60 protein-coding genes and 1 pseudogene (1 of these 61 only partly in view) are annotated in these 54,660 nt (G+C 64.8%); 17 read left to right on the top strand and 44 right to left on the bottom strand.

What is annotated here, in order from left to right; translation table 11 throughout:
• Nucleotides 1-11 precede the first annotated feature (11 nt).
• Together E5X34_RS18170 and hemC are read right to left on the bottom strand one after the other, a co-directional pair.
• Entirely contained in the window at nt 12-725 is a 714-nt protein-coding gene (locus E5X34_RS18170) for a uroporphyrinogen-III synthase (RefSeq protein WP_292567449.1), read from the bottom strand.
• 1 nt (nt 726) lies between these two features.
• Nucleotides 727-1,650 carry a hydroxymethylbilane synthase gene (gene hemC / locus E5X34_RS18165; protein ID WP_292567446.1) on the bottom strand — a complete coding sequence of 308 codons (924 nt, stop codon included), beginning with the start codon at nt 1,648-1,650 and terminating at the stop codon, nt 727-729.
• 212 nt (nt 1,651-1,862) lie between these two features.
• Here hemC and tsaD point away from each other — a divergent pair, with 212 nt between their 5' ends.
• From tsaD to E5X34_RS18135, 6 genes are read left to right on the top strand one after another with little or no spacing between them, the layout of a single operon-like run.
• Nucleotides 1,863-2,963, top strand: a complete 1,101-nt coding sequence (gene tsaD, locus E5X34_RS18160) for a tRNA (adenosine(37)-N6)-threonylcarbamoyltransferase complex transferase subunit TsaD (protein ID WP_292567523.1) — start codon at nt 1,863-1,865, stop codon at nt 2,961-2,963.
• Complete coding sequence (locus tag E5X34_RS18155) at nt 2,960-3,979, top strand: NAD(P)H-dependent glycerol-3-phosphate dehydrogenase (RefSeq protein WP_292567442.1); 1,020 nt, start codon at nt 2,960-2,962, stop codon at nt 3,977-3,979. Before tsaD ends, E5X34_RS18155 begins: the two co-directional genes overlap by 4 nt.
• A gap of 17 nt (nt 3,980-3,996) precedes the next feature.
• Entirely contained in the window at nt 3,997-4,293 is a 297-nt protein-coding gene (locus E5X34_RS18150; RefSeq protein ID WP_127250186.1) for a YciI-like protein, read from the top strand.
• A 27-nt stretch (nt 4,294-4,320) separates the two neighbouring features.
• A complete protein-coding gene (locus tag E5X34_RS18145; RefSeq protein ID WP_127884354.1) occupies nt 4,321-4,746 on the top strand; it encodes an EVE domain-containing protein in 426 nt (141 codons plus the stop codon).
• On the top strand, nt 4,701-5,399 hold the full coding sequence (locus tag E5X34_RS18140) for a methyltransferase (RefSeq protein ID WP_292567440.1): 699 nt from the start codon (nt 4,701-4,703) through the stop codon (nt 5,397-5,399). Before E5X34_RS18145 ends, E5X34_RS18140 begins: the two co-directional genes overlap by 46 nt.
• Before the next feature lie 50 nt (nt 5,400-5,449).
• A complete protein-coding gene (locus E5X34_RS18135; RefSeq protein WP_292567437.1) occupies nt 5,450-5,875 on the top strand; it encodes a DUF1761 domain-containing protein in 426 nt (141 codons plus the stop codon).
• Nucleotides 5,876-5,884: 9 nt separating this feature from the next.
• Here the strand turns inward: E5X34_RS18135 and gcvA are convergent, their stop codons facing one another.
• A complete protein-coding gene (gene gcvA / locus E5X34_RS18130; protein WP_292567434.1) occupies nt 5,885-6,805 on the bottom strand; it encodes a transcriptional regulator GcvA in 921 nt (306 codons plus the stop codon).
• Between the two features lie 131 nt (nt 6,806-6,936).
• Here gcvA and E5X34_RS18125 point away from each other — a divergent pair, with 131 nt between their 5' ends.
• Nucleotides 6,937-7,203 carry a hypothetical protein gene (locus E5X34_RS18125; protein ID WP_292567431.1) on the top strand — a complete coding sequence of 89 codons (267 nt, stop codon included), beginning with the start codon at nt 6,937-6,939 and terminating at the stop codon, nt 7,201-7,203.
• A 157-nt stretch (nt 7,204-7,360) separates the two neighbouring features.
• Here E5X34_RS18125 and E5X34_RS18120 read toward each other — a convergent pair whose 3' ends face one another.
• A complete protein-coding gene (locus tag E5X34_RS18120) occupies nt 7,361-7,957 on the bottom strand; it encodes a L,D-transpeptidase (RefSeq protein WP_292567521.1) in 597 nt (198 codons plus the stop codon).
• An 86-nt stretch (nt 7,958-8,043) separates the two neighbouring features.
• Here E5X34_RS18120 and E5X34_RS18115 point away from each other — a divergent pair, with 86 nt between their 5' ends.
• Together E5X34_RS18115 and E5X34_RS18110 are read left to right on the top strand one after the other, a co-directional pair.
• Nucleotides 8,044-8,727, top strand: a complete 684-nt coding sequence (locus E5X34_RS18115) for a response regulator transcription factor (RefSeq protein WP_112128661.1) — start codon at nt 8,044-8,046, stop codon at nt 8,725-8,727.
• 262 nt (nt 8,728-8,989) lie between these two features.
• Nucleotides 8,990-9,445: a cyclic nucleotide-binding domain-containing protein gene (locus E5X34_RS18110; RefSeq protein ID WP_126080489.1), complete on the top strand. Its 456-nt coding sequence runs from the start codon at nt 8,990-8,992 to the stop codon at nt 9,443-9,445.
• A 152-nt stretch (nt 9,446-9,597) separates the two neighbouring features.
• Here E5X34_RS18110 and xth read toward each other — a convergent pair whose 3' ends face one another.
• From xth to tesB, 6 genes are all read right to left on the bottom strand, one after another.
• Nucleotides 9,598-10,404 carry an exodeoxyribonuclease III gene (xth, locus tag E5X34_RS18105; protein WP_292567426.1) on the bottom strand — a complete coding sequence of 269 codons (807 nt, stop codon included), beginning with the start codon at nt 10,402-10,404 and terminating at the stop codon, nt 9,598-9,600.
• Between the two features lie 346 nt (nt 10,405-10,750).
• On the bottom strand, nt 10,751-11,419 hold the full coding sequence (locus E5X34_RS18100) for an outer-membrane lipoprotein carrier protein LolA (RefSeq protein ID WP_042645542.1): 669 nt from the start codon (nt 11,417-11,419) through the stop codon (nt 10,751-10,753).
• A gap of 188 nt (nt 11,420-11,607) precedes the next feature.
• The gene (locus E5X34_RS18095; protein ID WP_292567423.1) at nt 11,608-14,286 is read right to left on the bottom strand and encodes a DNA translocase FtsK; all 2,679 of its coding nucleotides are present in this window, start codon (nt 14,284-14,286) and stop codon (nt 11,608-11,610) included.
• A 544-nt stretch (nt 14,287-14,830) separates the two neighbouring features.
• On the bottom strand, nt 14,831-16,018 hold the full coding sequence (locus tag E5X34_RS18090) for an ammonium transporter (protein WP_292567518.1): 1,188 nt from the start codon (nt 16,016-16,018) through the stop codon (nt 14,831-14,833).
• A gap of 196 nt (nt 16,019-16,214) precedes the next feature.
• Entirely contained in the window at nt 16,215-16,553 is a 339-nt protein-coding gene (locus tag E5X34_RS18085; RefSeq protein ID WP_027169082.1) for a P-II family nitrogen regulator, read from the bottom strand.
• A gap of 249 nt (nt 16,554-16,802) precedes the next feature.
• Nucleotides 16,803-17,666, bottom strand: a complete 864-nt coding sequence (gene tesB, locus E5X34_RS18080; RefSeq protein WP_042645540.1) for an acyl-CoA thioesterase II — start codon at nt 17,664-17,666, stop codon at nt 16,803-16,805.
• Between the two features lie 104 nt (nt 17,667-17,770).
• Between tesB and E5X34_RS18075 the strand changes: the two genes are divergently transcribed.
• On the top strand, nt 17,771-19,048 hold the full coding sequence (locus E5X34_RS18075; protein ID WP_292567515.1) for a ubiquinone biosynthesis hydroxylase: 1,278 nt from the start codon (nt 17,771-17,773) through the stop codon (nt 19,046-19,048).
• Between the two features lie 142 nt (nt 19,049-19,190).
• Here E5X34_RS18075 and E5X34_RS18070 read toward each other — a convergent pair whose 3' ends face one another.
• The 3 genes from E5X34_RS18070 to E5X34_RS18060 form a co-directional block, all read right to left on the bottom strand.
• Entirely contained in the window at nt 19,191-19,721 is a 531-nt protein-coding gene (locus E5X34_RS18070; RefSeq protein ID WP_292567420.1) for a hypothetical protein, read from the bottom strand.
• Nucleotides 19,722-19,861: 140 nt separating this feature from the next.
• The gene (locus E5X34_RS18065; RefSeq protein ID WP_292567417.1) at nt 19,862-20,218 is read right to left on the bottom strand and encodes a YciI family protein; all 357 of its coding nucleotides are present in this window, start codon (nt 20,216-20,218) and stop codon (nt 19,862-19,864) included.
• Complete coding sequence (locus E5X34_RS18060; RefSeq protein ID WP_292567414.1) at nt 20,215-20,439, bottom strand: hypothetical protein; 225 nt, start codon at nt 20,437-20,439, stop codon at nt 20,215-20,217. The genes E5X34_RS18065 and E5X34_RS18060 overlap by 4 nt, the downstream gene beginning before the upstream one ends.
• A 253-nt stretch (nt 20,440-20,692) precedes the next feature.
• Between E5X34_RS18060 and E5X34_RS18055 the strand changes: the two genes are divergently transcribed.
• Nucleotides 20,693-21,118, top strand: coding sequence for an OsmC family protein (locus E5X34_RS18055; RefSeq protein ID WP_292567411.1), 426 nt, complete (start codon nt 20,693-20,695; stop codon nt 21,116-21,118).
• A pseudogene (locus E5X34_RS18050) lies at nt 21,102-21,311 on the top strand (hypothetical protein); the annotation flags it as partial. The gene E5X34_RS18055 and the pseudogene E5X34_RS18050, both read left to right, overlap by 17 nt.
• Before the next feature lie 28 nt (nt 21,312-21,339).
• Here the strand turns inward: E5X34_RS18050 and E5X34_RS18045 are convergent.
• The 7 genes from E5X34_RS18045 to E5X34_RS18015 form a co-directional block, all read right to left on the bottom strand.
• On the bottom strand, nt 21,340-21,969 hold the full coding sequence (locus tag E5X34_RS18045; protein ID WP_292567408.1) for a DUF480 domain-containing protein: 630 nt from the start codon (nt 21,967-21,969) through the stop codon (nt 21,340-21,342).
• Nucleotides 21,970-22,201: 232 nt separating this feature from the next.
• Nucleotides 22,202-22,981 (bottom strand): succinate dehydrogenase iron-sulfur subunit, encoded by a 780-nt coding sequence (locus E5X34_RS18040; protein WP_292567405.1) that lies wholly within the window; start codon nt 22,979-22,981, stop codon nt 22,202-22,204.
• Entirely contained in the window at nt 22,981-23,415 is a 435-nt protein-coding gene (locus E5X34_RS18035; RefSeq protein WP_292567402.1) for a DUF3052 domain-containing protein, read from the bottom strand. The genes E5X34_RS18040 and E5X34_RS18035 overlap by 1 nt, the downstream gene beginning before the upstream one ends.
• A gap of 2 nt (nt 23,416-23,417) precedes the next feature.
• Complete coding sequence (gene sdhA, locus E5X34_RS18030; RefSeq protein WP_292567399.1) at nt 23,418-25,253, bottom strand: succinate dehydrogenase flavoprotein subunit; 1,836 nt, start codon at nt 25,251-25,253, stop codon at nt 23,418-23,420.
• Nucleotides 25,254-25,257: 4 nt separating this feature from the next.
• Nucleotides 25,258-25,653: a succinate dehydrogenase, hydrophobic membrane anchor protein gene (gene sdhD / locus E5X34_RS18025; RefSeq protein WP_292567397.1), complete on the bottom strand. Its 396-nt coding sequence runs from the start codon at nt 25,651-25,653 to the stop codon at nt 25,258-25,260.
• Entirely contained in the window at nt 25,653-26,075 is a 423-nt protein-coding gene (sdhC, locus tag E5X34_RS18020; RefSeq protein WP_292567394.1) for a succinate dehydrogenase, cytochrome b556 subunit, read from the bottom strand. Before sdhC ends, sdhD begins: the two co-directional genes overlap by 1 nt.
• Nucleotides 26,076-26,488: 413 nt before the next feature.
• On the bottom strand, nt 26,489-26,983 hold the full coding sequence (locus E5X34_RS18015; RefSeq protein WP_292567392.1) for a hypothetical protein: 495 nt from the start codon (nt 26,981-26,983) through the stop codon (nt 26,489-26,491).
• A gap of 345 nt (nt 26,984-27,328) precedes the next feature.
• On the opposite strand from E5X34_RS18015, the gene E5X34_RS18010 reads away from it, so the two are divergent.
• Nucleotides 27,329-27,685: a hypothetical protein gene (locus E5X34_RS18010; RefSeq protein ID WP_292567389.1), complete on the top strand. Its 357-nt coding sequence runs from the start codon at nt 27,329-27,331 to the stop codon at nt 27,683-27,685.
• Here the strand turns inward: E5X34_RS18010 and E5X34_RS18005 are convergent.
• Together E5X34_RS18005 and E5X34_RS18000 are read right to left on the bottom strand one after the other, a co-directional pair.
• Entirely contained in the window at nt 27,669-28,871 is a 1,203-nt protein-coding gene (locus tag E5X34_RS18005) for a GGDEF domain-containing protein (RefSeq protein WP_292567387.1), read from the bottom strand. The two genes, E5X34_RS18010 and E5X34_RS18005, sit on opposite strands and share 17 nt — an antisense overlap.
• Nucleotides 28,872-29,132: 261 nt before the next feature.
• Nucleotides 29,133-30,329 carry a GGDEF domain-containing protein gene (locus E5X34_RS18000; protein WP_292567384.1) on the bottom strand — a complete coding sequence of 399 codons (1,197 nt, stop codon included), beginning with the start codon at nt 30,327-30,329 and terminating at the stop codon, nt 29,133-29,135.
• A gap of 166 nt (nt 30,330-30,495) precedes the next feature.
• Here E5X34_RS18000 and E5X34_RS17995 point away from each other — a divergent pair, with 166 nt between their 5' ends.
• Nucleotides 30,496-30,801 (top strand): hypothetical protein, encoded by a 306-nt coding sequence (locus tag E5X34_RS17995; protein WP_292567381.1) that lies wholly within the window; start codon nt 30,496-30,498, stop codon nt 30,799-30,801.
• Between the two features lie 68 nt (nt 30,802-30,869).
• On the opposite strand, the gene leuC is transcribed toward E5X34_RS17995, so the two are convergent.
• The 8 genes from leuC to rplS form a co-directional block, all read right to left on the bottom strand.
• Nucleotides 30,870-32,279 (bottom strand): 3-isopropylmalate dehydratase large subunit, encoded by a 1,410-nt coding sequence (gene leuC, locus E5X34_RS17990; protein ID WP_292567378.1) that lies wholly within the window; start codon nt 32,277-32,279, stop codon nt 30,870-30,872.
• Between the two features lie 73 nt (nt 32,280-32,352).
• Complete coding sequence (locus E5X34_RS17985; RefSeq protein WP_292567526.1) at nt 32,353-32,604, bottom strand: hypothetical protein; 252 nt, start codon at nt 32,602-32,604, stop codon at nt 32,353-32,355.
• A gap of 72 nt (nt 32,605-32,676) precedes the next feature.
• Nucleotides 32,677-33,327, bottom strand: a complete 651-nt coding sequence (locus E5X34_RS17980; protein ID WP_292567375.1) for a class I SAM-dependent methyltransferase — start codon at nt 33,325-33,327, stop codon at nt 32,677-32,679.
• 57 nt (nt 33,328-33,384) lie between these two features.
• Nucleotides 33,385-34,194, bottom strand: a complete 810-nt coding sequence (locus E5X34_RS17975) for an amino acid ABC transporter permease (protein ID WP_292567372.1) — start codon at nt 34,192-34,194, stop codon at nt 33,385-33,387.
• 273 nt (nt 34,195-34,467) lie between these two features.
• Nucleotides 34,468-35,265 carry a transporter substrate-binding domain-containing protein gene (locus E5X34_RS17970; protein WP_126063671.1) on the bottom strand — a complete coding sequence of 266 codons (798 nt, stop codon included), beginning with the start codon at nt 35,263-35,265 and terminating at the stop codon, nt 34,468-34,470.
• 233 nt (nt 35,266-35,498) lie between these two features.
• Nucleotides 35,499-35,999 carry a MarR family winged helix-turn-helix transcriptional regulator gene (locus tag E5X34_RS17965; protein ID WP_292567369.1) on the bottom strand — a complete coding sequence of 167 codons (501 nt, stop codon included), beginning with the start codon at nt 35,997-35,999 and terminating at the stop codon, nt 35,499-35,501.
• Nucleotides 35,996-36,430, bottom strand: coding sequence for an organic hydroperoxide resistance protein (locus E5X34_RS17960; protein WP_292567366.1), 435 nt, complete (start codon nt 36,428-36,430; stop codon nt 35,996-35,998). Before E5X34_RS17960 ends, E5X34_RS17965 begins: the two co-directional genes overlap by 4 nt.
• Nucleotides 36,431-36,587: 157 nt before the next feature.
• On the bottom strand, nt 36,588-37,109 hold the full coding sequence (rplS, locus tag E5X34_RS17955) for a 50S ribosomal protein L19 (RefSeq protein ID WP_042645484.1): 522 nt from the start codon (nt 37,107-37,109) through the stop codon (nt 36,588-36,590).
• Between the two features lie 367 nt (nt 37,110-37,476).
• On the opposite strand from rplS, the gene E5X34_RS17950 reads away from it, so the two are divergent.
• On the top strand, nt 37,477-38,229 hold the full coding sequence (locus E5X34_RS17950) for a sulfite exporter TauE/SafE family protein (protein ID WP_292567363.1): 753 nt from the start codon (nt 37,477-37,479) through the stop codon (nt 38,227-38,229).
• Here the strand turns inward: E5X34_RS17950 and trmD are convergent.
• Nucleotides 38,211-38,915, bottom strand: a complete 705-nt coding sequence (gene trmD, locus E5X34_RS17945; protein ID WP_292567361.1) for a tRNA (guanosine(37)-N1)-methyltransferase TrmD — start codon at nt 38,913-38,915, stop codon at nt 38,211-38,213. The genes E5X34_RS17950 and trmD overlap by 19 nt on opposite strands.
• The gene (rimM, locus tag E5X34_RS17940; RefSeq protein ID WP_292567358.1) at nt 38,912-39,511 is read right to left on the bottom strand and encodes a ribosome maturation factor RimM; all 600 of its coding nucleotides are present in this window, start codon (nt 39,509-39,511) and stop codon (nt 38,912-38,914) included. The genes trmD and rimM overlap by 4 nt, the downstream gene beginning before the upstream one ends.
• Nucleotides 39,512-39,607: 96 nt before the next feature.
• Between rimM and E5X34_RS17935 the strand changes: the two genes are divergently transcribed.
• Entirely contained in the window at nt 39,608-40,546 is a 939-nt protein-coding gene (locus E5X34_RS17935; protein ID WP_292567512.1) for a tyrosine recombinase XerC, read from the top strand.
• Nucleotides 40,547-40,617: 71 nt separating this feature from the next.
• Nucleotides 40,618-41,682 carry a TraB/GumN family protein gene (locus tag E5X34_RS17930; protein WP_292567355.1) on the top strand — a complete coding sequence of 355 codons (1,065 nt, stop codon included), beginning with the start codon at nt 40,618-40,620 and terminating at the stop codon, nt 41,680-41,682.
• Nucleotides 41,683-42,280: 598 nt separating this feature from the next.
• On the opposite strand, the gene E5X34_RS17925 is transcribed toward E5X34_RS17930, so the two are convergent.
• The 12 genes from E5X34_RS17925 to sucC all read right to left on the bottom strand — a co-directional run.
• Nucleotides 42,281-43,939 carry an acetolactate synthase large subunit gene (locus E5X34_RS17925; RefSeq protein WP_292567353.1) on the bottom strand — a complete coding sequence of 553 codons (1,659 nt, stop codon included), beginning with the start codon at nt 43,937-43,939 and terminating at the stop codon, nt 42,281-42,283.
• A gap of 176 nt (nt 43,940-44,115) precedes the next feature.
• Entirely contained in the window at nt 44,116-45,522 is a 1,407-nt protein-coding gene (gene lpdA, locus E5X34_RS17920) for a dihydrolipoyl dehydrogenase (protein ID WP_292567350.1), read from the bottom strand.
• Nucleotides 45,523-45,546: 24 nt separating this feature from the next.
• Nucleotides 45,547-46,302 (bottom strand): SDR family oxidoreductase, encoded by a 756-nt coding sequence (locus tag E5X34_RS17915; protein ID WP_292567348.1) that lies wholly within the window; start codon nt 46,300-46,302, stop codon nt 45,547-45,549.
• Nucleotides 46,299-46,811, bottom strand: a complete 513-nt coding sequence (locus E5X34_RS17910) for a hypothetical protein (RefSeq protein WP_292567345.1) — start codon at nt 46,809-46,811, stop codon at nt 46,299-46,301. The genes E5X34_RS17915 and E5X34_RS17910 overlap by 4 nt, the downstream gene beginning before the upstream one ends.
• A 35-nt stretch (nt 46,812-46,846) precedes the next feature.
• Nucleotides 46,847-48,121: a 2-oxoglutarate dehydrogenase complex dihydrolipoyllysine-residue succinyltransferase gene (gene odhB / locus E5X34_RS17905; RefSeq protein ID WP_292567343.1), complete on the bottom strand. Its 1,275-nt coding sequence runs from the start codon at nt 48,119-48,121 to the stop codon at nt 46,847-46,849.
• Nucleotides 48,122-48,166: 45 nt separating this feature from the next.
• On the bottom strand, nt 48,167-51,154 hold the full coding sequence (locus E5X34_RS17900) for a 2-oxoglutarate dehydrogenase E1 component (RefSeq protein ID WP_292567341.1): 2,988 nt from the start codon (nt 51,152-51,154) through the stop codon (nt 48,167-48,169).
• 126 nt (nt 51,155-51,280) lie between these two features.
• Entirely contained in the window at nt 51,281-52,183 is a 903-nt protein-coding gene (gene sucD, locus E5X34_RS17895) for a succinate--CoA ligase subunit alpha (RefSeq protein WP_042645467.1), read from the bottom strand.
• Between the two features lie 12 nt (nt 52,184-52,195).
• Nucleotides 52,196-52,693, bottom strand: a complete 498-nt coding sequence (locus tag E5X34_RS17890; protein ID WP_292567337.1) for a DUF1579 family protein — start codon at nt 52,691-52,693, stop codon at nt 52,196-52,198.
• Between the two features lie 3 nt (nt 52,694-52,696).
• Nucleotides 52,697-53,116, bottom strand: coding sequence for a PIN domain-containing protein (locus E5X34_RS17885; RefSeq protein ID WP_292077779.1), 420 nt, complete (start codon nt 53,114-53,116; stop codon nt 52,697-52,699).
• A complete protein-coding gene (locus E5X34_RS17880) occupies nt 53,106-53,336 on the bottom strand; it encodes a hypothetical protein (RefSeq protein ID WP_292077780.1) in 231 nt (76 codons plus the stop codon). The genes E5X34_RS17885 and E5X34_RS17880 overlap by 11 nt, the downstream gene beginning before the upstream one ends.
• 55 nt (nt 53,337-53,391) lie before the next feature.
• The gene (locus E5X34_RS17875) at nt 53,392-53,763 is read right to left on the bottom strand and encodes a cupin domain-containing protein (RefSeq protein WP_292567333.1); all 372 of its coding nucleotides are present in this window, start codon (nt 53,761-53,763) and stop codon (nt 53,392-53,394) included.
• A gap of 5 nt (nt 53,764-53,768) precedes the next feature.
• On the bottom strand, nt 53,769-54,660 hold the 3' portion of the coding sequence (gene sucC / locus E5X34_RS17870; protein WP_292567331.1) for an ADP-forming succinate--CoA ligase subunit beta. Its footprint extends 302 nt past the window's final position; the window shows 892 of its 1,194 coding nt (coding positions 303-1,194); the start codon falls outside the window, past its right edge — the gene reads right to left on this strand; the stop codon is at nt 53,769-53,771.

Genomic DNA, 54,660 nt, shown 5'->3' with positions numbered 1-54,660 from the left:
GGTGAAACGCCTTAGCGCGGTTGCGACAAAAGCGCGAGCAGCGCCTCTTCCTCAGGCTGAGATGCGACGCGGACCCTGCTGCCGGCAATGCCTTCCATCGGCTGGCCGACGCGCGTCGAGAGCGCCAGGAACTGCGTTTTTTCAAAGAGATACCGTAGCGTCGGCCGCGCCATCAGGCCGACCAGCGCTAAGCTGGCCTTGGCTGAATAGAGCAGCGCGGCCTCGACCGGCTGGCCCGACAGGCCGGCGACCACATCGGCATCGCCATGGTCGACGCCTGTCGTGTCGTAGGTCTCGATCGGCTGGACATGGACGCCCGCCGCCGTCATTCGCTGCTCGAACACCGGAAAGCGGACGCGGCCGCACAGATAGACGATTGCCTTGCCGGCAAGGCCGCCGGCGATGGCGCCGGCCAGCGCCTCGGCATCGCCCGGACCTTCCGCGACCGATAAAAATCCCGCCGCGCGGCAGGTTTCGGCCGTCCGTTTGCCGACCGCGTGGCATGGCAGGCCCGCAAGCGACGCGACCAGCGCCCTTGGCGCGTGGCGCACCGCATTGGCGCTGGTGACCGCAACCGCGACGGCATCGGCGCCGATGCTCGCCTCGACCGGCAATGCCCTCGTCTCGGTCAGCGGCAGCAGGACAGGCTGGAATCCCAGGGTTTCGAGGCGTCGTGCCGTGCGCGACGCGCCGGGCTCCGGCCTCGTCACCAGGACGCGGACCATGTCAGGCCCAGCCGTCGAAGAATTCAGCGCCCGCCCTGGCGCGGACCGTCCGCGCGGCGTCGAGCCCGATCTCCGCCGCGTCCGCGGCCTCGCCTTCCAGCCGTACCTCATGCGATTGCGTGCCGTCGGGCGAGATGATCAGCCCGGCGAAGGACAGTTTTTCGCCTGCGACCGTCGCATGGCCGGCGATCGGCGTGCGGCAGGAGCCGTCGAGCGCGGCGAGAAAGGCGCGCTCGCAGGCGAGTGCCTGGCCGGTCGGCACGTGATGAATCGCCGCCAGCATTTTTTCGACGTCGCGGTCGCCGATGCGGGTTTCGATGCCGATCGCGCCTTGCCCCGGCGCCGGCGGAAAATGCTCGAGCGACATCAGGTCGGCGATGACATGTTCGAGCCCGAGCCGCTTCAGCCCGGCATAGGCCAGGATCGTGCCCTCGGCGACGCCTTCTTCCAGCTTGCGCAGCCTTGTCTGCACATTGCCGCGGAAGATCACCACCTCGAAATCCGGCCGCATGCGGCGAAGCAGCGCCTGGCGCCTGAGCGACGACGACCCAACCACCGCGCCATGTGGCAGGTCGGCGATCCGCTTCACCCGTTTGCCGATGAAAGCGTCGCGCGCGTCCTCGCGCGGCAGGAAGGTGACAAGTTCCAGCCCGTCGGGCAGCACCGTCGGCATGTCTTTCGACGAATGCACTGCGATGTCTATGCGGCCGTCGAGCAGCGCTTCCTCGATTTCCTTGGTGAACAAGCCCTTGCCGCCGGCCTCCGAGAGCGGCCGGTCCTGGATACGGTCGCCGCTGGTCGAGATGGGCACCACCTCGAGCGCCTGCTCGGGCAGCCCATGCGCCTGCATCAGCCGCGCCCGTGTCTCATGCGCCTGGGCCAGCGCCAGCGGGCTGCCGCGTGTTCCGATTTTCAAAGTTTGCATGGCGCGCGGTCCGTGATAACCCCCGTCCTTGGCCGAGGTCTGTCGAGATTCAGGTCAGGCCGCGCCGAAAATGGTTGGTTCCGAGAACCGGAGCGGAGCGTACTTGAAGTACGTGAGCACCGGAAGCGCAGGAACCCGTCATTTGCAGGCCGGCATCACCTGAATATCGATAGACCTCTGGTGATACAATCTTTGAGGTCAGCGACCAATTGATCCGCGTTCTGGGCATTGAGACGAGCTGCGACGAGACGGCGGCCAGCGTAGTGGCGCTGGACGGCGGCTCCGCGCCCGAAATCCTGTCCCCAAAGATCCTATCAAATGTGGTGTTGAGCCAGATCGAGGAGCATGCCGCCTTTGGCGGCGTCGTGCCGGAGATCGCCGCGCGTGCCCATGTCGAGGCACTGGACGGCATCGTCGAGGCGGCGCTCGCTGACTCGTCCGTCTCGCTGGACGAGGTCGACGCCATCGCCGCCACCGCCGGTCCCGGCCTTGTCGGCGGGCTGATCGTCGGCCTTATGACGGCCAAGGCGATCGCCGCGGCCGCCAACAAGCCGCTGATCGCCATTAACCACCTCGAGGGCCACGCGCTGACCGCGCGGCTGACCGACGGTCTCGACTTCCCCTACCTGCTGCTGCTCGTCTCCGGCGGCCACACCCAGATCGTCGCGGTGCGCGGCGTCGGCGACTACCAGCGCTGGGCGACGACCATCGACGATGCGCTGGGCGAAGCCTTCGACAAGACCGCCAAGATGCTCGGCCTGCCCTATCCCGGCGGCCCGAATGTCGAGAAGGCGGCGGCTAAAGGCGATGCGAGTCGCTTCGCCTTCCCGCGCCCGATGAAAGGCTCGGCGCAGCCGGATTTCTCCTTCTCCGGCCTGAAGACGGCGGTGCGCCAGGCGGCGACCGCGATTGCGCCGTTGAGCGACCAGGACGTCGCCGACATCTGCGCCTCGTTCCAGGCGGCGGTGGCCGACGCGCTGGGCGACCGTGTTGGCCGCGCGCTTGCCCGCTTTCGCCAGGAATTTCCCGACCAGGCAAAACCGGCGCTGGTCGTCGCCGGCGGCGTTGCCGCCAACCGCACCATCAAGGCGACGCTCGAAGCGCTTTGCGCGCAAACCGGCTTCGCCTTTGTCGCGCCGCCGCAGAAATTGTGCACCGACAATGCGGCGATGATCGCCTGGGCCGGCATCGAACGCCTGCGCGCCGGCATCGCCGACGAAAATAGCGCCGACTTCGTGCCGCGTTCGCGCTGGCCGCTCGACAGCGTTTCCGCGCCCATGGTCGGCTCGGGCCGGCGTGGGGCCAAGGCATGAGCGCCAAGGGAACGAGCGGCACGAAATCCGGCAGCGGCTGGCGCGTCGCGGTGCTGGGCGGCGGCGCCTGGGGCACGGCGCTGGCCCTTGCCATGCTGCGCGCCGGCCATGACCTGCGGCTCTATGCGCGCGACACTGAGACCGTCGCCGCCATCGCCCGCGGCGAGAACCCGCGCTATTTGCCCGGCATCAAGATCGCGCCCGGCATCCCGGCGACCAGCGATATGGCGGCTGCGCTCGACGGTGCCGACTGCGTGCTCGCCGTGACGCCCGCGCAGTCTCTGCGCGCCGTCCTGGCCGCCGCTCGCAACCATGTGCCCCGGGGAGCGCCGCTGGTGCTCTGCGCCAAGGGCATCGAGCGCGACACCGGCGCGCTGCTCTCGACGATCGTCGAGGAAAGCCTGCCCAAAAATCCGGTCGCGGCGCTTTCCGGCCCGAGCTTTGCCAGCGATGTCGCACGCGGCCTGCCGACGGCCGTCGTAGTCGCGGCCCGCGAGGCGGAGTTGGCGGCCGAGCTTGCCGCCCGCTTCTCGGCGGAGAACCTGCGCTGCTATTCCAGCGACGACCTGATCGGCGTCGAGATCGGCGGCGCGCTGAAGAACGTCTTTGCCATCGCCGCAGGCGCCGTCACTGGCGCGGGCCTCGGCGCCAGCGCCCAGGCCGCCATGGTGACGCGCGGCTTCGTCGAGCTGCGCCGCATCGGCGCCGCTTTCGGCGCGAAGCCGGAGACGCTGATGGGGCTTTCCGGCCTCGGCGACCTCTTGCTCACCTGCTCCTCGGCACAGTCGCGCAACTTCGCCTATGGCCTGGCGCTCGGCCAGGGCAAGCCGCTTGCCGGCCTGCCGCTGGCCGAAGGCGTGCCGACGGCCGGCATTGCCGCCCGTATCGCCGCCGAGCGCGGCATTGAGGCGCCGATCATTTCGGCCGTCGCCGCCATCCTCGACGGCAAGATCACCATCGGCCAGGCGGTCACCGCGCTGATGACACGCCCGCTCAAGACCGAAACCGACATATGAACCATCGGAGTTGAAAAATGCTGTTTGCGTTGATTTGCAAGGACAAGCCCGGCAGCCTGCAGCTGCGCATCGACACCAGGCCCACCCACGTCGCGTTCCTGGAGGGATTGAATGGCGAGGGTAAGCTCGCCTTCGCCGGACCGTTCCTGAACGCCGAGGGCAAGCCGGACGGCAGCCTCGTGGTGGTCGAGGCGCCGGACCTGGCGGCAGCGCAGGCGCTGTCGGCGGCCGACCCCTACGCCAAGGCGGGCCTGTTCGAAAGCGTCGAGATCCGTCAGTGGAACTGGACCTTCAACAAGCCTGCGGCTAGTTAATCCCAACCGCCTGCGCTGGAGGAACAAATGAACTATTGGCTGTTCAAGTCCGAACCCTCGGTCTTTTCCTTCGAGGCGCTGAAGGCCAAGGGCAAGGCCGGCACGCAATGGGACGGCGTGCGCAACTACGCCGCGCGCAACAACATGAAGGCGATGCGGATCGGCGATCTCGGCTTCTTCTATCATTCCAATGAGGGGCTGAACATCGTCGGCATCGCCGAGGTCTGCGCGCTGGCGCATCCCGATACGACGACCGACGATCCGCGCTGGGAATGCGTCGACATCCGCGCCTTCAAGGACGTGCCGAAGCCGGTGACGCTGGAGCAGGTCAAGGCCAACCCGAAATTGGCCGAGATGGCGCTGGTCCGGCTCGGCCGGCTTTCCGTGCAGCCGGTGACGCCGGCCGAATGGAAAGAGGTCTGCCGCATGGCCGAGCTCAACCCGGCGCCGTGACGAAGCTTACGCCCAGGAGCGCCAAAAAGTTCATCCTCGACAACACGGCGCTGATGGCGCCGCCGCATGTGCCGGAAGTGCTTTTGCACCTCGCCGACGAGGCGCATGATCTTTGGCTGCGCACCGAGGAGGAGCTGGCCGAGATCGGCCTGCCGCCCCCCTTCTGGGCCTTCGCCTGGGCCGGCGGCCAGGGCCTCGCCCGCTATGTGCTCGACAATCCCGGGACGGTGCGCGGCAGACGCGTGCTCGACTTCGCCTCCGGCTCAGGCCTCGTTGCTATTGCCGCGATGAAGGCAGGTGCTGCGCAAGTGATCGCCGCCGACATCGATCCTTTCTGCGAGACGGCGATCGCGCTTAACCTCGAAGCCAACGGCGTCGAAGCGCAATTCCTCGGCGCGGATTGCATCGGCGCCGACGATGGCTGGGACGTCCTGCTTGCCGGCGACGTCTTTTACGACAAGGCTTTCGCTGACAGGCTGCTGCCCTGGTTCACGAGCCTGCGGGCGCGCGGCGCCGAGATCCTCGTCGGCGACCCCGGCCGCGCCTACCTCCCCAGAACCGGGCTGCAATCACTTGCCGTCTACCAGGTTCCGGTGACGCGCGTGCTGGAGGATGCCGAAGTCAAGCGCACGACCGTCTGGCGCCTCGCTTGACGCGATCGCCGAACAAGCGTTCCATCGCGTCTCGATCTGGAGGGGAAAGCATGGATTTTTCGGTCGTGAACTGGCTGGCGGTGGTTGTCGCCGCCGTCGTCGCATGGTTGTTCGGCGCGGCCTGGTATATGAGCCTGAGCAAGCCTTGGCTGAAGGCGGCCAAGCTCGACCCTGCCACCATGCAGCGCTCGGCCGTTCCGTTCATCATCAGCTTCATCGCCGAGCTGGTCATGGCGCTTGTCCTGACATTGGTGGTGGGCGCCATAACTGGCGGGGAACCGAACCCGGTCGCAGGCTTGCTGTTCGGCTTCGTGCTTTGGCTGGGGTTCATCGTCACCACGCTTGCCGTCAACCACCGCTATCAAGGTTTCGGCTGGGCGCTGACCCTGATCGATGCCGGCCACTGGCTGGGCGTGATGCTGATCATCGGCGCCGTCATCGGCTGGTTCGGCGCGCCCGCGGCACCAGCGGGCTGACAACAGGTCTTATGTCGGCGTTTTCGCCACCTCGTCCAGCAGCCATTCGCGAAAGGCGATGACCCGTGCGTCGTCTTTCGCGGTCTCGGGGTAGACCAGGAAATAGGCGAATTCCGGCGCGATCTTGATGCCGAGCTCGAAAGGCCGCACCAGGCGCCCTTGCGAAAGATCGTTGGCGACCATGGCGAAGTCGGCCAGCGCCACCGCATTGCCGTCCAGCGCCGCCTGGGTGGCATCGGTTGACGAACCGAACACCAGCACGCGGCTGTCGTCGAAATCGTCGACGCCGGCCGCCTGCATCCACATGCTCCAGTTCGGCCAGGTCACGCCCTGCCGCGACCATTCGATATGCGCGAGCGTGTGGTTGAAAAGGTCGCGCGGCTCCTTCAGCGGCGGACCCGACGCCAGCAGCGCCGGGCTGCACACCGGGATGATGATGTTCTCAAACAGCCGGTGCGCGCGGAGCCCCGGATATTTACCGGTGCCGAAGCGGATGCCGATATCGACATCGTCGCGCTCGAAATCCCTGACGTCGTAGGTGATGTCGAAGCGCAGCTCGATGCCGGGCTTCTGCCGGCGAAAGTCGTCGACCCGGCGCATCAGCCATTTCGTCGCGAACTGCGCGTCGAGCGTCACCTTCAGCAATGCCGTGCCGCGCGTCATCTTGCGGGCGCGGCTGACCGCCCGGTTGAGCAGGTCGAGCGCGTCGATCGACGCGTCGTGCAGCAGGCTGCCTGCCTCGGTCAGGCGAATGCTGCGGCTGGTGCGCGTGAACAGCACCAGATCGAGTTGATCTTCGATTTCCTTGATCTGGTGGCTGACCGCCGCCGGCGTCAGCCCGAGCTCGTCGGCGGCGCGGGTGAAATTGAGGTGCCTGGCGGCCGCCTCGAACGTCCGCAGCGCTCGCGTTCCGGGCAGCAGTTTGGACATCCGATCTCCAAACAAAACTTGATGATCAGAAAAGAACTACTCGTTTCCCGTTTGTTTTTCAATCCGGCATCATGGCTTCATCGAAACACCGTCAAACCGGATTTGATATCCGGAGAACACTGGATAAAGCCATGACCGAGATCGCCCTGAAGCCCTGCACCCCCCTGGAATCGCCCTCGAGCCTAACTCTTTGGCTGCGTTCGGCACGCGATTGGCTGCGCCAGGCCCGTGTCGCCGTCCGGCTTCCCCTAGAGTCGGTAGAAGACCTCTCCGACAGCCAGTTGCGCGACGTCGGCGCCGAACGCCGGGATATCTCGAAGACGATGGATCGAGAGCTTCGCGAGATCGGGCTGCTCGGCACGGGTTGGCAGCAGCCGAAGCGGTCGAGGGGCTATTGAGATTCAGGTCAGGCCGAGTCGGAGTCGAAGACGGGCGCGAAGCGACCAAACTGGGTGGGTTCCGAGAACCGGAGCGGAGCGTACTTTTCGTACGTGAGCACCGGAAGCGCAGGAAACCGCCATTTGCAGGCCGGCCTCACCTGAATATCAATGGCCCCTACCTCACCACCTTCACCACCGTCCTATCCGACAACAACGGAAGCAGCCTCGCCATGGTCCGCGCCGTGACCGCCACGCAGCCCTGGGTCGGCGTGAAGCCCGGCCGCGCCAGATGGAAGAAGATCGCGCTGCCGCGCCCGCGCAAGCGCGGCGCGATGTTCCAGTCGAACACCAGGCAGACATCGTAGAGCCGGTCGTCGCGCTTCATCCGCTCATGGCTCGCGCCATAGGGGATCTTCACCGGCCGGTTATAGTTGCGGTCGTCCGGCACCTCGCACCAGCCTAGATCCGGACCGATCGGCGCCATCGGCAGTCTTGTCCTGCGCCCGCCCGCAAAATGATCCCCCCGGAAATAGCCTGACAGGATGCGCATCGACGCCAGCGGCGTCGCGCCATCCCCCTCATGCTTGTTGGCGGTAATGCCGCTGCGCCCCAGGGCGCAGGGAAACACCGTTTTGCCGGCTTGCAGGAAGCCTTGCGCGGGGTTGCCTGGGCGCGCGCGTACCACCAAAACGCGCAAGCCCTTCGGCAAAAATGCGCCCGCCTCATTGCGCGTGCGTTTTTTCTTGTATGATCGTGTCACGGAACAAATCACTGTGATCGGCTGTTGCGCCGGTGAGCTTCCGCATAAATGGGGGGAGGTCAACTGAATATTCTTTTTAAAACAACGGATTGATATCCATGACATCACGCACCATCCTGATCGTCGATGACGACGACGACCTGCGCGCCACCCTGGTCGAGCAGCTGGCGCTCTACGAGGAATTCGACGTCCAGCAGGAATCGACCGCCGCAAAAGGCGTTGCCGCCGCGCGCAGCGGCGTTGTCGACCTGCTCATCATGGATGTCGGCCTGCCCGACATGGATGGCCGCGAGGCTGTGAAGATCCTGCGCAAGGGCGGCTACAAGGCGCCGATAATCATGCTGACCGGCCACGACACCGATTCAGACACGATTCTGGGTCTTGAGGCCGGCGCCAACGATTATGTGACCAAGCCCTTCCGCTTCGCCGTGCTGTTGGCCCGCATCCGCGCCCAGCTTCGCCAGCACGAGCAGAGCGAGGACGCCACCTTCTCGGTCGGACCCTACACGTTCAAGCCCAGCCAGAAGCTTTTGATCGATCCGCGCGGCGCCAAGGTGCGGCTGACCGAGAAGGAAGCCTCGATCATCAAATATCTCTACCGCGCCGACCAGAAGGTGGTGACGCGCGACGTGCTGCTGGAAGAGGTCTGGGGTTACAATTCCGGCGTCACCACGCACACGCTGGAGACCCATGTCTACCGGTTGCGCCAGAAGATCGAGCGCGATCCTTCCAATGCCGAAATTCTTGTGACAGAAAGCGGCGGCTACAAGCTGGTTCCTTAAACATTTCATGATCTAGGCAATTCCAGGAAAAGTACGAAACGGTTGAGCTTGGCGGCTTCGCCGTAGCCTTCCGTCCGGAATTGAGCCAAAAGAGATAGAGCGGTCGGGCGGGACCGCTTCGGGTGCGATCCTGGTGCTGGAGGGTGATGGATCAGCTCGTTGCAAGCATCGCACGATGCATGGTGGAGCGTTTCTCGCGCGCCCAGGAGGGCGCGCCGCTCCAAAGGAGGGACTGGACTGACCGCTCGGGGACACAGCTAGGATGGCGCTGGATGACGACATCCGCATCCTGTCCGGTGTGAAGCTTTTCCAGGGCTTCACCCAGGAACAGTTGCGCCTGCTCGCCTTCGGCGCCGAGACCACCATGCTGCAGGCCGACCATAAGCTCTACCGCGAGGATGATGTTGCCGATTCTGCCTACATCGTGGTCAGCGGCCTGATCACGCTCTATCGGGAACTAGGCGGTGAACGCGTCCCGATCGGCACCGCGGGTCCGGGCACCATGCTGAGCGAACTGGCGCTGATCGCCGACACCAACCGGCTGACCAGCGCCTCCGCAGCGGTCGACTCTGAAGTGATCCGATTGAGCCGCAAGATGTTCCACCGCATCCTGGAAGAATATCCGGAGATCGCGGTTCTGTTGCATGAGCGCATCCTGGAGGAGTTCCAGCAGATGATCGCCCGCATCGAGGAACTGGCGCCGCGGTTTACGGGGTAGGCACCGCCGAAGGACGGGCTGAGATTCAGGTCAGGCCGAGTCGAAAATGGCGGCTTCCGAGAACCGGAGCGGAGCGTACTTGAAGTACGTGAGCACCGGAAGCGAAGGAAGCCGCCATTTGCAGGCCGGCCTCACCTGAATATCGGCCCGCCCTAATCCAGGTTGAACCGTGCGATGACCGGCACATGGTCGGACGGCTTCTCCCAGCCGCGCGCCGCCTGCAGGATCTCGTAGCCTTTGAAAGCCGGCACCAGATTGGCGGAAGACCAGACATGGTCGAGGCGGCGGCCGCGGTTCGACGCTTCCCAGTCCTTCGCGCGGTAGCTCCACCATGTGTAGAGCTTCTGCTCGGCGGGCACGTTGAGCCGCATCAGGTCGACCCAGCCGCCGGCCTTGCGCATCGCCTCGAAATTTGTCGTCTCGACCGGCGTATGGCTGACCACGTTGAGCAACTGCTTGTGCGACCAGACGTCGTGCTCCTGCGGCGCGATGTTCAGGTCCCCGACCAGGATCGACGCGGATAGCGCGTCGCCGCTCGCCGGCACGGAGTTCATCTCATAGACGAAATCGAGCTTGTGGCGGAATTTGCGGTTGATCTCCGGATCGGGCTCGTCGCCGCCGGCCGGCACATAGAAATTATGCACCAGCACCGATTTGCCGCCTGCCTGGACCCTGACCGACAGATGTCGGCTGTCGTCGATCTCGCAAAAACGCCGCTTTTCCACCAGCTCGATCGGCCGGCGCGCCACGGTGGCGACGCCGTGATAGCCCTTCTGGCCGTGAAACAGGATGTGCTCGTAGCCCGCCTTGCGGAAAGCCTTCTCCGGGAACAGCTCGTCCGGCACCTTTGTTTCCTGCAGGCACAGCACGTCCGGCGCGTGCTCCTTCAGCAGCCGCTCGACGATTGGCATGCGCAGGCGCACGGAGTTGATGTTCCAGGTGGCGATGGTGAAAGGCATGCGGCGGGTCCGGGACGGCTAAAGTCGCCGAACTACTGCCAGCGAGCGCGGACGAAGACAAGCCGAACCATGTCGCAAGCCTTCGAGATTGGCCAAAGCCTTCTGAACTTCGTCATTCCAGGGCGGAGCAAGGAGCGAAGCGACGCGCGCAGACCCTCGAATCCATGCCGTGACGTGCGAGCGCTGCAACGGTGCAGACCTCGACACCGAACGCCGGCACAGGACGATGTTCTTCTGCACCGCATCGTTCTTCGGCAAACGCAACGGCATGGACCCTAGGGTTCCGCTCCGCGTCGCTTCGCCCTAGGATGACGAAGCTACTGACTGGCCCGCCAAGCCGGCAGTTTTACCGCGTCTTCGTGTTCAGCTCGCGGTTCGCCGTATAGTCGATCGCAAACGTATCGGCCGGGAAGCTGACGCCTTCCTTGGTGTTGAAGATCATCACCGTCGTGTCCTTGCCTTGCGCGTCGGTGATCGTCCACTGGCGCAGATCATAGGTCTTCGGGTCGAACATCATGGTGATCATCGCATTGCCGAAGACAGACTTGTCGGAAAGCTTGATGGTCGTGAGGTCGTCTTCTTCCTTGACGGCCTTGACGCGCCCGCCGGAGAGATCGATCCGGTCGTCGAGCAGCAATTTCAACGGCGTCTTCGACAGCGGGTAGAGATCGGACGTGTTGAGCTTCTTGTTGAGGATCACCACCGACTTGCCGTCGGAAATGACGCGGAAGTTGGAGGAGCCGTCATAGTTGAAGCGGATCTTGCCCGGACGTTCCAGAAAGAACTTGCCGCCGGTCTGCTCGCCCTTCGGGCCGAACTGGACGAACTCGCCGCTCATCGACTTCACCGAGGAGAAATGGTCGGCGATCTTCTGCGCCGCCGGCGGCACCGCCGCCTGCGCTGCCGCTACGAGCTGGTAGCCGGGCACAAGGTTGAGAGCGGCAGCTCCGCCAAGCATCAAGCCGAGGCCGAGGAGCTGGCGGCGGGTGATGGCGAATTCGGTCTGGGTGTTCATGCCGGTCACTTCCTGTGATTCGTGTCGTGGCAGTATGTGGACTCCCACTAGGGCCTAAGTTTGGCGGGTGCGCGACAACTTCGCACAAACGCGCCAGACGATTTCCGGTTGCCTGCTAACCTACGTCTGGTCAGGCCAGGCTTATCGAGATTCAGGTCAGGCCGGCCTGACCTGAATCTCGGCAAACCCTAGAACTTGTCGTCTTCGGTCGGCACCAAAATCTCGCGTTTGCCGGCGTGGTTGGCCGGGCCGACGATGCCTTCCTTCTCCATCTTTTCGATGATCGAGGCGGCGCGATTGTAGCCGATGCCGAGCCGCCGCTGGATGTAGCTGGTCGAAGCCTTGCCGTCGCGCAGCACCACCGCCACCGCCTGGTCGTAAGGATCGTCGGAATCCTCGAAATTGCCGCCGCCACCGCCGCCGGAACCACCCTTGCCGGACGGGCCGTCCTCGTCCTCTTCCTCGTCGTCCTCGGTGATGGCGTCGAGATACTCCGGCACGCCCTGCAGTTTCAGATGCGCGACGATCCGCTCGACCTCGTCGTCCGAGACGAACGGACCGTGGACGCGCTGGATGCGCCCGCCGCCGGCCATGTAGAGCATGTCGCCCATGCCGAGCAGCTGCTCGGCGCCCTGCTCGCCAAGGATGGTGCGGCTGTCGATCTTCGACGTCACCTGGAAGGATATGCGGGTCGGGAAATTCGCCTTGATCGTGCCGGTGATGACGTCGACCGAGGGACGTTGCGTTGCCATGATGACATGGATGCCGGCGGCGCGCGCCATCTGCGCCAGGCGCTGCACCGCGCCTTCGATATCCTTGCCGGCCACCATCATCAGGTCGGCCATCTCGTCGATGATGACCACGATATAGGGCATCGGCTCGAGATCGAGGTTCTCGGTCTCGTAGATCGCCTCGCCGGTCTGGCGGTCGAAGCCGGTCTGCACCGTGCGCGAGATCTTCTCGCCCTTCTTCTCCGCTTGCTGAACGCGTGCGTTGAAACCATCGATGTTGCGCACGCCGACCTTGGACATCTTGCGGTAACGGTCCTCCATCTCGCGCACGGTCCATTTCAGCGCCACGACCGCCTTCTTCGGATCGGTGACGACCGGCGTCAAAAGATGCGGAATGCCGTCATAGACGGAGAGCTCGAGCATCTTCGGATCGATCATGATCAGCCGGCATTCCTGCGGCGTCAGCCGGTAGAGCAGCGACAGGATCATCGTGTTGATGGCGACCGACTTGCCGGAGCCGGTGGTGCCGGCGACCAGCACATGCGGCATCTTGGCGATGTCGACGATGACCGCCTCGCCATTGATGGTCTTGCCGAGCGCCAGCGCCAGCTTCGCCTTGGTCGTCTCGAAGTCACGGCTGGCCATGATCTCCCTGAGATAGACCGTCTCGCGCTTGGCGTTGGGCAGCTCGATGCCGATGGCGTTGCGGCCGGGCACCACCGCGACGCGGCATGCGATCGCGCTCATCGAGCGGGCGATGTCGTCGGACAGGCCAATGACGCGCGAGGACTTGATGCCGGGCGCCGGCTCCAGCTCGTAGAGCGTGACGACCGGGCCGGGGCGGACATGGATGATCTCGCCTTTGACGCCGAAATCCTCCAGCACGCCTTCGAGAAGCCGCGCGTTCTGCTCCAGCGCGTCCTTCGACAGGCTTGGGTCCTTGGCGACGTTCTTCGGCTCCGAGAGGAAATGCAGCGACGGCATCTCGAACGTGTCGGAGCCGATCAGCGAGGTCTGCGCCTCGCGCTGGACACGCGCGCCCGGCACCGGCCGCGCCGCCGGCGCCTCGACGCGGGTCGCGGCATCGGAGCGGAAGTTCCGCACCTTGGCCGCAGGCGCGCCGCGTCGCTGGACAGGCGCCTCGTCGTCGAAGTCGTCGAGATCGACGTCTTCGTCCTCGTCCTCGTCGAAGATGTCCTGGTCGGCAGGGTCGACCGAAACGCTGCGGTCGTTGACCATGGCGGCGAAGAATTCCGGCTCGACACGAGCGCGGCCGCCCGGGCTCACCCGGCTTTCGGCGAATTCGGCCGATTCGACCCGCTCGGCGGCGCGCCGCCAGGCGCTGGCTTTGGGTTGCATCGGCGGCTCGAACTCGTCGCGCTCCCGCCTGCGCCGTTCAGCGCGGCGGTGCAGGAAGGCGCGGAGCGACAGCCACCAATGGGTGAGGGCGCCGAGCGCCAAGATGCCTTCGTCGCCCTCGTCCTCATCCTCGTCGAACAGCATCTCGTCCTGCTCGCGCGGATCGGGCGCAGCAGCGCGCTCCATGACGGCGAAGCCGTTCCTGCGCGCGATCAGCGCCGAGCCATAGGCAAACAGCCACAACATCGGCGCGGCGAGGACGACCGCGATGATCGTCGCGAAAAGCCCTTTCGGATAGCCGCCGACCGCGATGCCCGGAATCTTCAGCACCATGTCGCCGAAAACGCCGCCGAGTCCGGTCGGCAGCGGCCAGGTGTTGGGCGGCGTCACGCAGCCGGCGATGGCCGCGGCCAGAAGCGCGAAGCCGAACCAGGCGAAGCCGCGCTTCGGCAATTTGTCGACGCCGCGCGCGGTGAAAAGCAGGAAGCCCCAGACAACCGCCGGAACCAGCCCGGCGACGGCGGCAAGGCCGAAGAACTGCATGGCGAGGTCGGAGAACACAGCCCCCGCATAGCCCATTGCGTTGGTGACGACGTTGCTGGTGGCGTGCGAGAAGCTCGGATCGGCAACGTTCCACGTGGCCAAAGCCGCAATGCCGAAGGCGGTGAACAGGAACAGCCCGGCGCCAACCAGCCGCCCGACCTGGCGTCGCGCGAATGCCTGGATGCCGTGCCCCGTATCGGTCAGCGCGAGCGGTGCTGAGGCGCCTGAACGCATGCTCTTCCCCGTGATCGTTGCCTGGCCGGGCGCATGGCGCATTCCGGCAGATTCGAACGCAAGACTATCGGGGGGAAGGTTAAGGCCGCATTAACCATGGACCTTTACCGGAGATGGCGCGGAAACGACGGTGGCGAGCCGCGAAGCCCGCCACCTTTTTGCTTGAAACGCCGAAACGATCAGGCCTTTTCGGCCCTGACCTCGAGTGTCACTTGTTGGCGCCGCCATACGCCATCAGATTGGCGCAGAATTCGGCGTGAGGCTTGCTCATCGCCACGTCCTGGCACTCCTTCATCATCTTGTCTTGTTGTCCATGGGCGTCGCCGCCCAGGCCGTCTTGAAGTCGGCTTCGGGCTCTGGACAAAAAAGGAGGCCCGGAAGGGTGTTCCGGGCCTCAAGGCGTGAGCCCCTTTCGAGACATCACGACGGGATCTTGGGAGGAATTCCGGGCCGGCGGGAGGAGGATCCGCCGGCCCTCGGGGGCAATTCCAGGAAAAGTGTGAAACCCTCCGGAATTGCGCCCATGCAAAGGGCAAAGGCAGCCTTACGGCACCACTTCGCCGTGCTGGGTGACGTCGAGACCCTCGACCTCTTCCTGGGTGGACGGACGCAGGCCGACCAGCGCCTTGACGATGTAGAGGATCACGAAGGTGGCGATCGCCGTCCACAGGATGGTGAAGACGATGCCGTAGATCTGCTTGCCGACCGAAGCATCCTTGCCGAGCGCGTTGATGGTCGGATCGGCGAGCGCGCCGGTGAGCAGCGCGCCGACGATGCCGCCAACGCCGTGCACGCCGAAGGCATCGAGCGAGTCGTCATAGCCGAACGCATGCTTGAGCTTGACCGCCGAGATGTAGCAGATGACGCCGGCGAGGATGCCGACGATGAAGGCGCCGGTCGGGTTGACGAAGCCGGAAGCCGGCGTCACCGCCACGAGGCCAGCGACGGCGCCCGAGATGATGCCGAGCACCGACGGCTTCTTGGCGACGATCCATTCGGCGAACATCCAGGCGAGCGCCGCCGCGGCGGTGGCGACCTGCGTGTTCATCATCGCAGCGCCGGCAAGGCCGTCAGCCGCCAGTTCCGAACCGGCGTTGAAACCGAACCAGCCGACCCACAGCAGCGAGGCGCCGATCACCGAGTAGACCAGGTTATGCGGCGCCATGTTGGTGGTGCCGTAGCCTTCGCGCTTGCCCAGCACCAGCGCGCAGACCAGGCCCGCGACACCGGCGTTGATGTGGACGACCGTGCCGCCGGCGAAGTCGAGCACGCCGGCCGAGCCGAGGAAGCCGCCGCCCCATACCCAGTGCGCTATCGGCGCGTAGACGAAGACCAGCCACAGGCCCATGAAAATCAGCAGCGCCGAGAATTTCATGCGCTCGGCGAAGGCGCCGGCGATCAGCGCCGGCGTGATGATGGCGAAGGTCAACTGGAACATCGAGAAGACGAATTCGGGAATATTCGCCACGCCCGGCAGCCAGAGCGTCGAGACGGTGATGCCGTGGTGGAAGAACCGCGAGAAGCCGCCGATATAGGCATTCATCGATGCCGATTCATTGGTGGTGAAGGCCAGCGAATAGCCGAACATGAACCACAGCACCGTCACCAGGCACGTGATGGCGAAGCTCTGCATGATGGTCGCGAGCACGTTCTTCTTGCGCACCATGCCGCCGTAGAACAGCGCCAGGCCCGGGATGGTCATCATCAGCACCAGCGCGGTGGAGGTCAGCATCCAGGCGGTGTTGCCGGTGTCGAGAACCGGTGTCGGCGCGGCAGGTGCCGCAGGCGCCGCCGCCGGAGCGGCCTCCTGCGCGAAGGCGGCGGCAGTGCACAGCGCCACGAGAGCGAGCGAAGCGGCCGCGCGTCCCGTCGTCTTCAAGGTGGAAGGAATATTCATTGAACTCTCCGTTGGAATGGATGGTCGCCGCTCAGAGCGCGTCGGTGTCTGTTTCGCCGGTACGGATGCGCACCGCCTGGTCGATGCCGAAGACGAAGATCTTGCCGTCGCCGATCTGGCCGGTCTTGGCGGCCGAAGTGATGGCTTCGACGGCCTTGTCGACCATGTCGGCGCCGACCGCGACCTCGATCTTGATCTTGGGCAGGAAGCTGACCGCGTACTCCGCGCCGCGATAGATTTCCGTGTGCCCCTTCTGACGCCCGTAGCCTTTAACTTCGGTGACGGTCAGGCCCTGGATGCCGACGGCGGTGAGCGCTTCGCGCACCTCGTCGAGCTTGAACGGCTTGATGATTGCCATCACGATTTTCATAAGGTTTCACCCTTTGCTGTTGCGGTCCCCCGCGTTTGCACACCTACACCGATCCCGAGGAGAGCCGGAGAGTGCCCGACAGGATTCAAGCTCCGTGCCAATTGCCGAAGCAGGGCGTTAACCTGTTGTAAACAAAGGGGCAGAGCGGCCTGCGCACATCATTTGTGCGTCGCCGCATCGGGTGTCGTGATCAAAAAATAGGCAAAATTTCGAAAATGCCTGCTTGGCAGGCATCAGCCCGAAGCCGGCTCAGCGCTTGAGTCGGATCAGGCCCTCCTGGGCGACCGAAGCGATGAGCGTTCCGTCCCGCGCGAACAGCGAACCGCGGGTGAAGCCGCGCGACCCTTGCGTCGACGGGCTGTCCTGGTTGTAGAGGATCCAGTCGTCCAGCGAGTGGCTGCGGTGGAACCACATGGCATGGTCGAGGCTGGCCGCCTGGATGTCGCGGTCGAAGATGGCGCGGCCATGCGCGAAGGTCGAGGTGTCGAGCAGCGTCATGTCGGAGAGGTAGGCGAGCACGGCCGCCTGTATCGCACGGTTTTCGGGCACCGGGCCGGTGGTGCGGATCCAGATGTTCTGCTGCGGCTCCAGCTTCTCGCGGCTCGTATAGTGCTTGAGCATCACCGGCTTCATCTCGATCGGCCGGTCGCGATCCCAGTAGCGCCTGATGCCTTCCGGCACCGCTTCGCCGAACTTGCCGAGCAGCTCGCGCTGGGACAGCAGCGTGTCGGGCGCCGGCACGTCGCGCGGCATCGGCATCTGGTGCTCGAGGCCGATCTCGTCCTGCTGGAACGATGCCTCCAGCGAGAAGATCGCCTGGCCATGCTGGATCGCCACGACCCGGCGCGTGGTGAAGGAGCCGCCGTCGCGGATGCGGTCGACTTCGTAGACGATAGGCAGCTTGGTGTCGCCGGGCCGCATGAAATAGCCGTGCAGCGAATGCACATGGCGCTCCGGTTCCACGGTGCGCTGCGCGGCGACCAGCGCCTGGGCGATGGTCTGGCCGCCGAAAACGCGCTGCCAGTCGACCTTTGGGCTGCGACCACGATACAGATTGTGTTCGAGCTGCTCGAGGTCGAGAATGTCGAGAAGCTCGTCCATGGCCGCCGTCATGTCTGAAATCCTTCAAGGGATGCGCCATGGCCGGTTTCGGACAGGATGTGCGGCCAGTCAAGGCCGCAAGCAGCGGCGCGACGAAGCCGCGAAAGGATGATGCCATGGTCGACCGCAAGCCGGACGGAACAAAGGCCGATGCGAATCGCGAAGCGCCGCTCGACGTGCTCATCGCCGGCGCGGCCTATGTCGGCCTCACCGCGGCCGTGTCGCTGAAGCAGGCGCGGCCGGGCCTCGCCATCGCCGTCGTCGACGCCGCGCCTGCAGGCGTCTGGCAACGGGACGGCCGCGCCTCGGCCATCGCCGCCGCCGCCAGCCGCATGCTGGAGCAGCTCGGTGTCTGGGACGAGATCGCGCCGGAAGCGCAGGCGATCACCGAGATGATCATCACCGATTCGCGCGCCGCCGACCCGGTACGCCCGGTGTTCCTGACCTTTGACGGCGAGGTGGCGCCGGGCGAGCCTTTCGCCCACATGGTCGCCAACCGTGACTTGAACGGCGCGCTGCGCCGCCGCGCCACAAAGCTCGGCATCGATATCATCGAAGGCGTCGCGGTCAGCGCCTTCGACGTCAACGGCGCCGGCATCACGGTGCATCTGGCCGACGGCGCGGCGATGAAGGCGCGGCTGCTGATTGCCGCCGACGGCGTCAACTCCAGGCTGCGCGACCTAGCCGGCATCAAGACCGTCAAATGGGAATACGGCCAGTCCGGCATCGTCTGCACGGTGGCGCATGAGCGCCCGCACAACGGCCGCGCCGAAGAGCATTTCCTGCCAGCCGGCCCCTTCGCGACACTGCCGCTGAAGCCGGACAAGGACGGAACCAACCGCTCGTCGATCGTCTGGGTGGAGCGCACGCAAGACGCCAAGGCTCTGGTCGAGGGCGACGAGTTCGTCTTCGAGCACGATCTGGAGCAGCGCTTCGGCCTGAAGCTCGGCGAAATAAGGGTCGTCGACAAGCCGCGCGCCTGGCCGCTCGGCCTGACGCTGGCCCGCGCCTTCGTCGCGCCGCGCATCGCGCTCGCCGGCGACGCCGCGCATGGCATCCACCCGATCGCCGGCCAGGGCCTCAATCTCGGCTTCAAGGATGTCGCGGCGCTCGCCGAAGTCATCGTCGAGGCTGACCGGCTCGGCCAGGACATCGGCGCCCTCGACGTGCTCGAGCGCTACCAGCAGTGGCGCCGCTTCGACACGCTGCAGATGGGCGTCACCACCGACGTGCTGAACCGGCTGTTCTCCAACGACATCGGCCCGCTGCGCGCCGTCCGCGACCTCGGCCTTGGGCTGGTCGAGCGCATGCCGAAGCTCAAGGATTTCTTCATCCGCCAGGCCTCGGGCCTCTCCGGCGACACGCCGAGGCTGCTCAAGGGCGAGGCGATCTGATCTGTCTTGCAGTGACGCCGAAAATTCAGGTCAGGCCGAGTCGAAAATGGCGGATACCAAGAACCGGAGCGGAGCGTACTTAAAGTACGTGAGCACCGGAAGCGCAGGGAGCCGGCATTTGCAGGCCGGCCTCACCTGAATTCTAGTTCACTTCGAACCCCAGCTTCTGCCGCAACCTCAGCATCCGTTGGTCCGGTATCTTCAAGCTCTGCTCGCCGCCTTGGGCGACACGGTTCAGCATGCTGAGCAGGTCGTCGCGCTCATGCGGGTCGAGGCGGCCGCGCAGGAACGGGGCCAGCTTGTCGATGACGACCGTCGTGTCGTCGACCTGCGCCGCCGCCCATTTTGCGTAGACGACCGCCTCGTCGGTCTTCTTCGAGCTTTCCGCGATCTGCGCGATGACCTCCCGGATAACAGCCTCGCGCTTCGGCAGCACCGGCCCGTGCTCGGCAACGATCGCGGTGATCAGTGTCGCGGCCGCCACCACCGGATCGTCGATCGCCGTCAGCGGAGAGAGCGCGGCTTGATTGCGCAGCTTCTTGCGGCGCAGGTTACCCTGGACGCGCCCGACGACGTCGGCGACCTCACGCGCGGCGTCGCTCATATATTTCAGCCGGTACCACCAGATGGCGGCCGCTCCGAGCAGGCCAAGGATCGCGATAAGAATAGGCATGCCGAATTCCCCCGAAATCGCGGCGACGATAAGAGAAGCGCGGCGTTGCTTCAACACGCAACGGTTGCGTCCGTGAAGAAACCCTGAAGATGTTTCCTGCGGAGATGGCCGCAACGCGCCGTGCCCGGCCTGACCGGCGCCTATGACCCCGGTATGGTGTAGATCGCCCTGACCTCGACCGTGCCGAGCTCGGCCAGCGGAATGCGCTCCGCGATCTTCAGCGCCTCGGCAAGGTCGGCCGCCTCGACCATGACGAAGCCGAGGAGCTGCTCCTTGGTCTCGGCGAACGGCCCGTTGGTCACCAGTACCTTGCCCTTGCGCCGCCTCAGCGATTTAGACGTCTTCACCGATTGCAGGACCTGCGCGATGACCAGCTTGCCTTGCCGGTCCAGTTCCCTGTCATAGGCAAGCGAGTCGGCATCGAGCCTGGCCGCCCGTTCCGGGGTGAGCGCGTAAAGGTCCTTCTCCTCGCCATAGACCAGCAGGACATATTTCATTTCGAGCTCCCTTCGATGGCCACGTTGTAAGAGGCAAAGGCGGCGGTGTCAGTTTTGTTTGCCGCGGCCACGTGGTCGAGCAGGCACGCCGCCACGCCGACAATAGCGATGGCCGCAAGCAGTCGACCGAAACCGGGCGCCGGCGGATCCAGCCAGAACTCCTCCGCTCGCCGGGCATTTCGCTCCGGCTTTCCCCAGATCGCAACAAACAGATTGTCCATCTCAAATCTCCATCGGCCGCGAGTGGCCGCCCGCAGGACGGTCGGGCCGATGGCAAGTCGACATTTTTGCGCGCAAATTTTTTGAGGTTTTTCGGTCTGCCCACCACACGGGCGGAAAGCGCGTCGAGATTCCGGTGAGGCGGCCTCACCTGAATCTCAACGCGCCGGAGGATGGCCTTCCGCCGCGCCCGCGCTATAGTTCAGAAGAACGCCGGCGGCCGCCGGCGCAACCCCGACAGACCAGGAGGACTCCATGGACCGCACCGCGAACGCCGTCTGGAAAGGCAATCTGACGGAAGGCCAAGGCACGCTCGACACGCAGAGCGGGACCTTGAATGGGACGCCCTATTCGTTCAAGGCGCGCTTCCAGGACGAGAGCGGCAAATCCGGCACCAATCCGGAAGAGCTGATCGCCGCGGCGCATGCGGGCTGCTACGCCATGCAGCTGTCGCATTTCCTGGCCGAGAACGGCACGCCGGCCGCCGAGCTCGACGCCAAGGCGGTGGTGACGCTGGTTCCCGGCACCGGCATAACCGGCAGCGCCATAACCCTGGTCGGCAAGGTGCCCGGCATCGACGCGGCGAAGTTCAAGGAACTGGCCGAGAAGGCCAAGGCGGAGTGTCCCGTGTCGAAGGCGCTGGGGGCGATCAAGGTATCGCTGGATGCTAGGTTGGGGTGAGCGGCGGTTCTATCTGCAGGGTTTGCGATCCTTCGCGCCCCCCTCTGCCCTGCCGGGCATCTCCCCCACGAGGGGGGAGATCGGATTTCGCGCCGGCTTTCGCCAATCGCCGACGTCGAGAAGGGTGCCAGCGCCGGAACTGTCAATCTCCCCCCTTGAGGGGGAGATGTCCGGCAGGACAGAGGGGGGCGCTGTCCCGCCGACGTTTCCCGCCATCAGATTTACCCGCCCAGCGCCTCGATCCTCGCGCGCAGCGCCGCGACCTCTTCCTCCAGCGCCTTGATCCGCGTCTCTAGATCGCCATCCGCAGCTGTCGCCGCCGGCTGCCACGGCGCCGCCACCGCCGCCGCTTCCACCGGCCCGCTGAGCAAATGAACGTAGCGCTCCTCGCGCTGGCCGGGCGCGCGTTCGAGCAGCTGGATCAGCGGCGGCCTCCGACCGATCATCAGGTCGAGATTGTCGCGCAACTCTTCGATCGAAGCGAAACGCGCCATCCGCTCGGAACGGGCCAGCAGTTCATGCGCCGTCTGCGCCCCGCGCAGCAGCAAGAGGCCGATGACGGCGATCTGCGGCGTGGTCAGTGAAAAGCGCTGCGCCATCAGATGCTCGTAGCGCTCGACCCGCGAGGCGAAGGCCTGGCGCACCAGGCCTTTCTGCTCCAGCGTGCTCAGCGCCCGCCGGATCTCGGTCAGCTCCAGCGCCATGACTGGCTCGCGCGCCGTCTTCTGGTTGGCGGCGGCGTGCGCGCCGTTGAGCGTCAGCGGATAGACGTCCGGCGTCAGCTCCTTCTTCTCGATCAGCGAGCCGAGCACACGCGCTTCGACGGCGGAAAGGACGGGGAGATCGGTCATTGGCTGCAATCCTTTCTGGCGCTGGCGGGACAGCGCCCCCCTCTGTCCTGCCGGACATCTCCCCATAAGGGGGAGATCAGCAGCTTCGTCAACAGCGCTTACTCTTTGACGACGGCGATTGGCGAAAGCCACGATGACAGCAATCTCCCCACCTGTGGGGGAGATGTCCGGCAGGACAGAAGGGGGCGCGAAGGATCGCTGCCTTCAAAGCACCGCGAGCGACTTCGCCCGACTAAACCCGTCTCTCCACCATCATCTTCTTGATTTCCGCGATCGCCTTGGCCGGATTCAATCCCTTCGGGCAGGTCTGCGCGCAATTCATGATGGTGTGGCAGCGATAGAGTCGGAACGGGTCTTCGAGATTGTCGAGCCGCTCGCCCTTGGCCTCGTCGCGGCTGTCGATCAGCCAGCGATAGGCCTGCAGCAGCGTCGCCGGGCCGAGATAGCGGTCGCCGTTCCACCAGTAGCTTGGGCAGGACGTCGAGCAGCAGGCGCACAGGATGCATTCGTAGAGCCCGTCGAGCTTCTCGCGATCCTCATGGCTCTGCAGCCATTCCTTGGCCGGTGTCGGCGAGACCGTCTTCAGCCACGGCTCGATCGAAGCGTGCTGGGCGTAGAAATTGGTGAGGTCGGGCACCAGGTCCTTGATCACCGGCATATGCGGCAGCGGGTAGATCTTCACCGCGCCGGAGATGTCGTCGGCGCCCTTGGTGCAGGCGAGCGTGTTGGAGCCGTCGATGTTCATGGCGCAGGAGCCGCAGATGCCCTCGCGGCAGGAGCGGCGCAGCGTCAGCGTCGGGTCGATCTTGTTCTTGATCCACAAAAGCGCGTCCAGCACCATCGGGCCGCAATCGTCCATGTCGACGAAATACGTGTCCATGCGCGGGTTTCCGCCATCGTCCGGCGACCAGCGGTAGATGCGGTATTCGCGCAGATTGGTGGCGCCCTCCGGCTTCGGCCAGGTCTTGCCTTGCTGGACCTTGGAATTCTTCGGAAGCGTGAGTTCGACCATTACCTGCGGTCCTTTCGGATGACGAGCTTCAGCCCGGACCAGATTTCGTTGACGGCGGCGACCTTGACGTCGACCAGGTCGCGCTTCAGCGCCTCCGACCGGATCACGTCCTCGGTGACGTCGGTCGGCACTTTCGAGGCCGTCTTCGGCCAGGAGACCCAGACCATGCCGTCGCGCTTGATCGCCGTCTCGATGCCGGCCAAGCCGTCCTCGATCTCGGCGCGCTGCCCGGTGAAGGCATGCACGGCATCATATTTGCGGTGGCCCGAGATCGCCGACCATTTCGGCAGCCGATCGACAGTGGCGAAGGACACCGCTTCAGCCAGATCATCGAGCTCCGGCGGCAGCGCGATGAAGGCGGCAACCATGCCGTCCTTCAGGCCGAGCTTGGCCGGAAGGGGCCTGCCGGAATATCTCGCGGCCGCCAATGCCATGGTCAATACACCCTGGCTTTCGGCGCGATCTTGGCCGGGTTGATGCCGCCATCCTTTTCCGCCAGCAGCGTCTCGGTGTGCACCGGCCGGTAGGTGAGCGTCACTGTGCCGCCCTCGCTGACATGGGCCAGCGTGTGCTTGCGCCAGTTGGCGTCGTCGCGGGCCGAGAAATCCTCCCGCGCATGCGCGCCGCGGCTCTCTTTGCGCGCCGCGGCGCCATAGACCGTGGTGATGGCATTGGCCATCAGGTTTTCCAGCTCCAGCGTCTCGACGAGGTCGGAATTCCAGATCATCGAGCGGTCGGTGACCTTGATGTCCTTGAGCTCGTTCCAAATTTCCGAAATGCGCTTGCAGCCATTGTCGAGCGATTCCTGCGTGCGGAAAACCGCCGCGTCTTCCTGCATCGCCCGCTGCATCTTCTCCCGCAAGCTTGCCGTCGGCGTCGAGCCGTTGGCATGACGCAGCCTGTCGAAGCGGTCCATGATCTTCTCGACCGAGGCCGCGTTGGGCGAAGGGACAGGCGAATTGCGGTCGATCACCTCGCCGGCGCGGATGGCCGCGGCACGGCCGAAGACGACAAGGTCGATCAGCGAGTTGGAGCCCAGCCGGTTGGCGCCGTGCACCGAGGCGCAAGCAGCCTCGCCCACCGCCATCAGGCCGGGCAGCACGCGATCTGGGCTCTCGGCCGTTGGGTTGAGCACTTCGCCCCAATAATTGGTCGGCACGCCGCCCATATTGTAGTGCACCGTCGGCAGCACCGGGATCGGCTCCTTGGTCAGGTCGACGCCGGCGAAGATCTTTGCCGATTCCGAAATACCGGGCAGCCGCTCATGCAGCACCGCCGGGTCGAGATGGTCGAGATGCAGGAAGATGTGATCCTTCTTCGGCCCGACGCCGCGGCCTTCGCGGATCTCCATCGTCATGCAGCGCGAGACGACATCGCGCGACGCAAGGTCCTTGGCCGACGGCGCATAGCGCTCCATGAAGCGCTCGCCCTCCGAATTGACGAGATAGCCGCCCTCGCCGCGCGCGCCTTCGGTGATCAGGCAGCCGGCGCCATAGATGCCGGTGGGGTGGAACTGTACGAACTCCATGTCCTGCAGCGCGAGCCCGGCTCGAGCCGCCATGCCGCCGCCATCGCCGGTGCAGGTATGCGCCGAGGTGGCGGAGAAATAGGCGCGGCCGTAGCCGCCGGTCGCCAGCACCACCATCTTGGCCGAGAAGCGGTGGATTGTGCCGTCATCGAGATTCCAGGCCATCACGCCGGTGCAGGTGCCGTCCGGCTCGGTGATCAGGTCGAGCGCGAAATATTCGATGAAGAACTGCGCGTTGTTCTTCAGCGACTGGCCGTAGAGCGTGTGCAGCATGGCATGGCCGGTGCGGTCGGCTGCCGCACAGGTGCGCTGTACCGGCGGGCCATCGCCGAAATTCATCATCATGCCGCCGAACGGCCGCTGGTAGATCTTGCCCTCTTCGGTGCGCGAGAACGGCACGCCGTAATGCTCGAGCTCGTAGACCGCCGCTGGCGCCTCGCGCACCATGTATTCCTGCGCGTCGATATCGCCCAGCCAGTCCGAGCCCTTGACGGTGTCGAAGAGGTGCCACTGCCAGTTGTCGGGGCCCATATTGGCGAGCGAGGCGGCGATGCCGCCTTGCGCGGCGACCGTGTGCGAGCGGGTCGGGAACACCTTGGTGATGCAGGCGGTGCGTAGCCCCTGCTCGGCCATGCCGAGCGTGGCGCGCAGGCCGGCGCCGCCGGCGCCGACGATCACCACGTCGAATTTGTGATCGACAAAAGTGTAGGCGGAAGCCGTGCCGGCTGTATTTGCGTTGGCCAAGACGTCAGCCTCCGAATGCGAGTTTGAGCAGGGCAAACAGCGAAGCGACGCCGACTGCCACGCAGAAGAAGGTGTTGAGCGCGATCAGCGCCAGCTTCATGCCCTCGCCATGCACATAATCCTCGATGATCACCTGCATGCCGATACGCATATGGTAGAGCGGCGAGATCAACACCAACCCGAACATGACAACCACAAACGGGTTCGCGAGCGCAGACCGCACTTCCGCGTAGCCGTGGCCGTTGATCGCGATCAGGAAGCCGACGAAGAACAGGACCAAAGGAATGTTGGCGATGGCGGTCAGCCGCTGCCGCCAGAAATGCCCGGTGCCTTCGCGGGCCGAACCGAGACCGCGGACCCTCGCCAGCGGAGTGCGCATGTCCGAATTGTGTGCGTTCATCAAAAGGCCCCCCTTGCCGCATAGCCCGCTATCCAGATCAGGAGCGTCAGCACGATCGAGCCGGCGAGCGTCGCCCAGGCGATCTTCGAGGCGGTGTGTTTTTCGAGCCCCGCGCCGGTGTCCCAGATGAGGTGCCGCAGCCCGCCCAGCATGTGGTGCATCAGCGCCCAGGTATAACCGAACAGAACCAGCCGGCCGAGCCAGGAGCCGAAAGCCCAGTCGACCCAGTCGAAGGCGGCCTGCGAGCTCGCGGCGGCGATCAGCCACGCCGCCACCAGCAGCGTGCCGAAATAAAGCGCGGCGCCGGTGATGCGATGGATGATCGACATCGTCATCGTGATCGGCGGCCGGTAGATCGTCAGATGCGGCGAGAGCGGCCGTTCACGTCTGGCAACTGCGCGGGTGGCTGGTGATTTGCTCATGGCTGCCCCAGTTCGGCGTCCTGGATGCCGCTACCGAGGAGCAGCGTTTTCCGCCCTCATATATGGCTCCGGACAGGCGGTTTCTAATGCGCTTTTTGCACCGCGTCAAAGCCGGAAAATCGTTTTGGAAACATCATTTAGTCTGACAAATTTGCGGCCGCGCGCTTCAATCGATTAGCGGTTGTTTCGAAGCCGGCGCAAGGTCTCGTTGCAGTGCGGTATACACAGCTGCGTGGACAAGCGCGGGTGTGCTGAGATTCAGGTCAGGCCGAGTCGGAGTCGAAGACGGGCGCGAAGCGACCAAACAAGGTGGCTTGCGAGAACCGGAGCGGAGCGTACTTGAAGTACGTGAGCACCGGAAGCGCAGGAGCCGCCATATGCAGGCCGGCCTCACCTGAAGATCAGCCCACCCGCTATCTGCGACAGGTCTGCGGGGTGGATCCCCTCTTCATCACCAGCGCCTCGCGGCCGTCGATCACGATTGCGTCATGTGTCACCGCTTCTTGGTAGCGGCTGCTCTGGTTGGCGGGCGAGGCCGCGAATTCCTCGGTCGAGCCATCCGGGCGAGCCACGCGCAGCGACGAGCCGAGATTCTGGATGGTGATCATGCCGCCATTGCCGCATCTGTAGGTGGCTGTGCCGATGCCGGATCGCGGCACGGTGAGGTCGGTGATGATCTTGGTTGCCTGGGGTGCGGGCGTTTTGGGCGCAGTGGCTCCCTGCGGCATTTGAGATGCCGGCGGCGCTGGAGGCGTCGCGGATGCGGCGGACTGCTGTGCCAGCGCAGGCGCGGCCACCGGCGCCGCCGCATTGGCCGCCTTCGGCGCGCCGTCCTGCGGCACGCAGGCCGCGGCGGCGAGAAGCAGCGGGATGGTGATCGACACCCGAACCGTGTGGCCAAAACTCATTCGCTGCCCTTTCGTTCGCGGCACGCTACAGCAATTCCAGGAAAAGTGTGAAACGGTTTTCCGCCCGGAATTGCGTCAAAACAAAGAGGTAGAGTGGTTTGTCGTTTCCGTTAAACGGCGAACCGCTCTAGCCACGCGACGCATCAAGATCAAGTTCGACCAGAGTGAGTCGGCTGCAGGACCGCCCGACGGCGGGCAAGAACCGGGCCTTCGAAAATTAACCATGTTCCTTAAGAACCGGCGCCGAAAGCCCCCTGCCTCTTAACAAAGGTTAAGAAAGGGTTAATTTCCGATTCGGACCGGGAATCCAGGCGCGATCCGTGGCGCCGATCAAGGGAGAGCGACATGCGTTCGAATTCAGTGCGGGCAAGCCTTGCCGCAGCAGTGCTGGCGGGGCTGGTCTTGGCGATCGCCGTACCGGCCGAAGCCGGATTGCGTCATCATGACCGCGTCTACGCCGATTCCTTCGGCAATCTCGTCATCGACAGCGCCGCCGGCTACAAGCGCATCATCGTCGGCGAGGGCAGGCACGCTAAGGAGCTCTCGAACTTTACCAGTGCCGGCCAGCCCGACGTCGTCTATGACGACGCGGACGAGCCGGGCGCGCCCGGCTGCTACCAGGCGCCGGTGCTGGTGAAGGGACGCTCCTATATGTACGGGCTTTCCGATGGCGAGATGCCCAACCTCAGCCCTTGCCGTTGAAGATCGTCGGCGTTTGGCGCCGCCTAAGCGTGCCTGACACGCGCACGCAGTCGCGGCCGGCATTCTTGGCTTCGTAGAGCGCGGCGTCGGCGCGCCGCAGAAGATCGGCAAACCCTTCGTCGGCGGCCAGCTCCGCCACGCCGAAGCTTGCGCTGCAGCGATAATCGGCCGGCAGGCCCTCGATCGGCAAGGCTCCAAAAGCGTTGCGTGTGCCTTCGGCAAACAGCCGCGCCGCGGCAAGGTTGGTGCCGGGCAGGATGATGGCGAACTCCTCCCCGCCGATACGGCCGGCGACATGGTGCTCGGCCGCGGCCTCGCGCAGGAAGCCGGCGAATGTCTCGATGACGCGGTCGCCGCAGGCATGGCCATAGCTGTCGTTGATGCTCTTGAAATAGTCGAGATCGGCGATCACCAGCGCCACCGGCACGCCGCGGCGGACGGCGTCGCGCATCGCAAAGTTCGCGTGGCGCTCGAAGCCGCCGCGATTGAGCAGCCGCGACAAAGCGTCGGTTTCCGATTTCGAGGTCGCCTCGCTGAGCGCGTCGCGCACCAGCACGGCGAGCGCAAGCAGCGCCAGCGCCAGCCCGAACACGGTGCCGACCGATTGCGACACCAGCGCGTAAGCCGTCTGCACATAGGCCTGCGGATTGGCGCCCCAGCCACCCAGCGCGCCGGCGATGAATGGCTTGGAGGCGAATTGCACGGCGCTGGCGCCAAGCACCAGCGCGAGCACATGGTCCAGCCATGCAAGCCTCTGCCGGGAGGACAGCACGATGCCGAGCGCCGCGAACTGCATGGCGGCATAAGGAAGCTGGTAGGCCATCATCCGCGCCAACGACTGGCGCGGCAGGTCCTGCACCAGATAGACGGCGGCCGACGCGACGAACAGGAAGCACAGCATCGGCGCCCATGGCGGCCGCACGCCGTATTTATGGGCCAACCCGCCGTTGAAAGCGATGGTCGCGCCGAGGAACACGGCAAAGGCTGCAACGACCGGCAACCGGGCGTCCGAGAAGGAGGGGATGCTGAATTCGATGCCGAAATAAGCCATGCCGAGCAGGTAGCTGAAGGCAAGCCAACGCGCCGACGCGCGCCCGGTGCCATACACGGCAATCGCCATGAACGCCGCCGCCAGCAGCCCGGCGACGGCGAGGTTGATCATCAATATGAAGTCGGCGCTGCCCATGTCTGCTCCTTGACCGAGAGCTATCATCGACCGGCGAAAATCACGTTAACGCGTGGTATGGCGGAAGGAGCGCGGGCCTTCGCGATTGGCTGAAAAGCCCGTCCGGTCGTCAGAGCATTTGGAACGCGACGTAGAGGTCAATGGCAATCCCTGGTCCGCGATTGGCCGAGCCATCCCTGCGATCGTCATCCACGGGCGAAGCAAGGAGCGAAGCGACGCGCGCAGACCCGAGGATGACGAAGGCGCGGGTGTCCACCTGCCTCAGCCGACAGCGAGCCGCTCGGCGACGAACGTCGTTTCGGGCCTCTCATAGGAAAGCCGCACGCTGTCGCGGCCGTTCTTCTTGGCCTTGTAGAGCGCCTCATCGGCGCGCCGCATCAAGGGCATCAGCCCTTCCCTGCCGGAGCGGGCGGCGACGCCGAAGCTGGCGGTCACCCTGGCGCCGGGCGGCAGGCCGTCGATCGTGCCGGCCGAATAGAAGCTACGGATCGCCTCGGCGAACAGCCTTGCCGCCCCCAGGTCGCTGAGTGGCAGAAGCACGGCGAATTCTTCGCCGCCGATGCGGCCGGCGGCTCCGCGCGCGCCGGTGGCGGAACGCAACTTCGCGGCGAAGTCGGCGATCACCCGGTCGCCGGCCTCATGCCCGTATTGATCGTTCAGGGCCTTGAAGTGATCGAGGTCGGCCAGCACCAGGGCGACGGGAAAGCCTGCCCTGGCGCACTGATCGAGCAGCACGGTCGACCGCTCCTCGAAGCCGCGACGGTTGAGGATGCCCGAGAGCGGATCGGTGTGGGTCTCGGCCTTCAGCGCCCGCACCACGTCTAGCGCCGCCGCGGTGAACAGGCAAAGCGCGATCAGCAGCGACAGCAGCGCGTGCAGCAGCAGCGCCGTCGTCCAGTAGGACGAGGCATAGAGCTCGTCGTAGCTCTTGAACGGTCCATTCGCGATGATGATGGCCAGCGTCCGCACGAAGAAGTTCAGCCCGGAAAGCAACGCCAGCACGAACAGCATTTTTTCCGTCGGACCATTGCCGCGCACCACGCGCAGTTCGGCGGCGGCCAGAAGGCTGATGCCGCCAAGCGCGAAATTGACGACGAGGATGCGCCATGTCAGGTCCGGCTGAACGAGCAGGAACCAGCTGAACGCAGCCATGCCGCTTCCCGCCAGCACGCCGATCCCGACATAAGGGACGGGCCGGCCGTGGCGCGCGACGATGGCGCCCACCAGACAGGACCCGGCAAGGCAGAAGCACAGATTGGAGAGGAACTTGGACGGCGCCAGGCCGGCCGGGAGGGTGAAGTGCTGGAACAGGAACCCGCCCGCGGCGAAAGCATAGCTTGCCGCCAGGACCGCAAGATAGGGACGATGGCGCTGATAGCACCACAGCACGACAAACGCAGCGCCGAGCGCCAGCGCTATCGTCGGATTGAGCAGCGCTATGAGCAGACCGGTGTCCAAAGGACTGCGACTTTCCCCAACTTTACCCGACGGGAGATACTAGGACTTAAGCCCAAACAAGCGGTTAAGCGCTCTCGATAAATACGCCGCGAAACCATGCGGAACCGGGCTTGCCGGAGCGGCGTTGTCCGGCCAGACTAGAGTCGCCAGACAGGAGACGATTGCGATGGCCGACACGATCACTTTGACCGATCACGATGAAATCCGCTCCTGGGCGGCGGCGCGCGCCGGCTTCCCGGCCATCGTAGACGTCTCGCCCGAGGCTGGAACGCAGGCCATGCTGCGTCTTGTATTTGGGCAGAACGCCTATGAGGACACCGACCGCCCGGAGCGTCCGATTAACGCCGGCGGCTACGAGCTCGTCGAATGGGACGAATGGTTCAGGATCTTCGACGAGCGCCAGCTGGCCCTGGTCGTCGCCGCCGACGAGCCCGGCCGGCGCGAAGAGTTTCACGAGATCATCCGCAGGTAGGATTGTTGAAAAGCAAAAGGTCCGGACAAAGCCGTCCGGGCCTTTTGTTTAGGTTCTGAGACCGGTGGTTACTTCCAGTCGCGGATGTCGACGAAATGGCCGGCGATCGCGGCGGCGGCCGCCATGGCTGGCGACACCAGGTGGGTGCGGCCCTTGAAGCCCTGGCGGCCCTCGAAATTGCGGTTCGAGGTCGAGGCGCAGCGTTCATGCGGCTTCAGCCGGTCGTCGTTCATGGCCAGGCACATCGAGCAGCCCGGCTCGCGCCAGTCGAAACCGGCGGCAAGGAAGATCTTGTCCAGGCCTTCGGCCTCGGCCTGTTCCTTCACCAGGCCGGAGCCCGGCACGATCATGGCGTTGACGCGCGGATTGACCTTCTTGCCCTCGACCACCTTGGCGGCGGCGCGCAGGTCCTCGATGCGGCCATTGGTGCAGGAACCGATGAAGACGCGGTCGAGCGCGATGTCGGTGATCTTGGTTCCAGGCGTCAGGCCCATATATTCCAGTGCCCGATGCTTGGAGGAACGCTTGGTCTCGTCCGTGATGTCTTCGGGGTTCGGCACGATGCCCTGCACCGAGACGACGTCCTCCGGCGAGGAGCCCCAGGAGACGATCGGCGGCAGCTTCGCCGCGTCGAGCACGATCACCTTGTCGAAATGCGCGCCTTCATCCGACTTGAGCGTCTTCCAGTAGGCAAGCGCCGCATCCCACGCCGCGCCCTTGGGCGCGCGCGGCTTGTCCTTGACATACGCGAAGGTCGTCTCGTCCGGCGCGATCAGGCCGGCGCGCGCGCCCGCCTCGATCGACATGTTGCAGATCGTCATGCGCCCTTCCATCGACAGCGAGCGGATCGCTTCGCCCGCATATTCGATGACGTAACCGGTGCCGCCGGCCGTGCCGATCTCGCCGATGATGGCGAGGATGATGTCCTTGGCGGTGACGCCCTCGGGCAGCTGGCCGTCGACGCGCACAAGCATGTTCTTGGCCTTGCGTTGGATCAGCGTCTGGGTGGCGAGCACATGCTCGACCTCCGAGGTACCGATGCCATGCGCCAGCGCGCCGAAGGCGCCGTGCGTGGAAGTATGGCTGTCGCCGCACACGATGGTCATGCCGGGGAGCGTAAAGCCCTGCTCGGGCCCGATGATGTGGACGATGCCCTGGCGGACGTCGTTCTCGGAATAATATTCGATGCCGAAATCCTTGGCGTTCTTGGCCAGCGCCTCGACCTGGATGCGGCTTTCCTCGTTCTTGATGCCGAACTTGCGCTCGGGCGAGGTCGACACGTTGTGGTCGACCACGGCCAGCGTCTTTTCCGGATGCCGGACCTTGCGGTTCGACATGCGCAGGCCTTCGAAGGCCTGCGGGCTGGTGACCTCATGCACGAGGTGGCGGTCGATATAGAGCAGGCAGGTGCCGTCGTCCTGGCGGTCGACGACGTGGTCGTCGAAGATCTTGTCGTAGAGGGTGCGCGGTGCGCTCATGTGCGTAAATCCGTCGATATGAGAATGGGAAAAGCACGCCGGCCATCCGGCGCGACGACTGCGATCGGTCGGGTCAGTTAAGTCGGCTGGTCAGCGCGCCGCAAACGCGCGCGGAGAAACGCGACGGCAGGCGCTTTCTGTCCTGCAGCACGAAACCCTTGTAGGCCGGATCGCTGAAAAGCTTTTCCATGGCGGGGTAGATAGCAATGTTTTGCCTTTTCGGCAATTGTCGGCGACTTTCCCTTCTCCCCTTGCGGGAGAAGGTGGATCGGCGCGGTAGCGCCGAGACGGATGAGGGGTGTTCCAGCGGAGTGAGACGCTGCATTCCCTGGAGCACCCCTCATCCGGCCGCTACGCGGCCACCTTCCCCCACAAGGGGGGAAGGAGAGGCTGGCGCTCACACCACCTCGAACACAAACGTCTTCACCAGCGCCTCCGGATCGCCGATGGCATAGCAGCGGAACCACGGGCTCTGCTCGACCGGGCGCCATTTCCCCGTCTGCGTCAGCTCATCGAACACCGCTTGGAAGCCGCCGCTCTCGAACACCTGGTCGCGCACGGTGAAGATTGCATGACCGCCGGGCTTCGTGATGCGCACCAGCTCGTGCAGACCGGAGGCCGGTGCATGGCCGATGGTGAAGACCCCGGTCGAGAAGAAGGCGCGGAAATGCCGGTCGGGCCAAGGCAGCGGGCCGCCGAGCATCGCCTTCTTCAGCTCGCTATAGGCCGGCTTGCCACCGGCCTGGCGGCTGCCGGCGAGCTTCAACATATCGCCGGAAAGGTCGAGCCCGGCGATGTCGCCATAGCCCAGCGCCTTCAGCGACGGACCCGACAGGCCGGTGCCGCAGCCGGCGTCGAGCAGTGGGCCTTCGCCCGCCGGCACATGCCGCGCTACCCAGGCGGTGATCAGGAACGGCAGGAGGTAGCCCAGTGAGGCGGTCTCGCTGTCATAGGTCGCGGCCCAGTCGGCATAGGCCTTGGTGAGCCCTTCCGGCGAGTCGGCCGAATAGACGGAGTCCAGCGCCGCGTTGGCCTTGTCGAAATTCATGGGCACCTCCTCCGCGATGATCAGCGGAGGGATCGTAGCGCGGACTTTTGTCGCCGGCTATTCCCCGTGTTGCCGGCGCAGGCGCTGCTCCAGCGCCCGCAGCGCCAGCGACAGGCCGACGGTCAGGATGAGGTAAATATAGGCGACGATCGAATAGGTTTCGAAGAAGCGAAACGAGCCCGCGGCATAGACCTTGCCCATCTGGGTGATGTCGGCGACGCCGAGCACGGAGACCAAGGAAGAATCCTTGACCATGGCGACGAAGTCGTTGCCGAGCGGCGGCAGGATCATGCGGATCGCCTGCGGGAACACGATCAGCCGGAAGCGCTGCGCCCGGCCGAGCCCGAGCGCCTTGGCGGCTTCGATCTGGCCTTTCTCGACCGACTGGATGCCGGCGCGGAACACTTCCGAGATGAAGGCCGAATAGCCGATGGTCAGCGCCATGATGGCGCGCCAAAGCAGCGATACGTCGCGCACCAGCAATTCGCCGATCAGCCCGGCGCTCTGCAACGGCGCGGTCAGCACATTCCAGGCGGCGACGAAGGCCGGCGCGCCGGCGAAGGCGATCCAGAACAACAGCACCAGGATCGGCACGCCGCGGATGATCTCGACATAGAAACGCGCGATCTGGCGCAGCCACTGCGATCCCGACAGCGCCATGAGCGCGATGCCGAGCCCGAGCGCCGAGGCCAGCGCGAAAGCCACCGCGGTGACGAAGACGGTGATGCCGATGCCCTTGGCGACGGTGGCGAAGACCTCCGCATAGAGATCGCTGGACGCGATGGCGAGGGCGGCAGCCAGTGCGAGGACGGCCGCGGCGGCCAGCCACCAGGGGAATTCGGGTTTGGCGGATGTCGTGGCAGACATTTAAGGGGCGGCGCGGGCAAGACAGTTACGGAGGCAGCGTTTCTTCGCGCCCCCCTCTGCCTTGCCAGGCATCTCCCCCACAAGGGGGGAGATCGAATATCGCACCGGCCTTCGCCAATCACCATCGATGCAAGGATGGGCGAAGCGCCAAAGCTGCCAATCTCCCCCCTTGTGGGGGAGATGTCCGGCAGGACAGAGGGGGGCGCGGAGGAATGAGGCTTTCGCGGCTCTCCGCCCGTAACCGTTGCGCATCGCACGCACCAAAATAGAACCCTACTGTCCCATCTTGTAGTCGAGGAACCACTTCTTGTTGAGCTTGTCGAACGTGCCGTCGGCCTTGAGCGACGCGATCGCGGCGTTGACTGGCTTCACCAGGTCCGAGCCCTTGGGGAAGATGAAGCCGAAATCCTCGGTGCCGAGCGGGCCGCCGATCAGCTTCAGCTTGCCTTCGGAAGCATCGACATAGCCCTTGCCGGCGGTGCCGTCGGTCAAGACGACATCGACGTCGCCCGCCTTCAGCGCCTGCACGGTCGCGCCGAAGGTCTCGAACAGCTTGATGCGCGGGTTCTGCTCGTTGCCGTCGAGCACGCTGTAGACGGCGGTGTAGAAGGGCGTGGTGCCGGGCTGGGCGCCGATCAGCCCATCCTTGAAGGCGCCGAAGCTCTTGGCGTCGGTGAAGCGGCTTTCGTCGCCGCGCACCAGCATGAACTGCTCCGAGCGCATATAGGGATCGGAGAAGTCGACCTTCTCCTTGCGGTCGTCCTTGATGGTGATGCCGGTCATGCCGATGTTGTACTGGTTGTCCGAAACCGCCTGGATCATCGCGTCCCAGGAGGTGTTCTGGTACTCGACCTTGAAGTTCAGCCGCTTGGCGATCTCGTCCATCGCGTCATATTCCCAGCCGATCTGCTTGCCGGTCTTCTTGTCGATGAACTGCAGCGGCGGATAAGCGTTTTCCGTCACCACCACGACCTTCTTGCCGCCGAGGTCGGGCAGATTGTCGGCGAGCGCGGCGACAGGCGCGAGAAGGCAGGCCACCATGGCGGCCAGCAGCAATTTCGACTTGGTCATGACAAATCTCCGAAGGTGCGACCGCGCTGCAATTTCGCGGCCTGAGAAAATCCGGCGCCGACTTTAGAGCAATTCCAGGAAAAGTGTGAAGCGGTTTTCCGTCCGGAATTGCGTAAAAACAAAGAGATAGAGCTTGCCGCAAGCGCCTTGCAAGCCGATCCGCTGCGACGTTGCGCACCAGAGGCAAATGCAATGCTCTATGGGAACGGTTTTGAGGATGGCCGTTGCTGTGATCAGGCCTGATCGGCCGTTGCCTCGCGCAACCCGGCGACCAGGCGCGTCAGCGTGCCGTGCAGGGCTTTGAGCTCGGCCCGCTCCAGCGGCATGCCGCAGCTTAAGCCTTCCTGCACGTCCTTCATCTTCGCCCGCAGCGCCTCGCCCTTCGCGGTCGGCTCGACCAGCACCCGGCGTTCGTCGGCGGCGTCGCGCCGGCGCGTGACGAGGCCGCCCGCTTCCATGCGCTTGATGAGCGGCGTCAGCGTCGCCGAATCGAGGCCGAGTGCCGCGCCGAGCTCGCCGATCGTGCTCGGCGAATGCTGCCACAGCGCCAGCATCGCCAGATATTGCGGATAGGTGAGGCCGAGCGGATCGAGCAGAGGCCGGTAGAGCTTGGTCATCAACCCGCTTGCCGAATAAAGTGCAAAGCAGAGCTGCTGGTCGAGGCGCGGCACCTCGATTACCCCGGCGTCCTGCGCCGGGGCTGGCTTGGTGATGGTTTCGGTTTTCGTCGTCATGCGGCCTTTGCCGGAAGCGTCGTAGTGGACAGCGCCACGTCGATATTGCCCCGGATGGCGTTGGAATAGGGGCAGACCTTGTGCGCTTCCGATACAAGCGCCTCTGCGCTCGCCTGATCAAGCCCCTTGATCTCGGCCGCCAGCGCGACGCCGAGGCGGAAGCCGCCCTGGTCGTTCGGATAAAGGCTGACCGTGGATGTAATCGAAGCGTCTTCGAGCGGCAGCTTCTGCTGGCGGGCGATGAAGCGCACCGCGCTCTCGAAGCAAGCCGCATAGCCGACCGCGAAAAGCTGCTCCGGATTGGTGGCGCCGCCCTTGCCGCCGAGTTCCTTCGGCATCGCAAGGTCGACCTTGAGCAGGCCGTCGCTGGTTTCGCCGTGACCGTTGCGGCCGCCGCTGACGCGGGCCTGGGCGGTGTAGAATGCTGACATTTTCGATCTCCATTTATTTGTACACGATTATTTAGTGTACAAGATAATTGGATGTCAACAATGTCGGCGCGGTTTTCCTGCGGCAATCGATCACAGCTCGGTGAAAAACGAAAAAGGCGGCCGAAGCCGCCTTTCCGGAAACTGTTTCGCAGAAGCCTTATTCGGCCGAAGCAGCCTCGGCGGCGGCCTTCTTCTCGGCGGCTTCCTTGGCGGCCGTCTCGGCGGCCAGCGCCTGGGCGGCGGCGACCTTCTCGGCCTCGATGCGGGCGCGCTCGGCGTTCAGCGCATCACGCTCTTCGTCGTTCAGCTTGCGGGCGCGCACGCCGGTGTTTTCCGAAATGCGGGCCGACTTGCCGCGACGGTCGCGCAGGTAATAGAGCTTGGCGCGGCGCACCTTGCCGCGGCGCACGATCTCGACGCCCTCGACCATCGGCGAGTAGACCGGGAAAACGCGCTCGACGCCTTCGCCGTAGGAAATCTTGCGGACGGTGAAATTCTCCTGGAAGCCGGAGCCGGAGCGGGCGATGACGACGCCCTCATAGGCCTGGACGCGGGTGCGGCTGCCTTCGGTGACGCGCACCTGGACGCGCACGGTGTCGCCCGGCTGGAATTCGGGCAGCTTGCGCTTGGCTTCGATCTTGGCGGCCTGTTCGGCCTCGAGCTGACGGATGAGATCCATCTCAAATATCCACTTCTTGTTCTTCCGACAGCCAGAGCGTCCTCGGCTCGCCTTGCAGTGCCAACGACCGCTCGGCTATGCCCTTTGTCGAAACATCGGGCAGGGACGGCTACACCGCCATTTGTTGACGGGTCCAGAAGATCGTTCTTCCGGTTCGGGCGGCGACATACAGCTATTTCGGCGCTTTGTCACGTCCAAATGCATGTCGCCCAGAAGTGTGCGCGGTTCTGGGACGACGATATGCATCGAAAAAGAACTTTAAGGCATATTTTTTGGGCTCCTGGTACCATCTTATTGCCTTGTGCCGGGTTGCGCGAGCGCGCCAAGCTTTCTAAGCCGGGAACGTGTATTCCCGGGCCTTCCCTCCATGACGTTCTCCGATGCCGTCCTGCTTTTCCTCGCGGGCTTTGCCTCCGGCGCCGCCAATGCGGTCGCCGGCGGCGGCACTTTCCTCACCTTCGGCGCCATGACGCTGGTCGGCCTGCCGCCGATCGTCGCCAACGCCACCTCCTCGGTGACGCAGCTGCCGGGCTACATCACCTCGACTCTCGCCTATTGGACCGATATCCGCCACTTCTGGCGCGGCGCCCTGATGCTTTGCCTGATTTCCGCACTGGGCGCGCTGGCCGGCTCACTCATCCTCCTCGCGCTCTCCAATCCGTCCTTCCGCGCCCTCGTGCCCTGGCTGCTCATCGCCGCGACCGCGCTATTCGCCGCCGGACCGTGGCTGAAGCCGGCGGCGGGGCCGGAGCACCAGGCCTCGGTCGGGTCGCTCGCCGGTTCGATCGCGCAATTCGCGACGGCGGTCTATGGCGGCTTCTTCGGCGCCGGAATGGGGGTAATGATGCTGGCCACCCTCGGCCTGACGCAAGCCGGCGATTACCACCGGCTCAATGCGTTGAAGAACATGTTGTCCATCGTGATCGCGGTCGTCGCCATCCTGGTCTTCGTTTCCGGGGGCGTCGTCGCCTGGCCGCAGGCGATCGTCATGATCCCGGGCGTGGCGCTCGGCGGCTATGCCGGCGTGTGGATCGCCAAGCGCGTGCCGCAAGGCGTGGTGCGCGGCTTCGTTGTCGCCGTCGGCCTGCTTCTGGCCTTCTACTATTTCACCAAGGGCTGAGGCGAACCGCCAAGCAAGTCAGGCCGCCGTTCCCGCGTCAGCTTCACCGCCTCCGCCCGCCGCCATTCGGCAATCTTCTTATGGTTGCCGGAGATCAGCACGTCTGGGATTTGCCTGCCCTCGAACTCCTGCGGCCGCGTGTAGTGCGGATGCTCGAGCAGGCCGTTCTCGAAACTTTCTTCCTCGCCCGACGCCGCATTGCCCATGACGCCAGGCAGGAGCCGCACGACGGCGTCGAGCAGCACAAGCGCCGCCGGCTCGCCGCCCGACAGGATGAAGTCGCCGACGGAAACTTCCTCTAATCCCCGCGCGTCGATCACCCGCTGGTCGACGCCTTCGAAACGTCCGCACAGGATGACCGCGCCAGGCCCCGCGGCAAGCTCGCGCACGCGGGCCTGCGTTAGCGTTTTTCCGCGCGGGCTCATCAGCAGCCTTGGGCGCTCATCGCCCGGCGGCGAAGCGTGGTCGATGGCGCGCGCCAGCACGTCGGCGCGCATCACCATGCCGGCGCCGCCGCCGGCCGGCGTGTCGTCGACGGTACGGTGCCTGTCGGTGGCGAAGTCGCGGATCTGGATCGCCTCCAGTGACCATGTGCCCGCCTCCAGCGCCCGTCCCGCCAGCGACAGGCCGAGCGCGCCCGGAAACATCTCCGGATAGAGCGTCAGCACGGAGGCGGCAAAGCTCACCGGTTGCCCCCGGCATCCTTCGGTCCGCGCGGCCTGCCCTTCGGGTCGAAGCCGGACCGGCCAGGTGCTTCACCATCGTCCTCATCTTCGACAAGGCCGGCCGCCAGCGGATCGACCTCGACGAAACCGTCGGCAATCGCGACATGCGGCACCGCTGCCTGCGTGAACGGGATCAGCACGCCCTTGCGGCCGGCAAGCGTGACATCGAGTATGTCGCCGCCGCCGAAATTATGCACGGCGACGACCTTGCCGATGACGCCGGTGTCGTCCCGAACGTCGAGGCCGATGAGGTCGGCATGATAGAACTCGTCCTCCTCGCCGTCGTCGGGCAGCACCGAGCGGTCGACGAAAAGCTCGGTACCGGCCAAAGCCTCGGCGGCATTGCGGTCGTTGACGCCCTTGAAACGCACGACAACAACAGTCCCGGCAGGCCTGATATCGGTAATATGGAAGGCGCGGCCATCCTTGGCGAAGAGCGTGCCGTAATCGGCCAGCGCCAGCGGGTCGCCGGTGAAAGTCTTCACCCTGAGTTCGCCCTTGATGCCGTGCGCGGCACCGATGACGGCCATCTGTACGGGGTTTTCGAGCTTCGACATGGCGGCACTTCCTTTGCCTTGCTCTAGCCCTCTGACGCCATCATTTCAATGAGCCCTCTTCACCGCTTCCTAACCTCGACACCCGACAATGCCGCCATGCAGGAATTCCTCATCCCGGCAAGACCCGATCTCCAGGCGGCGCGCGAGACCTGGCTGAAGACACTGGCGCATGAGCGCCGGCTGTCGCCGGAGACGGTCGAGGCCTATGAGCGTGACACGCGTCAGTTCCTGCATTTCCTGACCGGACATTGCGGCGGCCCGCCCGGCATTTCCGACATAGCCGACCTGCGCCCGGCCGATCTGCGCGGCTTCCTCGCCAAGCGCCGCAGTGACGGCGCAGGCGCCCGCACGCTGGGGCGCGGTCTTGCCGGCATCCGCTCGCTGCTGCGCTTTCTCGAAAAACGCGGCCTCGTCAATGCTGCGGGCGCCATCGCTCTGCGCGCGCCGCGCCAGCCGAAATCGCTGCCCAAGCCGCTGACGGCAAGCGACGCCAGAAAGGTCGTGGCGATGGAGGGCCAACTCGCCGAGGAACCCTGGATCGCCGCCCGCAATGCCGCCGTGCTGACGCTGCTCTATGGCTCCGGCCTGCGCATCTCCGAAGCGCTCAGCCTGACGGGCGCCGATCTGGCGACGGAAGCCGACACCGTGCTGCGCGTCACTGGCAAGGGCGGCAAGACGCGGCTGGTGCCGGTGCTGCCGGTGGCCCGCAAGGCGGTGGTGGAATACCGTCGGCTCTGTCCCTTCCACATCGGTCCCGACGGCCTTTTGTTCCGCGGCGCCCGCGGCGGCCCGCTCAACCCCGCCATCATCCAGCGCGAGATGGCGAAGCTGCGCTCGGCGCTGAACCTGCCCGACACGGCAACGCCGCATGCCCTGCGCCACTCCTTCGCCACCCATCTGCTCGGCCGCGGCGGCGACCTGCGCACCATCCAGGAACTGCTCGGCCACGCTAGCCTGTCGACGACCCAGATCTACACCGGCGTCGACACCGCGAGACTGCTCGACATCTACGAGAAGGCGCATCCCCGCGCCTGAGCCGGGCGGCAACGAAAACTTCACCCCGTCGATTAACCGTTTTGCCGCTTTTCAGCGCTAAGACGCTTCCCATGAAACGCGTCATCGCCATTGCCGACCGCGCGGCCCTTGTCTCGTTGAAGCTGCTTGCGGCGCTCAACCTGCTGTTTTTCCTGTCCTTCCTGGTCGTTCTGCTGCTCGCAAGCCGGGCGCATGCCGAAGCGCCGAATTGCGCCGGCACCGATCTGTTGACCGCGCTGGAAAAGAACGATCCGGCCGCCTTCCAGAAGGTCGAGGCCGAAGCGGCGGCCGTACCCAACGGCAAGGGCCTGCTGTGGAAGCTGGAGAAGCCGGGCGAGAAACCGTCCTATCTGTTCGGCACCATGCACATGACCGACACGCGCGTCACCACGCTGCCGGCCGCCGCGCAGAAAGCCTATGACGGCGCCGGCACCGTCGTCATCGAAACCACCGATGCGATGGACAAGGCCAAGATGATGGCCGCGATGGCCAACGAACCCGGCCTGATGATGTTCACCGACAACACCACCCTGTCGTCGCTGCTGTCGCCGGACGATGCGGCGGCGCTGAACAAGGGACTCGACGCCCGCGGCATCCCGCCGGCGACGGTCGCCAAGATGAAGCCGTGGATCTTGTCGGCCATGATGGCACTGCCGGCCTGCGAGGTGGCGCGCCAGTCCGCCGGCGAACCCGTGCTGGACGTCAAGCTCGCTTCGGATGCCAAGGCCTCGGGCAAGGACGTCGAAGGGCTCGAGACCGCCGTTGGCCAGCTGCGCGCGATGGCCTCGCTGCCGCTCGAATTCCATATGAAGAGCCTGGTCGAGACCATGAAGCTCGGCGACAAGGTCAATGACGTCAACGAAACGATGATCGTGCTCTACCAGCGCGGCGAGGTCGGCATGTTCTGGCCGCTGTTCAAGGCGGTGCTGCCCGAGACCGCCGATGACCAGGCCGGCTATGCCGCCTTCGAGCAGACCATGATCACCAGCCGCAACAAGGTGATGGCCGCGAACGCGATGCCGATTCTGGCCAAGGGCAACGTCTTCATGGCCGTCGGCGCCATGCATCTGCCCGGTCCGGAAGGACTGGTCGAGGATTTTCGCAAGGCAGGGTATAGTGTTACCGCCGTCAACTGAGTCGTCTGGCGGCTGGCGGACCTGAAAACGCCGGTTTTTCAGCGCTTTCCGTCCGTTTGCGTGAAACCCGATGCGGGATCAGCGCGTTGATGGCTGTTATTTTGATGACTTTCATCCAAGGAGGACACGTTTCATGGCGAACCCTAACGACCCCTTCACCCCTTCGAGCCCGCCTCCCAGGTCGGGTGGCGGCGGCAGCGGGTGGCTGATCGCCCTTGTTGTCATTATCCTGGCCATTGTTGCGTATTATGTCTTTGGCAGAAGCGGCGGCGAGCATGCCCCGGCCCCGGCTGAGCCGCCGGCCGCCAGCACGCCAGCTCCGGCGCCTGCAACGCCTGCTCCGGCTCCAGAGCCGGCACCCGCTCCGGCTCCGGCGCCAGCTCCTGCACCCGCCCCTGCGCCAGCCCCGGCACCGGCTCAGTAAATTGGGCTTGCAGCTTGAAACCGAACGGCCCGCCGAAAGGCGGGCCGTTTTGTTTTGTGCCGCTGTCTCCACTTTCGGAAAACGCCGTCGCACTATCCGGAATTGCTCTGGAGCATGATGCCGAAAAGCGTGAACCGGTGAATTCGGCTCGATACGACCTGAATTCAGCCGCTTCTATTCATCCGGCATGGGACTGGCCGGCCAGGGCAGCCGATGGCGCAGCTCTTCGACCAGGACCCGTTCATTCTCCGAATAGTCGATCGGAACGACGACGAGATTGACGCCGCCCGCGGCAAAGGCCTGCTCCAGGGCCGGTCTCAGCTCGGCGATGGCACCTACCCTGGCGCCCTTGGCGCCATAGGCTTCGGCATAGCGGACGAAATCGGGATTCCCGAAGGTCATGCCGAAATCGGGAAAGTCGTCGACCGCCTGCTTCCAGCGGATCATGCCGTAGGCATGGTCCTCGATGATCAGGACCACGAGGTTGAGCTTCAGCCTGACGGCGGTTTCCAGCTCCTGGCTGTTCATCATGAAGCCGCCATCGCCGCAAACCGCCATGACGCGGCGTTCTGGAAAAAGCATCGCCGCCGTCATCGCCGACGGCAGGCCGGCGCCCATCGTGGCCAGCGCATTGTCGAGCAGCAGCGTGTTGGCGACGCGCGTGCGGTAGTTGCGCGCGAACCAGATCTTGTACATGCCGTTGTCGAGCGCCAGGATGCCGTCGGCCGGCATGACCGCGCGCACGTCATGCACCAGGCGCTGCGGCGTGAAGCGGTCCTCGGTGTCGCGCGCCGCGATGCGGCTCAATATCCCCTCGCGTAGCGGCAGCAGTGCCTGTGCGTTGGGAATGCTGCCTTCTAGGCGGTCGGCCAACAGCCTGAGCGACGCGCCGATATCGCCGATCACCTCGGTTTGCGGGAAATAGACCTGTTCGACAGTGGCCGGCTGGTAGCCGACATGGATGACCTTCGGACCGTCGGCGCCCATGATGAAGGGCGGCTTCTCGACCGTGTCGTGGCCGATCGTGATGATGAGATCCGCCCGCTCGATCGCCTCGTGCACATAGTCGCGCTCGGACAGCGCGGCCGTGCCCATATAGAGCTCGGTCCCGCCCGGCACCGTCCCCTTGCCCATCTGGGTGGTGAAATAAGGAATGCCGGTCCGCAGAACGAACTGGGCGAGGTCCGAGGTCGAGCGCGGCCGCGAGGCAGCGGCGCCCATCATCGCCAGCGGCCGCTCGGCCTCGATGATCATCTTGGCGGCGCGGTCGAGCGCAAGCGGGCTCGCCAGCGGCAGCTCGACCGGGTGCGGCGGAATCGGCGCCACCGCGTCGCATTCCTCCGCCGCGATGTCTTCGGGCAGCTCCAGATGCACCGGTCCCGGACGCTCCTCGCCGGCCACACGGAAAGCCTCGCGCACCACGCCCGGGATCATCCTGGGCGAAACGATCTGACGCGACAGCTTGGTCAGGGGTTTCATCGCCGCGACGACGTCGACGATCTGGAACCGGGCCTGCCTGGAGGACCTGACGCCCTTTTGTCCGGTGATCATGACCATGGGCATGGCCCCGAGCAGCGCGTAAGCCGCGCCTGTGGTCAGGTTCAAGGCGCCCGGGCCAAGTGTGGTGATGCAGACGCCGGGCCTGCCGGTGAGCCGGCCGTGAGTGGCGGCCATGAACGCGGCCGCTTGCTCATGACGGGTCAGGATCAGCTCGATCGAGGATTTGCGAATGGATTCGACGACGTCGAGATTCTCCTCGCCCGGTATGCCGAAGATGCGGTCCACGCCTTCATTCTCGAGGGCGGCAACAAGCAGATCGGAGCCTTTGGACACGCGGTATCTCCCTAGAGCATGTCTCCCGAAAGTGGGAACCGGTTTCGGGATAAAGACATGCGTCGAACCAGGAACCTAAAGCGCATGGAGCGAATCTGAAAGATCGCAACGCGTTTTAGGCGAACCTTGCGAGATGAGCCTCACCGAACGCTGACGCGCGTATTCGGGATGACGCCCTAGATATGAATGGGCTTGAAGAAGGTTGCCAGCGCCGCTTCCTTCACCGCCTCCGACATAGTCGGATGCGCGTGGCAGGTGCGGGCGAGGTCTTCCGAGGAACCGCCGAATTCCATCAGCACCGCGGCCTCGTGGATCATCTCGCCGGCCCCGAAGCCGACGATGTGGACGCCGAGCACGCGGTCGCTGGCCTTGTCGGCCAGGATCTTCACGAAGCCGTCGGTGTGGAGCATGGCGCGCGCGCGGCCATTGGCGCTGAACGGGAATTTGCCGACCTTGTAGTCGATGCCGGCCTTCTTCAACTCCTCCTCGGTCTTGCCGACCGAGGCGATCTCCGGGCTGGTGTAGACGACGCTCGGGATGACGTCGTAGTTCACATGGCCGGCCTGGCCGGCGATCGTCTCGGCCACCGCGACGCCCTCGTCCTCGGCCTTGTGCGCCAGCATCGGCCCGGCGATCACGTCGCCGATGGCATAGATGCCGGGGACATTGGTCCTGAGATGCCCGTCGGTCTTGACCCGGCCGCGCTCGTCCATCTCCACGCCGGCTTCCTTCAGCCCCAGGCTGTCGGCATAGGGGCGGCGTCCGGTGGCGACCAGCACCACGTCCGCCTCGATCGTCTCAGCGGCACCGCCCTTGACCGGCTCGAAGGTCACGGTCGCGCCCTTCTTGGCCTTGGCCACACCCGTGACCTTGGCCCCTAGCCTGAACTCGAAACCCTGCTTGGTGAGCAGCCGCTGGAACTGCTTCGATACCTCACCGTCCATGCCGCCCAGGATGTTGTCGAGGAACTCGACGACCGTGACCTTGGCGCCCAGCCTTGCCCACACCGAGCCGAGCTCCAGCCCGATGACACCGCCCCCGACCACCACGAGACGCTCCGGCACCTTGGCCAGCGACAGCGCGCCGGTGGAGGACACGATCACCTTCTCGTCGAAATCGACCTTGACGCCCGGAATGCCGGCGACATCCGAGCCCGTGGCGATGACGATATTCCGAGTCTCGATCTCCTCGACCTTGCCGTCCTCGCCGGTCACCGAAAGCTTGCCGGCGCCGCCGATCTTGCCGGTGCCGCGGAAGGAATCGATCTTGTTCTTCTTGAACAGGAAGGCGACGCCGTTGACGTTGGACGCCACCGTCATGTCCTTATGCGCCATCATCTTCTTGAGATTGAGCTTCGGCGCCGGTATCTCGACGCCCAGCGTATCGAAGGCATGGCCAGCCTCGGCGAACATCTCGGAGGCGTGGAGCAGCGCCTTCGACGGGATGCAGCCGATGTTGAGGCAGGTGCCGCCGAAGGTGGCGTTCTTCTCGACCACCGCCGTCTTCAGCCCGAGCTGCGCCGCCTTGATGGCGCAGACATAGCCGCCCGGTCCCGATCCGATGATTACGACGTCATAAGCCATGATAGAATCCTTCTTATCCGGCCTTTAGCGGCCGCCGCTCACATTCAGGATCGCGCCCGTTATATAGGAGGCCGCGTCCGACAGAAGATAGAGAACCGCGCTGGCGACTTCGTCCGCCGTGCCGGCGCGTTTCATCGGCAGCATATCCTGCATCCGCGCCACGCGGTCCGGCTGCCCGCCCGAGGCATGGATTTCGGTCTCGGTGATGCCGGGGCTGACGGCATTGACGCGAATTCCTTCGAGCGCGACTTCACGCGCGAGCCCGATCGTCAGCGTATCGATCGCGCCCTTGGAGGCGGCGTAGTCGACATATTCGCCCGGCGAGCCGAGCCTGGCCGCAGCGGACGAGATGTTGACGATGGCCCCACCCTTGCCGCCATGCCGCGTCGACATGCGCTTCACTGCTTCACGCGCGCACAGGAACGAGCCGACGACGTTGATGCGCATCATGCGCTCCAGTCGCTCGACACTCATCTCGTCGACCCGCGCCTTGAGATCGACGATGCCGGCATTGTTGACGAAGGCGTCGAGCCGGCCGAAGGCCCGGTCCACCGCTTCGAACATCGCTAGGACATCGGTCTCGTTGCCGACATCGCCCTTGACCGCTAAGGCATCGCCGCCAGTCGATTTTAGCTCGGCAACCAGCGCGTCTGCCGCGACCTGGTTGGAGACAAAATTCACCGCCACCCGGTAGCCGGCACGGTTCGCCTGCCGGCATATGGCGGCACCAATGCCGCGGCTGCCGCCGGTGACCAGCAGTGTTTTCTTGTCCGCACTCATTCCTGGCAGCCTTTCAGCACGAAGATGTCCCACGGCACCTTGGAGAAGCCGGCGGGACCGTAAGCCGCCGACATCTCCAGCGACGGCCCGAGATCGGGAAAGATCAGGCTCTTCGGCGCGTCGACGCCCTCGGCCGGGAGCAGGCCGACGCCACCCTTCTCGTCCGCGCTGTAGATGACCCCCTCCCAGACCGTGCAGGCGGCAAGCTCCTCGCCGGTGACATCGCCTGTCGGGCATTTGTACATCAGCGAGCCATGCGGTCGTGCTGCGCTGCCCTCCGTCCACATGGCGATGCCGTCGAGCACGACATTGTTGTCGAGGATCATGCGGAAGGCGTTGGTGACCGTCGCCGAGCTGCCGGCCGGGGTGAAGTCGATCTCGGCGCCACTCCGGGCCTCGCCATAGACGGCGAGCTGAATCGGGCATGCGGCCTGGGCTGCGGAAGCCACGAGAGTCACGCCGGCTGCGAGGGCGACCGGTTTCGCGGCACCGAGCAGACGGGCTTTCATTCGCCGCTCCGGCCGCGAGCCGTCATGAGCCACCTTTAGAGATCGAGCACCAGGCGCTCGGGATCCTCCAGGCTTTCCTTGACGCGCACCAGGAAGGTCACGGCTTCCTTGCCGTCGACGATGCGGTGGTCGTAGCTGAGCGCCAGATACATCATCGGGCGGATGACGATCTGGCCGCCGACCACCATCGGCCGGTCCTGTATCTTGTGCATGCCGAGAATGCCCGATTGCGGCGCATTCAGGATCGGCGTTGACATCAGCGACCCGTAGACGCCGCCATTGGAGATGGTGAAGGTGCCGCCCTGCATGTCCGCGACCGAGAGCTTGCCGTCGCGCGCGGCGAGGCCGAGGCGTCCGATCTCCTTTTCGATCTCGGCGATCGACATCTGGTCGGCGTCGCGCACCACCGGCACCACCAGGCCCTTGTCGGTGCCGACGGCGACGCCGACATGGGCGAAGTTCTTGTAGATGATGTCGGTGCCGTCGATCTCGGCATTGACCGCCGGGATCTCCTTCAACGCATGCGTCACCGCCTTGGTGAAGAAGCCCATGAAGCCGAGCTTCACGCCATGCTTCTTCTCGAACACGTCCTTGTACTTGGCCCTGAGCGCCATCACCGCGCTCATATCCACCTCGTTGAAGGTGGTGAGCATGGCTGCGGTCGACTGCGCCTCCTTCAAGCGGCGCGCGATGGTCTGGCGCAGCTTGGTCATGCGCACGCGCTCCTCGCGCGGCGCATCCTCGGCCGAGGACGGCGCGCGGGCAACGGCAGGCGCGGGTGCCGCCTTCGGCGTCTCGGCAGGCTGCGAGGGCGCGCCCTTGGCGATGGCGTCGAGCACGTCGCCCTTCAGCACCTGGCCACGCTTGCCCGAACCGGAGAGCTGGTCGACCGAGAGGTTGTTCTCAGCGATCAGCTTGGCCGCGGCCGGCGCCGGCGGCATGGTGCGCGGCTCGATAGGGCCGGCGTCGCCGGCGACCTTGGCGGTCTCGGCGGCGGCCTGCTTGACCGAGGACGCGGCGTCCGGGCTGGAAGCCTGGGCCACCGCCTGCGGCTTCGTGGCCGGGGCCGCGCCGCCCGCCGAAATCGAGCCGAGCAGCGCGCCGACATTGACCGTCTCGCCTTCCTTGACGGTGATCTCGGAGAGCGTCCCGGCGCCCGCGGCGGGCACTTCCACCGTCACCTTGTCGGTTTCGAGCTCGACCAGGGGCTCATCGGCGGCGATCGCGTCGCCGACCTTCTTGAACCACTTGCCGACGGTCGCCTCGGTGACGGATTCACCCAGAGTGGGGACGCGGATTTCGGTAGCCATTGTGCCTGTCCGTTCTCTTGTCTTCTTGAGGTCTGTTTCGTCCGGTTATTCGCCGAGAGCGTCGTCGAGCAGCGCGGCGAGCTGGCTGAGATGCTTCGACATCAGGCCGGTTGCCGGCGAGGCCGAGGCTGGCCGCCCGGTGTAGCGCACCCGCTGATGCTTGGCGTCGATATGCGCCAGCACCCATTCGAGATAGGGGTCGATGAACGACCAGGCGCCCATATTCTTGGGCTCCTCCTGGCACCACACCATCTCGGCATTGCGGAAACGCGACAGCTCGGTGATCAGCGCCTTGGCCGGGAACGGATAGAGCTGTTCGACGCGCAGCAGATAAATGTCGTTGATGCCGCGCTTCTCGCGCTCCTCATAGAGGTCGTAATAGACCTTGCCCGAGCACAGCACGACACGGCGGATCTTGGAGTCCTTCACCAGCTTGATCGGCTGGTCGGCCAAGAGCTGCGCATCGTCCCACAGCAGCCGGTGGAACGAGCTCTCGCCCGAAATCTCCGACAGCGTCGACACCGCCCGCTTGTGACGCAGCAGCGACTTCGGCGTCATCAGGATTAGCGGCTTGCGGAAGTCGCGCTTCAACTGCCGGCGCAGGATGTGGAAATAATTGGCCGGCGTGGTGACGTTGGCGACCTGCATGTTGTCTTCCGCGCAGAGCTGCAGGAAGCGCTCGAGGCGGGCGGATGAATGCTCCGGCCCCTGGCCCTCATAGCCATGCGGCAGCAGGCAGACGAGGCCCGACATTCTGAGCCACTTGCGCTCGCCCGACGAGATGAACTGGTCGAACACCACCTGGGCGCCGTTGGCAAAATCGCCGAACTGCGCTTCCCAGAGCGTCAGCGCCTTCGGCTCGGCCAGGCTGTAGCCATATTCGAAGCCCAGCACCGCCTCTTCCGACAGCATCGAGTTGATGACTTCGTAGCCGGCCTGCGCCGCCGAGAGGTTGTTGAGCGGGATGTAGCGGGTCTCGTCGCGCTGGTCGTAAAGCACCGAATGGCGCTGCGAGAAGGTGCCGCGCTCCGAATCCTGGCCCGACAGGCGGATCGGATTGCCGTCGAGCAGGATGGCGCCGAAGGCCAGCGCCTCGGCCGTCGACCAGTCGATGCCTTCGCCGGATTCGATCGCCTGGCGGCGGTTCTCGAGGAAGCGCAGGATCGTCTTGTGCGCCTCGAAATCCTTCGGCACCTCGGTCAGCTTCTTGCCGATCTCCTTCAACGTGCGCACCGGCACGGCTGTCTTGCCGCGCCGTTGTTCATCCTGGTTGTCGGCGGTGCGCAGGCCAGACCACGCGCCATCCAGCCAGTCGGCCTTGTTGGGCTTGTAGCTCTGGCCGACTTCCCATTCGGCTTCCAGATGCGCGCGCCAGTCGGCCCGCATCTTGTCGACCTCGGCCTGGGTGACGTGGCCTTCCGCGATCAGCCGGTCGGCATAGATCTGCACCACCGTCTTGTGGGTGCGGATGTTGCGATACATGATCGGCTGGGTGAAGGCCGGCTCGTCGCCCTCATTGTGGCCGAAGCGGCGATAGCAGAACATGTCCACGACCACCGGCTTGTGGAACTTCATGCGGAACTCGGTCGCGACCTTCGCGGCGTGCACCACGGCTTCCGGATCGTCGCCATTGACGTGGAAGATCGGCGCCTCGATCATCTTGGCCACATCCGACGGATAGGGCGAGGAGCGCGAGAAGCGCGGATTGGTGGTGAAGCCGATCTGGTTGTTGATGATGACGTGCAGCGTGCCGGCGACGCGATGGCCGCGCAGGCCCGAAAGGCCGAGGATTTCGGCGATCACGCCCTGGCCGGCGAAGGCGGCGTCGCCATGGAGAAGCAGCGGCATCACCTTGGCGCGCTCCGACAGCGGCACGACCTCGCCACGCTCGCGGCCGGAAAGCTGGTCCTGCTTGGCGCGCGCCTTGCCCATCACCACCGGATCGACGATTTCCAGATGCGAGGGATTGGCCGTCAGCGACAGATGCACCTTGTTGCCGTCGAACTCGCGGTCCGACGAGGCGCCGAGATGGTACTTCACGTCGCCCGAGCCCTCGACCTCGTCCGGGGCGGCGGAGCCGCCCTTGAATTCGTGGAAGATGGCGCGGTGGGGCTTGGCCATCACCTGGGAAAGCACGTTGAGGCGGCCGCGATGCGCCATGCCGAGCACGATTTCCTTGAGGCCGAGTTGGCCGCCGCGCTTGACGATCTGCTCCAGCGCCGGGATCAGCGACTCGCCGCCGTCGAGGCCGAAGCGCTTGGTGCCCTTGTACTTGACGTCGATATACTGCTCGAACCCCTCGGCCTCGATCAGCTTGGACAGGATCGCCTTCTTGCCGGTGGCAGTGAAGGTGATCTCCTTATCGGCGCCTTCGATGCGCGCCTGGATCCAGGCCTTCTCTTCCGGGTCGGAGATGTGCATGAACTCGACGCCAAGGGTCGAGCAATAGGTGCGGGTCAGGATGTCCAGCATCTGCCGGATGGTGCCGAATTCCAGGCCCAGCACATTGTCGAGGAAGATCGGCCGGTCGTAATCGGCTTCGGTAAAACCGTAATTCTCCGGCGACAGCTCGTTGTAGTCCTCGAGCGGCTTGGCGATGCCGAGCGGATCAAGATTGGCGTGCAGATGGCCGCGCATGCGGTAGGCGCGGATCATCATGATGGCGCGCACCGAATCGCGCGTCGCCTGATGCACATCGGCGTCGGAAAGCACGGCGCCGTTGACGACCGCCTTTTCCTTCACCTTTTTTTCGATCGCCTTTTCGACCAGGCCCCAATTGCCGTCGAGCGCCGAGACCAGCTCGCCATTGGCCGTCATCGGCCAAGAGGGTTTTGCCCAGGAGGCGCCCTTGGCGTTCTTGCGGACGTCGCCCGCGTCGTCCTTCAGCGCCGCGAAGAAATCCTGCCACTCCGGGTCGACCGAAGCCGGATCGTCCTCATAGGCGGCGTAGAGCGCGTCGATGTAGTCGGCGTTGCCGCCATAGAGGAATGAGGTGAGCGAGAATTGGTCGTTGGCCTGATCTTGTCTTGCCATTTTCGTCTGCGGAGCCTGGCTCCGTCTCCTTAGTTGGAGGGGAGTAGGGGAGTAAGGCAGTAGGGGAGTAGGGCTGTCCGGCGCCTGTCTTTCCCTACTGCCCTACTCCCTTACTCCCCTACTCCCTTAACCTTTGATCGCCTCGACCAGCGTCGTGCCGAGCCGCGCCGGCGACGGCGAAACCTTGATGCCGGCCGATTCCATCGCCGCGATCTTGTCTTCCGCGCCGCCCTTGCCGCCCGAGATCACCGCGCCCGCATGGCCCATGGTGCGCCCGGCCGGCGCCGTGCGCCCGGCGATGAAGCCCGCCATCGGTTTCTTGCGGCCGCGCTTGGCTTCGTCCTTGAGGAACTGCGCGGCGTCTTCCTCGGCCGAGCCGCCGATCTCGCCGATCATGATGATCGACTTGGTCTCGTCGTCGGCGAGGAACATCTCCAGCACATCGATGAACTCGGTGCCCTTGACCGGGTCGCCGCCGATGCCAACCGCCGTTGTCTGGCCGAGGCCGACATTGGTGGTCTGGAAGACTGCCTCATAGGTAAGTGTTCCCGAGCGCGAAACAACGCCCACCGAGCCCTTGCGGAAGATGTTGCCGGGCATGATGCCGATCTTGCACTCGTCGGGCGTCAGCACGCCAGGGCAGTTCGGGCCGATCAGCCGCGAAGTGGAGCGGTCGAGCCGCGCCTTGACCTTGACCATGTCCATCACCGGGATGCCCTCGGTGATGCAGACGATGAGCGGGATCTCGGCCTCGATCGCCTCGATGATGGCTTCACCGGCGCCCGCCGGCGGCACATAGATGACCGAGGCGTTTGCGCCGGTCCTTGCCTTGCCCTCGGCCACCGTGGCGAAGATCGGCAGGGTCTCACCCTTCGAGCCCGTCCAGGTCTCGCCGCCCTTCTTGGGATGAATGCCGCCCACCATCTTGGTGCCGTGATAGGCCAGCGCCTGCTCGGTGTGGAACGTGCCGGTCTTGCCGGTCAGACCCTGAACCAGCACCTTGGTATTCTTGTCGACGAGAATGGACATCGCGGCCCTTTTCTAAAAACCGTTGATCGTGGAAGGCGAGACGCGCCGGTAGAGCCCGCTCACCATGTCTTGCCAAGCATTGCCGCTCGTGGGCTTGAACTGAAGTTTCATGCGATAGGTATCGATGTCGTCAAAATTGTAGGTCACGCGAGCCGAGCCGCGCGGCGACGACCGTTCCAGCGCCAGTTCGCCACTGTTCCACGTGCCCGCGGCCGGTGACATCGGCACGAACCCCATCGAGTCGAACTGATGCAGGGTGACGAGGCCGTTCTGCTGGTCGAAGCCGAACACATTATGCGCGCCGAACGAGACGGTGCCGTCGCGGCGCTGGCGATAGCGCTGCACCACGAACAGGCCGCCGAACTCAGCCTCGGCCAGGACTTCCGCAGTCGCCGTGCCGGCATCGGTCCATTGCGTCGCCGCCACTTCTTCCTCGCCGCGCCATGCGCCGACCAGCGCCTGCAGGCGTTGGTGACCATCCGAGAGGGAAGAGAAGGACGACGCGTTCATGGCTCAATGGGTGCGGAAAGGGTTGATGGCGACCACGGAGCCATAGGTTTGCCCATGGCTGAGATCTTCGGTGTACAGTTTCTTGACGCCAAGGCGCTCGGCGGCGGCAATAATTGCGCCATCCCAGTAGGAAATCCGATACCGCTGCGCATTCTCGATGCCGCGCATGACCACCGCGCTGTCCAAATCCTGGCAAGGCTTCATGGATATCGCGGCGACCCATTCGGCCGCCTTGGCCGGCGCCAGCACGACGTCGGCACGTTTGGTCACGTTCACGTAAAACTCCTGCAGCACCTGTGCGGAGGTCGAGTAGTCTTCCTTGGCAATCAGCTCCACGGCGCGTTCATACTTGGCGCGCTCGGATTTGTGCCCGATGGCCGCATAAACCAGAACGTTTGTGTCGAGGAAGCACTCAGCGATCATAGAGAGCCTCCCTGTTCCAACTCTTGCTGCCCATATCTCCCGCCGCCTCGCGCGCAAGCCGCAGAAGCGCCTGCCGTGCCTCGTCCTTCGCCTGCCGTTTTGCCGCCACCTCGGCAAAAAACTCCCGCACCATTCCGTTGACCGTCGTCCGCTGTTCGGCCGCCGTCAGCTTGACCTGTTCCAGAATGGCTTCCTCGACGGCCAGGGTGATATTTTTCATGTCACTTCTCCTGCAATTCCACACAGTATATGTGTAGCTGTGTGGTCATCGCAAGTTACAGCCGCTTCAGGTCGGTGACGGTGAGGTCACTCTGGGCGTTGCCGGTGTTCAGCGTCGTCGCCGGCTCGAACATCAGTACGACGGGCTCCTTGGTCAGCGAGCGCGGCCGGTGCTCGACGCCGCGCGGCACGACGATGAAGTCGCCCTCACCGAGCTCGACCGGCCCGTCGCGGAAGTCGATGGCGATCCTGCCGCGCAGCACCAGGAAAGCCTCGTCCTCATGCTCATGCGCATGCCAGTCGAAGACCTCGCCGAACTTGGCGACCTTCGCCTGGCTGTCATTGACATCGCCGGCGATATGCGGATCGAAGACCTTGGCGATCTTCTGATCCGCCGCCTCGATCAGGTTTATCTTGCGCGGAGGCATCCGCTTTAGCCCTTCACCGCCTTGACGATCTTCTTGGCCGCGTCGTCGAGGTCGTCGGCCGAGACGACGTTGAGGCCGCTGTCGTTGATGATCTTCTTGCCGAGCTCGGCATTGGTGCCTTCGAGACGCACCACCAGCGGCACCTTCAGCCCGACTTCCTTGACCGCGGCGATCACGCCCTCGGCGATGACGTCGCACTTCATGATGCCGCCGAAGATGTTGATCAGGATGCCCTCGACCGCCGGATCCTTGGTGATGATCTTGAACGCCGCGGTGACCTTTTCCTTCGAAGCGCCGCCGCCGACGTCGAGAAAGTTAGCCGGCTCAGCGCCATAGAGCTTGATGATATCCATCGTCGCCATGGCAAGGCCGGCGCCGTTGACCATGCAGCCGATATTGCCGTCGAGCGCGACATAGGCGAGGTCGTATTTGGACGCCTCGATCTCCTTCTCGTCCTCTTCGGTGGTGTCGCGGAGTTCCATCACGTCCGAGTGGCGGAACAATGCGTTGTTGTCGAACGACACTTTGGCGTCGAGCACACGCAGGTGCCCGTCCTTCATGACGATCAGCGGGTTGACCTCGAGCAGGCTCATGTCCTTCTCGACAAAGGCCTTGTAGAGGATCGGGAACAGCGATGCGCCGTCCTTGGCCGCATCGCCGTCGAGCTTCAGCGCGGCGTTGAGTGTCTTCACGTCTTCGGCGCTCACGCCCTTTTCCGGGTCGATGGCGACGGTGACGATCTTTTCCGGCGTGTCATGCGCGACCGTCTCGATGTCCATGCCGCCTTCGGTCGAGACGACGAAGGCGATACGGCCGACCGAGCGGTCGACCAGGATCGACAGATAGAGCTCGCGGGCGATGTCGGCGCCGTCCTCGATATAGAGGCGGTTGACCTGC

The sequence above is a fragment of the Mesorhizobium sp. genome (assembly GCF_004963255.1).
Classification (GTDB): domain Bacteria; phylum Pseudomonadota; class Alphaproteobacteria; order Rhizobiales; family Rhizobiaceae; genus Mesorhizobium.
Note: the sequence above shows the minus strand (reverse complement) of the source record. Positions and strands in the feature narration are given on the sequence as shown.

Coding starts and splice junctions, on each gene's coding strand:
- E5X34_RS18170 (WP_292567449.1), bottom strand. CDS start 725: ATGGTCCGCGTCCTGGTGACGAGGCCGGAGCCCGGCGCGTCGCGCACG.
- hemC (WP_292567446.1), bottom strand. CDS start 1,650: ATGCAAACTTTGAAAATCGGAACACGCGGCAGCCCGCTGGCGCTGGCC.
- E5X34_RS18155 (WP_292567442.1), top strand. CDS start 2,960: ATGAGCGCCAAGGGAACGAGCGGCACGAAATCCGGCAGCGGCTGGCGC.
- E5X34_RS18150 (WP_127250186.1), top strand. CDS start 3,997: ATGCTGTTTGCGTTGATTTGCAAGGACAAGCCCGGCAGCCTGCAGCTG.
- E5X34_RS18145 (WP_127884354.1), top strand. CDS start 4,321: ATGAACTATTGGCTGTTCAAGTCCGAACCCTCGGTCTTTTCCTTCGAG.
- E5X34_RS18140 (WP_292567440.1), top strand. CDS start 4,701: ATGGAAAGAGGTCTGCCGCATGGCCGAGCTCAACCCGGCGCCGTGACG.
- E5X34_RS18135 (WP_292567437.1), top strand. CDS start 5,450: ATGGATTTTTCGGTCGTGAACTGGCTGGCGGTGGTTGTCGCCGCCGTC.
- gcvA (WP_292567434.1), bottom strand. CDS start 6,805: ATGTCCAAACTGCTGCCCGGAACGCGAGCGCTGCGGACGTTCGAGGCG.
- E5X34_RS18125 (WP_292567431.1), top strand. CDS start 6,937: ATGACCGAGATCGCCCTGAAGCCCTGCACCCCCCTGGAATCGCCCTCG.
- E5X34_RS18115 (WP_112128661.1), top strand. CDS start 8,044: ATGACATCACGCACCATCCTGATCGTCGATGACGACGACGACCTGCGC.
- E5X34_RS18110 (WP_126080489.1), top strand. CDS start 8,990: ATGGCGCTGGATGACGACATCCGCATCCTGTCCGGTGTGAAGCTTTTC.
- xth (WP_292567426.1), bottom strand. CDS start 10,404: ATGCCTTTCACCATCGCCACCTGGAACATCAACTCCGTGCGCCTGCGC.
- E5X34_RS18100 (WP_042645542.1), bottom strand. CDS start 11,419: ATGAACACCCAGACCGAATTCGCCATCACCCGCCGCCAGCTCCTCGGC.
- E5X34_RS18095 (WP_292567423.1), bottom strand. CDS start 14,286: ATGCGTTCAGGCGCCTCAGCACCGCTCGCGCTGACCGATACGGGGCAC.
- E5X34_RS18090 (WP_292567518.1), bottom strand. CDS start 16,018: ATGCTGACCTCCACCGCGCTGGTGCTGATGATGACCATCCCGGGCCTG.
- E5X34_RS18085 (WP_027169082.1), bottom strand. CDS start 16,553: ATGAAAATCGTGATGGCAATCATCAAGCCGTTCAAGCTCGACGAGGTG.
- tesB (WP_042645540.1), bottom strand. CDS start 17,666: ATGACGGCGGCCATGGACGAGCTTCTCGACATTCTCGACCTCGAGCAG.
- E5X34_RS18075 (WP_292567515.1), top strand. CDS start 17,771: ATGGTCGACCGCAAGCCGGACGGAACAAAGGCCGATGCGAATCGCGAA.
- E5X34_RS18070 (WP_292567420.1), bottom strand. CDS start 19,721: ATGCCTATTCTTATCGCGATCCTTGGCCTGCTCGGAGCGGCCGCCATC.
- E5X34_RS18065 (WP_292567417.1), bottom strand. CDS start 20,218: ATGAAATATGTCCTGCTGGTCTATGGCGAGGAGAAGGACCTTTACGCG.
- E5X34_RS18060 (WP_292567414.1), bottom strand. CDS start 20,439: ATGGACAATCTGTTTGTTGCGATCTGGGGAAAGCCGGAGCGAAATGCC.
- E5X34_RS18055 (WP_292567411.1), top strand. CDS start 20,693: ATGGACCGCACCGCGAACGCCGTCTGGAAAGGCAATCTGACGGAAGGC.
- E5X34_RS18045 (WP_292567408.1), bottom strand. CDS start 21,969: ATGACCGATCTCCCCGTCCTTTCCGCCGTCGAAGCGCGTGTGCTCGGC.
- E5X34_RS18040 (WP_292567405.1), bottom strand. CDS start 22,981: ATGGTCGAACTCACGCTTCCGAAGAATTCCAAGGTCCAGCAAGGCAAG.
- E5X34_RS18035 (WP_292567402.1), bottom strand. CDS start 23,415: ATGGCATTGGCGGCCGCGAGATATTCCGGCAGGCCCCTTCCGGCCAAG.
- sdhD (WP_292567397.1), bottom strand. CDS start 25,653: ATGAACGCACACAATTCGGACATGCGCACTCCGCTGGCGAGGGTCCGC.
- sdhC (WP_292567394.1), bottom strand. CDS start 26,075: ATGAGCAAATCACCAGCCACCCGCGCAGTTGCCAGACGTGAACGGCCG.
- E5X34_RS18015 (WP_292567392.1), bottom strand. CDS start 26,983: ATGAGTTTTGGCCACACGGTTCGGGTGTCGATCACCATCCCGCTGCTT.
- E5X34_RS18010 (WP_292567389.1), top strand. CDS start 27,329: ATGCGTTCGAATTCAGTGCGGGCAAGCCTTGCCGCAGCAGTGCTGGCG.
- E5X34_RS18005 (WP_292567387.1), bottom strand. CDS start 28,871: ATGGGCAGCGCCGACTTCATATTGATGATCAACCTCGCCGTCGCCGGG.
- E5X34_RS17995 (WP_292567381.1), top strand. CDS start 30,496: ATGGCCGACACGATCACTTTGACCGATCACGATGAAATCCGCTCCTGG.
- leuC (WP_292567378.1), bottom strand. CDS start 32,279: ATGAGCGCACCGCGCACCCTCTACGACAAGATCTTCGACGACCACGTC.
- E5X34_RS17985 (WP_292567526.1), bottom strand. CDS start 32,604: ATGCAGCGTCTCACTCCGCTGGAACACCCCTCATCCGTCTCGGCGCTA.
- E5X34_RS17980 (WP_292567375.1), bottom strand. CDS start 33,327: ATGAATTTCGACAAGGCCAACGCGGCGCTGGACTCCGTCTATTCGGCC.
- E5X34_RS17975 (WP_292567372.1), bottom strand. CDS start 34,194: ATGTCTGCCACGACATCCGCCAAACCCGAATTCCCCTGGTGGCTGGCC.
- E5X34_RS17970 (WP_126063671.1), bottom strand. CDS start 35,265: ATGACCAAGTCGAAATTGCTGCTGGCCGCCATGGTGGCCTGCCTTCTC.
- E5X34_RS17965 (WP_292567369.1), bottom strand. CDS start 35,999: ATGACGACGAAAACCGAAACCATCACCAAGCCAGCCCCGGCGCAGGAC.
- E5X34_RS17960 (WP_292567366.1), bottom strand. CDS start 36,430: ATGTCAGCATTCTACACCGCCCAGGCCCGCGTCAGCGGCGGCCGCAAC.
- rplS (WP_042645484.1), bottom strand. CDS start 37,109: ATGGATCTCATCCGTCAGCTCGAGGCCGAACAGGCCGCCAAGATCGAA.
- E5X34_RS17950 (WP_292567363.1), top strand. CDS start 37,477: ATGACGTTCTCCGATGCCGTCCTGCTTTTCCTCGCGGGCTTTGCCTCC.
- rimM (WP_292567358.1), bottom strand. CDS start 39,511: ATGTCGAAGCTCGAAAACCCCGTACAGATGGCCGTCATCGGTGCCGCG.
- E5X34_RS17935 (WP_292567512.1), top strand. CDS start 39,608: ATGCAGGAATTCCTCATCCCGGCAAGACCCGATCTCCAGGCGGCGCGC.
- E5X34_RS17930 (WP_292567355.1), top strand. CDS start 40,618: ATGAAACGCGTCATCGCCATTGCCGACCGCGCGGCCCTTGTCTCGTTG.
- lpdA (WP_292567350.1), bottom strand. CDS start 45,522: ATGGCTTATGACGTCGTAATCATCGGATCGGGACCGGGCGGCTATGTC.
- E5X34_RS17915 (WP_292567348.1), bottom strand. CDS start 46,302: ATGAGTGCGGACAAGAAAACACTGCTGGTCACCGGCGGCAGCCGCGGC.
- E5X34_RS17910 (WP_292567345.1), bottom strand. CDS start 46,811: ATGAAAGCCCGTCTGCTCGGTGCCGCGAAACCGGTCGCCCTCGCAGCC.
- odhB (WP_292567343.1), bottom strand. CDS start 48,121: ATGGCTACCGAAATCCGCGTCCCCACTCTGGGTGAATCCGTCACCGAG.
- E5X34_RS17900 (WP_292567341.1), bottom strand. CDS start 51,154: ATGGCAAGACAAGATCAGGCCAACGACCAATTCTCGCTCACCTCATTC.
- sucD (WP_042645467.1), bottom strand. CDS start 52,183: ATGTCCATTCTCGTCGACAAGAATACCAAGGTGCTGGTTCAGGGTCTG.
- E5X34_RS17890 (WP_292567337.1), bottom strand. CDS start 52,693: ATGAACGCGTCGTCCTTCTCTTCCCTCTCGGATGGTCACCAACGCCTG.
- E5X34_RS17885 (WP_292077779.1), bottom strand. CDS start 53,116: ATGATCGCTGAGTGCTTCCTCGACACAAACGTTCTGGTTTATGCGGCC.
- E5X34_RS17880 (WP_292077780.1), bottom strand. CDS start 53,336: ATGAAAAATATCACCCTGGCCGTCGAGGAAGCCATTCTGGAACAGGTC.
- E5X34_RS17875 (WP_292567333.1), bottom strand. CDS start 53,763: ATGCCTCCGCGCAAGATAAACCTGATCGAGGCGGCGGATCAGAAGATC.